Raw genomic sequence first — 54594 nt, forward strand, 5'->3', positions numbered from 1 at the left:
TGTGCCGGGTGCTGAAACGAGAGGGCTACCCCTGCGCGGATCGCGTCCGCGGACGCCTGTTCGCCTGCGCCCCAGACCATCAACGCCTGAAGAACGACGCACTCTGGCGCCTGATAGGCCTCCGCGACCCCTTCCAGAAGAGCGTTGAGGGCGCCGAGACGGGCGGTGTGGTCCACTCCCCGTACGTACGCGGACGCCTCACCCAAGCCGACCGCGCCCTCATCCTCCTGGCCGCCGTGGGAACGCTGGTCACCCTGGTAGGCATGATCTACGGCTTCCGCTGATCGGGCCGTTCGACCAGATCGTCCTCCAGGCCGTCGAACCCGCTGAGGCCCCCGGGCTCGAAGACGGTGTCGCACCGGCCCTTGATGTAGCCGCTGTGGGTGGCGATGATCACGGCGGATCCGGTGTGGCTCAGCTGCCGCAGGGTGTCGATGACCACGACGGCGTTGGGGTAGTCCAGCGCGCCCGTCGGCTCGTCGGCCAGGATCAGCGGCGGTCGCTTGACCAGCAGGCGGGCCAGCGCGACACGCTGCTGCTCGCCGCCGCTGAGGTGGTGGATCTTCTCCTTCTCCCGGCCGGCGAGGCCCACCCGCTCGAGCGCGTCGCGGTGGCGGGAACGGCGGTCGCGGCGGCTCGCGGACACGATGTCGAGGTTGTCCGTCACGGTCGCGTTCTCGATGAGCGCGTAGCTCTGGAACAGGTAGCCCAGGACGTCGCGGCGGAAGCGGCGCGCGGCGCGCCTTCCGAACCGGGTGATGTCGGCGCCGTCGTACAGGATCTGCCCGCTGGTCGGTGATTCGAGCAGGCCGATGCAGTTGAGCAGGGTCGACTTGCCCGATCCGCTGGGGCCGGTCACGGCCAGCATCTCGCCCACCCCGACCGTGAGGTCGAGGCCGGACCAGAGCGTACGGCGCCCGAACGTCTTGGACAGGCTCTTGATGGCGATCATGCATCGGCTCCCGTCGTGGTCAGGCATCGGCGGCGCGCTCGCGCACGATGCGGCGGTGGGCGAAGGCGAGCGCGGTCGCCAGCAGGGCGGTCGCCAAAGCGGCCACCCCCGCCGCGGGTACCAGCGCCCACCAGTTCGCCGCGGGCAGGCCCGGTGGTGGCGGGACGCCCATGTCTGTGAATCTGGATATGGCCGCCGACCGTCCCAGGGCCTCCCGGGCGACCCAGGCCAGCAGGCCGCAGGCGACGACGGCGTCGAGGACGAACAGGCGCCGGTGGATCGTCCAGAACGACCAGCCGCTGATGTGCTTGGCGAACACGGCCTGGGCGTTCCTGCGGGCGTGGATCACGCACGCCCCGATCCCGGTGATGAAAAGGACGATCAACGCCGCCGCGAGGCTGACCCCGTTGATCCGCAGCTCGTCCGCGGATCTCGTGCGGTCCTGGGCCGCGCGCTGGGCGACCGGGGTCATGGCCGCGATGTCCTCCTGCGGGATTTCCCGGCAGGCGGCCTGGAGAATGTCCTCGGGATTCTTGAAGATGATCCCGTTATGAGTCGCCCTTGCGGTGTAGTCGCCGTCGGCGATGAGGCGCGATCCGTTGGGAATGACGACGATCACGGGATCGTGGACGAGGGGTTTGGTCAAGCCTTCGCTGGTGACACCGAACGTGAAGACGGTCTGGCCGTTTTTGGACCATGCCTGCTTCACACCGGACCGGCGAACCAGCGTCCCCTCGTCGCCCGGATGGATCGCTACCGGGACGTTATGGGTAATTACCTGAGCGTGCTCACGCAGCCGTTCTGGGATGATGACCCGCACTCCGGCACGAGGGTCAGGAGCGTACCGTTTGCCGGACGGCCCCAGGATCGGCTGCTCGGTGAGAAAGGTATCGTTGACGAACAGCACCTCCCCTCCCCGGGGCCCTTTCCGCGGCGGGCCGAACTGCTCCAATCTCCATCGATAGACCGCGATGACCTGCCCGCGTTCGTCGGCCCGGCGTAACCATCGCCCGACCCGGACGGACATCTCCTCAGCGGCCTTTTCCGTACGGCTGCCCGGCAGCGCGACGTTGCTCGCTTCGCCCAGTGCCTCGAAGCGTTTCTCGCCCGCCTTCTTCTGCGTGAAGTCCTGAAATGACGCAAGGGTGGTCCCGCCGATGGCGAGGACGAGAAGCGCGGCCGCGATCCGCAGCGAATAGACGGCGGTCATCGCCGGACCGGCCGTCACCTCCCCTTTCAGCCCCCGAGCCACGCCGGTGCGTGCCAGCAGGGCGAGCGCGCCGAGATGGGTGACGAGGGCGAGCAGGCCCAGGATCCCTGCGAGACCACCTGCGACGACGGCGAACAGCCCCAGCCGGGCGAACCCGTTGTACCAGCCGAGAAGGGCCAGCGTGACCGCCGTGGCCACTGCGGCCTCGATGAACCAGAAGGGCGCCAGCCGGCGGAGATCCCACCGGAGAATCGCCAGGTACGACATGCCTTGCAGGCGCAGCACGCCGTATCCCTTGGCGCTCAGGAGCACGCTGGCGCCCACGGTCAGCACCACGCTGAGCAGCACGACGAGATAGGCCGACCCGAGCGAGGAACGTGCGTATCGTTCAACGTCCTCGCCGAACCCGGTGGGTCGAACCGGGTCACCGGAGAGGCCCAGCCTGGCGAACTCGGCCTGGAGCTCTCCGACCGATCGGCGGGAACCGTATACCTGGTACATGGCTCTCGGATCGAGAGCGGCGGCCTGCTCGAACGGGCGGGTGTCGGTGCGCACGCGATGGCCGAAGTCCGGATACCCCCGCCGCAGCCAGGACGCGGGCGCCGATCCCGCGTCGCCCGCGGCGATGTAGAGGTGCCGATGGCTGTCCGGCCTGCGGGGATCGTGGACCTCACGCACGATCGACACGCGCTGCCCGCGCGCGAAAGTACTGATCATCCGCGCGGTCTCGGCGCCGCTCACGCCGTGCCGGGTGTCCTGGATCCAGATCACCGCCGTGGCCCCGGGAGGCTGTCTCCCGTCCAGATCCTGGAGGACGAGGAAAGCGAGTGTCACCGAGACGGCGAGCATCAGACCGTGCAGGATTTTCAATCCGGGGTGGCGCATGGAGGCATCCCTCTGAATCCAAAGGTCGTTCGCAGACGCACAGGGGTGGGGTCTTCCGCTGATCTCGTCCTCCTGGTTCACCAATCGGTGTTCAGAAGGGAAGTGTTTCGGGGAGCGATTCGACCCTACAGCCGTCAACGAGCAACTGTAAACACCTTGTTGACGGCGAGTCGGAATGGCTGATGGTGTCGCCGACTTCCGGGCTTTAACATGATGGCGATGCCGCGGTACGTGTGGTATGGGCGACTGTTACCCAGGGCATTGTTGACGATGCTCTACGCAAATGAACGTGGGAATCCTCTGCCGCCCTCGGTACAGACGTCAATACTGTTCGGCATGGGCCTGCGGAATCCGCTGACCGCCACGGCCCGGCATTGGCCGGATCAGATGTCCACGATCAGCGTGATGGGGCCGTCATTGACGAGGGCGACCTTCATATCCGCCCCGAACTCGCCGGTCTCGACCTTGGCGCCCAGCGCCCTCAACTCGTGCACGACCGCGTCCACCAGCGGTTCGGCGACCGGGCCGGGGGCGGCGGCCGTCCACGTCGGACGGCGCCCCTTTCGCGCGTCCCCGTAAAGAGTGAATTGGCTCACAACGAGCAGTGGCGCGTTCAGGTCCGAGCACGACTTCTCGTCGTGCAGGATCCGCAGCCCCCACAACTTCGCGGCCAGCCTGCGGGCCTTCCCGGCGTCGTCGTCATGAGTCACGCCCACGAGGACCAGCAGCCCGGGCCCCTCGATCGCCCCGACGACCCGCCCGTCCACCGACACGCTGGCCTGGCTCACCCGCTGGACTACAGCACGCATGACATTGCATTCTGCCGCCATGGGAGCAAAGACGCTCATCACGGTGGCGCCGACGGGGGCCGAGTCCGCGAAGGCGGACGTTCCGGCCCTCCCCGTCACCCTGGATGAACTGGTCCAGACGGCCAAGGAGTGCGAGGCGGCCGGCGCGGCCGTGATCCACGTGCACATCCGCGACGACGACGCACGGCCGACCCTCGACCCGGCCCGCCTCCGGGACACGGTGGCGGCGCTGCGGGAGAGCACGGGCCTGATCGTCCAGCTGTCCACGGGCGGCGCGGTCACCGACCCGTACGAGGACCGCCTCCGCGTCCTGGACGCCGAGCCCGACATGTGCTCGCTCACCTGCGGCACGGTCAATTTCGGCGACGACGTGTTCATGAACCCGTGGTCGTTCATGGTGGAGCTCTACCAGCGCACCCAGGCCCTGGAGATCGTCCCGGAATTCGAGCTGTTCGACCTGGGCCACATAGCCGCCCTGCACCGCCTCCTGGACAAGCACGGGCTCCCTTCCGGCGGACACGTCCACTGTGACCTGGTGATGGGCGTCCCGGGCGGCATGCCAGGCGACGCCCGGACCCTGGTCGCCGCCGTGGAGGCCCTCCCGCCCGGCGCAACCTGGTCGGCCACCGGCATTGGCCGCACGTCCCTCCCCGTCCTCCTGGCGGCCCTCTCGGCAGGTGGCCATCTCCGAGTGGGCATGGAAGACACGGTCACCTATGCCAAGGGAGAGCCGGTCACGGCGAACGTCCAGCTTGTGGAACGCGCGGCCCAGGCCGCCCACCTGGCTCAACGCCCACCCATGCCCGCCGCAGAAGCGCGCACTCTCCTGGCCACCAAACCCCGCTGATCAGGGGTTCTCTCCGGTGGTGCCGTCGAGGTAGGCGAGCACCGCCCGCACGCGCCGGTGGCCGGAGTCGTCCGGTGCCAGGCCGAGCTTGGCGAAGATGTTGCCGATGTGCTTGTGGACGGCGTTGTCGGAGATCCGCATCCGCTCGGCGATGGTGGCGTTGTCGTGGCCCTGCGCCATGAGGGCGAGCGACTCCCGTTCCCGGGGCGTGAGGGTGTCCAGCGGGGTGCCGGTACGGCGCGCGATGAGCTGGGCGACCACGTCGGGGTCCATGGCGGTGCCGCCGGACGCCACGCGGCGCAGCGCGTCCACGAACTCGGCGACCCGGCCGATGCGGTCCTTGAGCAGGTAGCCGATGCCGCCGCGGCCGTCCGACAGCAGCTCCCCGGCGTATTCGCGCTCGACGTACTGCGACAGCACCAGGATCGGCAGCGCGCCGTGCTCGCGCCGGGCCCGCAGCGCCGCGTGGATGCCCTCGTCGCGGAACGACGGCGGCAGCCGCACGTCGACGATGGCGATGTCGGGACGGTGCTCGGCGACGGCGTCGAGGAACGACTCCCCGTCGGCGGTGACCGCCGCGACCTCGAAGCCCTTCGACGCCAGCAGCAGCTCCAGCCCGCTGGACAGCAGAACGTTGTCCTCGGCGATCACGACCCGCACGGGCCCGCCCTCCTTGACGATCATTGTGCGCACGGAATCCGGACGGCGAGCGTGGTGGGCCCGCCCGGCGGGCTGTCGAGGCGGACGGCGCCGTCCAGCGCGGCGACCCGGCGGCGCATCCCCGTGATCCCGGAGCCGCCCGCCTCGTCCGCGCCGCCCTGCCCGTCGTCGGTGACCTCGATGGACAGCACGTCACCGGTGCGCTCGACCCGGAGGTCAGCGCGGGTGGCGGCGGCGTGCTTGGACACGTTCGTCAGCGCCTCGGCGATCACGTAGTAGGCCACCGCCTCCACGGCCGCCGGGAGCGTCCCGAGGTCGCCGAGCCCGATGCGGACCGGCACGCTCGACCGCGCGGCCAGCGCCGTCAGCGCCCCGTCGAGCCCGCGGTCGGCGAGGATCGGCGGGTAGATCGTCTGGAGCACCGCGCGGAGCTCGGCCATGGCCTCCTCCGCCGTGTCGTGCGCCTGGTCGATCAGCGTCGCCACCATGTCCGGGTCGTCGGCGAGGGACTCCCGGGCGATGCCGAGCTGCATGGCGATGGACACCAGGCGCGCCTGCGTCCCGTCGTGCAGGTCGCGCTCGATCCGCCGGAGCTCCATGCCATGAGCGTCGACCACGCCGACGCGGCTCTTGGTCAGCACGTCGACCCGCTCGGTGAGCCGCTCGCGGGCTGACCGCGCAAGCACCGCCAGACTGAGCCGCGCGTGGAGCCGCGCCAGCACCGGGAGCACCCACCAGGCCGCCGCACCCAGCACAGCGATCTGCACCGAGCCCAGAACCAGTGCGGTCGCCCAATTGCCCACATGGACGTCAATGAACAATCTGGGACGCTCGTCCGCGGAAAATGCCCACCAGAATGGCAGCGCCACCGCGGCGACCACGATGTTGCCAAGGCACACCAGGGCGGCCAGTCCGAACGAGAGCCCGACCCCTATGTGCGCGAACGTCCAGGCGAGAACCCGCCGCCGCGACGGCCGCCCGTCGGCCGGAACGTCGAGCAGCCTGCCCGCCCGCCGCCGATGCCAGCCCGCCCAGCCCCGCGCCGCGGCCGGTACGAGCAGCACCGGCAGTGCGAGAAGGGAGGCCGCAGCGGTTGCGAGCGTGCTCAGCAGATAGGCCGAGCCGGAGAACGCTCGATCACGCATTCTCCCTTGTGGCATGGAGATGATTATCGGCCACCAGTGCCCGATCGGGCACTACAGCGGGCTGTACCACCACATCGGCGGCCAGCTGTATCGGCTTGGACGCCCCGCCGAAATAGCGTCCCCGACCATGAAATCAACACGCCTGATCCCCGCCCTCGCCCTGATCGCTCTCTCCACCGCCGTCGCGCCCCTGTCCGAAGCCGCCGCCTCACCCCCGCCTCTCGACTGGAAACCATGCGCCCAAGGCCCCGACGACGCCGAAGGCATGAATCTCGACCAGGCAGGCGCACAGTGCGCGGAACTCACCGTCCCGCTCGACCACTCCAGGCCGGGCGGACGCACCATCAAGCTCGCGCTGTCGCGCCTACCGGCCACGGACCGCGCCCATCGCATCGGCACCCTGATCCTCAACAGCGGCGGCCCTGGCGAGCCCACGCTGTCCATGCCCCTGGAGACGGCCGCGGCCATGAAGAACGTAGCCGCCCGGTACGACGTCGTCGGCCTGGACCCGCGCTTCGTCGGGCGCAGCACACCGCTCGACTGCGGCTGGCCCATCGGGCTGTTCCTCCGCTCGGCGGGCGCGACCCGCGCCGGCTTCGACCACCAGGTCGCGGTGCAGCGCGACCTGGCCGAACGCTGTGCCCAACGGCACGCCGACGTGCTCCCGTACGTCAACACTCGCGACACGGCCCGCGACATCGACCTGGTGCGCCGCGCCCTCGGGGAGCGCCGGATCTCCTTCCTCGGCTACTCCTACGGCGCCTACCTGGGCGCGGTCTACACCCAGATGTTCCCTGGGCGCACCGACCGCGTCGTCCTCGACAGCGCCGGTGACCCGAGCAAGTGGGGCCCCAGAGCACTACAAGGCACCGAAGATGAGGCGGATCGCGCGCTGCGCGGCTGGGCGGCCTGGGCCGCGGAACGCCACAGCACCTACAAGCTCGGCCCCACCCCGGCCCGCGTCCTCGCCACCGTCGACAGGATCGTGGCCGCCTCAGCAGACCGCACGCTGCGCGTCGGCCCCCACGAGCTGGACGACCAGGTCATCCCGTACCTCCTCGCCAATGGCTCCGGCAACGACAGCCCCTCGTCCCGCGCGGACTTCACGGCCACCATCCAGCTCCTGGACGAGGCCGCCCACGGCCGCGAGGTCAGCCCCGGCCCGGACCTCGACGGATTCCTCCGCTTCGTCCTGACCCCCGCTGGATCCTCACTGGCCAGCCCGGTGGCCGCGATCACCTGCGGCGACCGCGCCGCGCCCCGCGATCCCGAGACCTACTGGAACGACATCCAGCGCAGCCGCGCCCGCCATCCCCTCTTCGGCCCTCTCAAGCAGAACATCTGGCCGTGCGCCTTCTGGCCGAACCCGCCGCGCGAACACCCCACCCACGTCGGCAACCCGACTCCTGCGCTGATCGTGTCCGCCACCGGCGACACCGCCACCACCTACGAGGGCAGCAAGGCCATGCACCGCGCACTGACCGGTTCCCGCCTTCTCACCCTGCGCAACACGACCGCCCACGGCATCTACGGCGAGAACGGCAACCCCTGCGTAGACGCCAAGGTCAACGCATACCTCGCCACCGGCACCCTTCCCGCCACCAACCCAACCTGCTGATGGCGCTTCTCAAGAGCCCTCTCGGTCGCCGTGAGGGTTCTTGAGCAATTGCTCGACCTGCTGGCGGCTGTACCGCCGGTGCCACCGGGCGTGCGGACGAAGGCGAGCCATCCATCGCGGGCCCAGTTCAGCACGGTGTCCGAGCTGACACCGAACGCCCTGGCCACCTCCATGGGGGAAAGGAGCTGGTCAGGGCTGAAGTCCCAGCCGTGCAGATGCGTCTTGGCCACTGGAGGATTTCCCTCGGGTTGAATGCCACCGCGACGGCGGGGGAACGGTGTGGGGTCCACATTCCGCAGCGCGAGCATGACCCGCGCGTGCTCGATGCGGGCGGACGCGCGGTTCCGCTCGCTGCTGCACGAGCGGCTGGAAACCGTCCAGCACTTCGAGGGGCTGTGCACTGAGACCGGCATTCGGGCGCCACGCCTGCTGGACGCGGGAACGGTCGGGGAACCGTGGTGGGCTGTCCTGGAACGCCTCCCCGGCACCCATGCGGACTACCCGACACCCGCACGTCAGCGAGAACTGGGCCGCCAGCTCCGGCTCTGGCACTCCCGGCCGCCCCGCGACGGCCTGCGCCTGGACGCTCCCGGCGCGCTCGGCGTCCCGCTGGGCTGGGCACGGACCGCCGTCTCGGACGCCTACCAGGACATCGCGGAGCACTTCGCCGCGGCCTGCCGGGGGCTCCCCATGGCCGCGATCCACGGCGACGTCGCGGTGTGCCACAACACGCTGTTCGACGGCGACGTCCTGACAGGGCTGCTCGACCCGGGCACGACCGAGTCCGGACCGCCGATGATCGACCTCGCCTGGTCCCTGGCCATCGACATGCCACGCGGCGCAGACCCAGGCCCGCTCATCGAGGGCTACGGCACAGATCTGGACGTGAGCATGTCCGCCGCTCGGTGCGTACCGCGTGCCGAGCCGTCCTGTCGTGGACGACCTGGTCTGACCGATGGCTGTTTGCTGTGGACGGGCGCGTCAGTCGACTGGGGTGTCTAGCCATTGGCCGTCGCGCATGACCGTGCGTCCGGCGAATTCGTGGAGGCCGTTCCAGACCTGGATGCGCGTTGGGTGCAGGCATAGGTAGACGAACGTGCCCTCCGGGTAGGTGCGAGGGTCTGTGGAGACCTTGGCGTAGCGCTCGGCGATGTCGGCGGCGATGTCGGGGACGTTGATCAGCGTGGCGCTGGTGTCGATCATGACGACATCGGCGGTGTCGCCGAGAGCGACCCGCGCTTGTGGGTGGCCCTTGATGTTGGCGACGGTGCGGCTCTTCACGAAGGTCGCGGTATTCAGAGCCGAACCGTCCCAGGCAAGGGCCACGGGGATCAGATGCGCACCGTGGCCGTCGCTGCCGGTGGCCAGCCACATCTGGAAGCTGGATTCGAGTCGCTTTCGAGCAAAGGCCTGCCGCTCGGCCAGGCTGCGCGAGACCGGGATCGAGGCGATTTCTACGTCGGCGTGCATGACGCTCCTCCTTCACGTGGGGCCTTGTTGGGGCTTTACCTCTAGACGCATGGCGCTGCGCGCGTTTCGACACATCGCCGGACCTTTTCCACTGTCCGAACCGGCCGCAAGGTCATTGAATGAGGGGTATGGAGGCCGGGGCGTCCGGGGCGGTGCCCGCGACGGCCTCGGCGTTCGTCGTCGGGCTCAATGACGGGCCGGGACGGCACCGTCCACGCCGGTGACGTGCACAGCCTCCAGCTCCACCTGACGCCGCTCGGTGCGTACCGGGTGCTCGGCGTGCCGATGCAGGCGCTGAGCGGCGGCGCGGTGGACCTCGCCGACGTGCTCGGCCGTCCCGTGGTGGACGAGCTGGTCGAGCGGCTCGCGACCACCGATGACTGGGACGCCCAGTTTCGGCTGTTCGGGCAGACGCTCGGCGAGCGCACGGCCGCCACGGCCCCGCCGGACCCGGCGGTCGCGTGGGCGTGGCGGCGGCTGAGCCGGTCCGGGGGCGGCGTCGGGGTCGGTGAGCTGGCCGCCGAGCTGGGGGTGAGCCGCCGGCATCTGACCCGCAGGTTCCATCACCAGGTCGGCCTGCCGCCCAAGAGCCTCGCGCGGGTCCTGCGCTTCCGGCGGGCCGTGCGCCTGTACGCCGAGATGCCGGGACGGTCCTGGTCGCGCATCGCCGCCGAGTGCGGCTACTACGACCACGCGCACCTCGACGCCGACTTCCGCTCGCTGGCCGCCTGTACCCCCACGGAATTCGTGACCAGGTCAGATGGGTTCTCGCTTCCGTCCTGAACGGCCCGTCCCAATTTTCCAAGCCTTGCCGGTGTGCGCGTCCTTAGCGTCGCGCTATGCCCCTCACCCTCCGTGCGGCCGTTGCCGTCTCCGTTCTCGCCGCCCTGCTCCCGAACGCGGCGATGCTTCTCGATCAATTCGCCGGAGCGCCGCTGCGCACGGCGTTCTGGCCCCTCATGTGGTCGGCGGCGCTGCTCTTCTTCGCCGCCATGGCCGACCGGCAATGGGGACGGACGATGCTCGCGGTGCAGGCCGGGCTCACCGTCCTGATGTCGTCGACACTCGTGTTCGCCGAGCCGGGCGAGCTGGACACCCTGGAACGGACGGACGCCGCGGTCAGGCTGGCGCTGGCGAGCGCGGCGGGCCAGATCATCGCCGCGGCGCTCGCATGGCTGCCGCCGTCCACGGCGTACGTGCGTGGTGCCCGTAGCCGGGAGCTGTCCCCGAGGGTGCGCAAGATCGTGCTGGTCGTCCATGTGACGAGCTCGGTCGGGTGGCTCGGGATCATCACGGTGCAGGGCACGCTCGGCATCACCGCCGTCACCGCCGACGACCCCGGCATGGCGGGGGCCATGTTCACCGCCATGCTGTTCATCGACGCCGTCTTCCTCGGCCCGGCCGCGTTCCTCGCCCTCTTCTCCGGCATCGTGCTCGCCGCCGGGACCCGCTGGGGCCTGCTGCGCCGGTGGTGGGTGGCGACGAAGTTCGTCCTCATGCTCGTCCTGATGGTGTTGCCGATCAGCGCCTGGCAGGCGGTCCCCGTCGACGGCCACGCGCTCGTCGAGGCCGGACGTCCGATGGCGGACATCCGCGACGCGCTCGGCGCCACCCCGTACCTCGCCATGATCTCCCCGGTGCTGGCGCTGTCCGCGGTCATCCTCTCGACCACCAAGCCCTGGGGCCAGACCGCCCTCGGCCGCCGCACCCGCCCGACGCGGGCCCGAAGCGGCGTGTGAGCGACTAGCCGGTGGGGTGCCTTACTGGCTCCAGCGGTTGTACGAGCATGACGCGACCGCATAGGGACCGGTGGAGGTGTTACTGGTGACGACCTTGCCGTCCACCCTGATACGGCAGGTGACCGAGCCGCGTTCGCCTGAGTTCTGGGCATTGACCTGAAGGAGGTCAGAGCCGCCGACGTTCCGGGATTCCGCCTTCCGCCACGGAAGCGGCTGGCCGTTGGCCTGTGAAGGGTCCTTGCCGAACGAGTAGGTGATGTCTGCTCTGGTCGCGCCGCCGGAGCCGCTCGCCTCAAGCGCCACGCGCGTCCGCTTTTCCTCGATCTCGTTGCCGATCTCGTTGCCGAGCGCCACGAAGAAGACGACGACGATCGCTCCGGCCAGGATGCCGATGTAGCCGAGGATCAGTCCCGCGATGGCCATGCCCCTGCCGCTCTGGCCTGTCCGCTTGATCTGCGACAGCGACACGTGTCCCAGGACGACCGCGAGGATGCTTCCGATCCAGCACAGCCAGGTGATGCCGAGGACCAGCGACGCGATGGCCAGCGTGTTCGTGCCGTCCGGACGCGGTTGCCCGCCTGGTGCCCCGGGTGGCCCTCCCCCGTACGCCCCGCCCGGCACGGACATGACAGCCTCCCAAAGATCAGAACTATCGCGGACCGTTACCCTCGGCATCGAGTTTTCACACTCTGTTACTGGGCGCGTCGTGTAGGGGGCCGATTCCGTCGCTTGAGCTGGGTAGTCGACGATGGGGGTAGTGGGACGCGGAGGAGGGGGAGCGGTGGAGAGCAATCCTGTGCTCGTCGAGGTGGAACGGTCCGGGTTCGTGGAGTCGCGGCATCGCGGCGCGGCCGTCGGGCTCGCCGCCGACGGGACGGTCGTGGTGCGTGCGGGCGATCCCGATGTGCCGATCTTCCCGCGTTCGGCGAACAAGCCGGTGCAGGCCGTCGCGATGCTGCGGGCGGGGCTCGATCTGGACGGCGAGCTGCTCGCGCTCGCCGCCGGGAGCCATTCGGGCGAGGACTTCCACGTCGAGGGGACGGAGAAGATCCTCGCCGGGGCCGGGCTGGGCGCCGATGACCTGCGCTGCCCGGAGAGCTGGCCGCTCGACCCCGAGACGCAGCAGGACGTCGCCCGGAGCGGCGGCGGGGCGTCAAGGCTGCGGATGAACTGCTCCGGCAAGCACGCCGCCATGCTCGCCACGTGCGTCACGGTCGGCTGGCCCACCGAGTCCTATCTTGAGGCCGGGCATCCGCTGCAGGTCGTCATCCGGGAGACCGTCGAGGAACTGGCCGGGGAGCCGGTCGCGGCGGTCGGGGTCGACGGGTGCGGGGCGCCGTTGTTCGCCGTTTCCACGGTCGGGGTGGCGCGGGCGTTCCGTGCCCTCGTGCTGGCCGGGCCCGAGACGCACGAGGGGCGGGTCGCGGAGGCGATGCGGACGCATCCGCAATGGACGTCCGGCACCCGGCGCGAGGAGCGGCGGCTGATGGACGCCGTCCCCGGCCTGCTGGTCAAGTGCGGTGCGGAGGGCGTCGACGCGTTCGCGCTGCCCGGCGGCCGGGCCGGTGCCGTCAAGATCGACGACGGTGCGATGCGGGCCCGGACGCCCGTCACCGTCGCGCTGCTGCGCGCCCTCGACGTCCACGAGGGCGCGGACGACGGAGCGCTCGGCGAGCTGTCGGTGGTCGAGGTGCGCGGGGGAGACGGCGTCGTCGGCGCGATCCGTCCCGCCCCGGACGTCTTCGGCCGCTAGGCGGGGCCGCGGCTCTTCGGCTCCTCGTCCTTGAGCTCCTCGAACTCCGACCTGAAGATCGTCTGCTCGTACATGACGCCGTCCGGCCACGGGTTCTTCGGCTCCCGGCCGGGCTGGGGGTTGTCGCGGCGGAACTCCTCCCACTGCGACTCCCGGCTCGGCGGGTAGCTGTGCGAGAACATGCCGGGCCGGTAGGTGTAGGTGCCGCCCTGCTCCATCCCGCGATGGTTGTGCTGGTCGTTGCGGCGCTCGGGGTGGATCTTCCGGGATGACGCCAGCACCGTCATGGACAGGCGTCCGACCAGCGCCATCACGGCGACGACGGGGATGATCCACGCCCACCAGTGGGCGCCGCGCGGGGCCGTCTCCGCCAGCACGGGGCTGGTCAGGGCGGGGTCGGCCAGGATCGTGGCGAGCATGTCGGACCACCTCCCGGTGGTGTATCGGCCTGGGCACGGGTCAATTAGGGATGTGTCCGCTTATTTACGCGTTAACCCCGTTTGGTGTTGGTTCGGGGGTACTGCCGGTGTTTCCGCCGACCGCGCGGTCGCGTCCGGCCGCCAGTCCGGGCAGCGTCATGACGGCGCAGGCCAGCAGGACGGCGGTCATCGGGACGGTCCAGCCGTCGGTGGCGTCGTGCAGGGCGCCGATCGCGAGCGGGCCGAGCGCCGCGATGACATAGCCGACTCCCTGCGCCATCCCGGACAGCTGCGCCGCGACCCGCGCGTCGTGCGCGCGGAGCCCGATGAACGACAGCGCGGTCGCGAACCCGAGTCCCTGCCCCAGCCCGAGGACGACCGCCCACCCCCACACGGACTCGACCGGCGCCCACGTCACGCCTACGAACCCCAGCAGGGTCAGCGTCACCGTGACGACCACCAGCGGACGCTGGTCGCGCGCCCGCCGGGCCAGCACCGGGAGGGCCAGCGACCCGACCGCCTGGATCCCGGCCGTGAGGGCCAGGGCGAACCCGGCCGTCGCCTCGTCCATCCCGCGGTCCTGGCAGAGCGTCGGGAGCCAGCCGAAGACGACGTACGCCAGCAGCGACTGCAACCCCATGAACACCGTGACCTGCCACGCCAGCCGGGACCGCCACACCTGCGCCGCCACCCCGCGCGCGGACGCCACGGGTGGTGCGGAGCGGGCGGCGTGCGCGGCCCGGCGGGCGCGCGGGAGCCAGATCAGGCCCGCGAGCGCCGCCGGGATCGCCAGCAGGCCCAGCGGAAGGCGCCAGGTCGCGTCGAACGCGTCCTCGATCGGGACGGCCAGCCCGGACGTGATCGACGCCCCGCCCGACACGGCCACCGTGTAGATCGCCGTCACCGTCGTGATCCGCGCCGGATGGTCCCGCTTGATGATCGTGGGCATCGCGATGTTGCCGATGCTGATCGCGACCCCGGCGGCGAGGGAGCCGGCGAACAGCGGGAACGGGGCGTCCAGCAGCCGCAGCAGGAGCCCGGCGACGAGCAGCGCCATCGCGGTGACCAGGAGCGTCTCGCTGCGCGGCGGGCGGCGGAGGAACGGCGCGACGAGCCCGTAGGAGCCGAAGAAGACCAGCGGCAGCGTGGTGAGGGCCCCGGCCGCCGTCCCGGACAGGCCGAACTCGTCCCTGATCTCGGTCAGCACGGGCCCGACCGTCGCGATCGCGGGCCGGAGGTTGACCGCCACGAAGACGATCATCAGCAGGGCGGCGACCGTCTCCGCGCGCCGGTGCCGCCGGGTGGGCGCCTGCGTCACCGGTCAGCCCGCGACGCCGGACGCCCGCCGGGGACCGGGCGCCCGCCGGGGACGGGACTCGAATCCACCGGAACCTCCCAAAGACGACGCCTGACATCGTACTTGGCCGGATCCGGACGGCCCCGTCGCGGGGACCCGCGGCGACCGCCGGGAGGGGTCTCGGCGATCACCGCGGGCGCGGACAACGCCCGCCGGACCGGGGTGTGGGGCATGGGAACCGGATCCGGCGGGCGTCGCATCCTGGGGGCGCGCGCCGTCAGCGAGCCGTCAGCGGGACGGCGGGGACGCGGGCGGGGGCCGGGGCGGGACCGGGTCACGGCTCGTCCGCTGCGACGGGCTGCCCGCGATCACCCCGCCCTGGACGGGGCCGCGATGCGGCAGCCCGGAGGCGCGCCTCGGCCGGTGCGGCGGCCGCTGCGCCGCGACCAGCGTCACCACGACCCACCCGAGCACCGCCACGAAGATCACCGCCGGCCCGATGGCCAGGAAGAGCGCGTCCCCGAGGCGCGTCGAGTCGGCGAGGACGGAACTCGCGAGGACGGAGTCCGCGGGGGAAGGGCCTGCGAGGTCGGGGCTGGGGAGCATGAGGAACACCTCCTCGCCTCAGCCCTTACCCCTCGTCAGCCCCTTAACCGCCGGCCTCCGTTTCGGCGGGCCGTCAGCCTCCGTTTCGGTCGCCACGCGGTGCGGAACGGGGCCTCACAGGCCCCGGGACTGGGAGATGGAACCGGAGGTCGCGAGCGTGAAGGTGCGCATCGACTCGGCGAACTTCGACAGGTCCCATTCGGCCGGGCCCTCGTACCAGTACAGGTTGTCGGCGCCCTCGGCGCGCTCACCCGCGTCCTTCACCGTCTCGGCCCACTTCGGGACGGCGTCGAACACGACCGCGTACGGCAGGAACCGCGAGAACAGCGCGATCCGCTGCCGGGACTCGACCGCGGCGCCGTCCGGGATGGCGCCGCGCTCCAGGAACGCGCGGAAACCGATGGTGTGCGCGAGGACCGTGGCGCCGCGCGCCGTCTTCGCCGGCATGTACTGGCCGCCGTACGCCAGCGCCGCGCCCGCGATGATCAGCGCGAGCCCGGCGAGGGCCCATTCGGTGGTGAGGGCGAGCGCGACCGTCCCGGCGACGCCGAGCAGGGTGATCAGGATGCCCGCGACCGTCCACCGGGACCGGACGGTGTCGGGCCGCCGCGCGAACCAGCCCTGCTTCACCACGTCGTCGTACATCGCGGACCTGACCTGCGCGAGCTTCGTCGCGAACGTCCCGCCGAGTTCCGACAGCTTGACCGCGTCGCGGCCGGTGCCGTCGGGGGCGGTGAGCAGCGCGTCCAGCAGGATCCGCTCGTAGGGGAGCAGATCGACGACGGGACGGCCCAGGCGCCGCAGCGTCCAGTCGAGGCGGCCGGAGGTGGCCCTGTCCTCCTCTTCGATCAGCAGGTAGCCGCGGACGGCGAGGTCCACGATCGTCGCGGTGACGTCGATCACGTCGGCCTGCTCGTCGATCAGCGTGCCGATCTGGCCGGGCCGGACCCCGTCCGGCGGCTCGAACTCCGCCCCGGCGAGCGGCGGATGGTCGCCCTCGGCGGCATGCTTCCCCACGACGCGGGCGTCGCGCCCGCGGAGCATGTAGAGCGCGGCCAGCCCGCCGCCGAGCAGCACCAGCAGCCCGACGAGCGCGCCGCCGGTGACCGCGTTGACCGAGAACGCCGTCGCGATCGTGTGGCGCCGCTCGTAGAGGGCGTGGCCGCCGGTCGTGCCCGCGGGGAGGCCCGCGACGACCGTGAGGTACTCGCCGGGCAGCAGCCCCTGCTCCGCGAAGACGCCCTGCGTGTGCGTGTGGTTCGTGTAGTACTGCGTGCAGCCGATCGTGCTGCCGATCGGCCCGGTGAAGCAGTTCACGTTGCGGATGGCCGCGCCGCCGTCGACGGTCGCGCGCGCCTCGTCCACCGGGACCTTCCAGCCGCCGATCACCGGCCAGCGCAGCTCCTCCGCCGCCGCGCCCATCCGGGTGATCGCGCCGCGCACGTCGTACTCCAGGACGATCGTGCGGTTGCCGGTCAGCTCCTGGTCACCGCTCACCGAGACGATCGTCGTGATGTCCTTGCCGGTCGAGCCGACCCTGGTGGGCCCGCCGTCCGGGCTGCTCGCCCGCAGGTTCTCGATCTTGTAGACGCGGTCCTCGGTGAGGCTCTCGTGGTCGCGGGTCGGGAATGTCCGGTCGAAGCCCTTGCCGCCGTCGAAACGGTAGACGATCGTCTCTCTCACCCGGGTCACACCGCCCTTACCCGTGGTGAGGACGGCCTCGTCCTTCAGAACGCGTTCCGCCGCGGCCGCCTGGACCCGCGCCGGTTCCGCCGCGGAGGCGGAAAACCAGGTCGGGGCCGACAGAACGGCCGTTGCCGACAGGGCACCCGATACCACCGCAACCACCGGCCGCAACCGGAACAACGCCGCAAGAGCAGACATGGCCGCAAATGGTATCGGGAATGCGTGCGATGATGACCTGCTATGGCAGGTCAGTACCCCCCGCCGCCCCCCTCGCGGCATCCGGCGCAGCCTTACGGGCAACCCGGTTACGGGCCGTCCGGCCACGGTCCGCCGGGTCACGGGCACCCCGGATACGGGCCGCCCCCTGCCTACGGCCCGCCGGGACCGCCCGGCCCGCCGCGCCCTCCCGGGCCGCCTTACCCGCCGCCCGGCCCGTACGGGCAGCCGCAGTACCGGTACGTCCCGATGCGGCCAAGGCCGCGCCGCAGCGCCGGCGGGACGATCGCGGGCATCTTCGGCGGCCTCACCGCGATGATCGTCCTCGGGATCCTCGGGCTCACCCTCTTCGCCGGGCAGGACGGCCTGTCCGGCACCCGGACCACCACCTCACCCGACGGTCGGACGTCCCCGCGTGCGCAGGCCACCGACAGCAAGCTCTACAAGACGGGCGCGCTGACGCCGGTGAACTGCACCGTGCCCCGCATCCAGCCGAGCGCCGAGTCCATGCGCCGCTTCATGGACGCGCTGAGCGACTGCCTGGACGCCTCCTGGACGAGGCAGTTCGAGAAGGCCGGGATCGCGTTCCAGAAGCCCGACCGCGTGTTCTGGCTGGAGCCCGGACGCAGCCCCTGCGGCACCTACCCGGCGCCCGGCGCGTCCGCGTTCTACTGCCCGGCCAACAACACGATGTACGTGGGGCTCCGGCACGTCGTGGAGACCTCGGGCGGCGAGCCGCTGTCCCACTACGCGGTGTTCGCGCGGATCATCGCCCACGAGTACGGGCACCACGTCCAGGACCGCGCGGGCATCCTGCTCTACGCCGACCGGCAGATGGAGTCGGGCAGCACCGGCGTCCGCAACGAGGCGAGCCGCCGCATCGAGCTGCAGGCGCAGTGCTTCGCGGGCGCGTTCCTCGGCACGGAGCGCGCCACGCTGCCGATGACGCGGGAGCAGTACAACGCGATGATCATCGACCTGCGGGGCCGCGGCGAGGACCGGCTGCCCCCGGACGAGCGCGACCACGGCCTGGGCCGCCACTACGCGGGCTGGGTCGTCACGGGCTACGACGGACGCCGCCTGACCCTCTGCAACACCTGGACGGCCCCGCCCTCCAAGGTCAGCTAGTGGCCGGGCCCGCCTCCTGCTAGAGGCGGGACAGAGACGGGCCCGGTGCTTGGAGAGCGTGTGATCTGCCGAGCACCGGGTATTCGCCGCCCGGCGGCGTCCGGATGAAGGCCGACGCCAAGTTTCGGCCATGTGAGGGGACTCACCCGGCAAGTGCTAGCTATCGTGCTTGCAATTGCAAGCACGATGACGCAGGGTGGAGACATGGCTGGTTCGAAGGTCGGCTCGATCGGGGAGTACATCCGGGAGCAGCGGACGCGGGCGAAGATCTCGCTGCGTCAGCTCGCGGACGTCTCGGGCATATCCAACCCGTACCTGAGCCAGATCGAGCGCGGCCTGCGCAAGCCGAGCGCCGAGATCCTGGCGCAGATCGCGAAGGGTCTGCGGATCTCCGCCGAGGCGTTGTACGTCCAGGCCGGGATCCTGGAGGCCCGCGAGGCCGACACGGACCTGCAGGCCGCCGTCCGCGCCGACGTCCTCCTCACGGAGCGGCAGAAGCAGGTCCTGCTCGACATCTACGCGTCGTTCCTCAAGGAGAACGAGGCCGACGGCGTCCCGCCGTCCGACTACGCGGCCCCCGACGAGGCCGCCGCTGCGGACGGGCCCGCCGCCGAGCAAGCCATTCCAGAACGAACACCAGAAGGAAAGGAAGAGGTCGGATGACGCTGGCCAGCAACCTGCGAGAGAACAAGGCCGTGTACGCCGTGGCCGGCGCGGGCGACTTCGCGGTGCAGAAGCTCCGCGAGATGCCCGAGCAGATGACCAGGTATCAGGGGCGCGCCCTGGAGACCGCGACGAAGTACCAGGGCGAGGTCCGCGAGACCGTCGACCGCTACCGCGACCAGGTCCGCGGCACCGTGGACCGCTACCGCGGCGAGGTCGCCCGGTACCAGGAGCGCGTCGACGCCAAGGACCTGCCCGGCGCCGCCGTCGCCTACGCGACGCACGTCGGCACCCTGGCGTTCGAGGTCTTCGAGGAGCTCGCCGAGCGCGGCAAGAAGGTCGTCCACCGCGAGGCCGCCGAGGTCGCCGAGATCACCGACACGAAGCCGGCCCCGGCTCCGGCCCGGGCCCCGAAGCCCCGCGCCGCGCAGCAGAAGCGGAACGGCACGCGGACGCGGTCCACGACCAAGAAGAACGGCGCCTGAGCGCGACGTCCGCGAAGAGCCCGGCCGGGTCGCCCGGCCGGGCTCTTTCGCCTTCCCGCCCTCCCGTTCCGGGCTCATCGGTGGACGGCACGCATAGGGTTGGGGTAGTGAGGCCCCGTGTGGGCGACGTGGAATCGCCGTCCGAGACGAGCAGGAGAGCTGATCGCCGATGTCGGACTTCAATGTGCTGGACTACTTCTTCTGGCTGCTGCTGATCATCGCGTTCGCGATGGAGGCATGGGCGCTGATCGACTCGCTGACCGTCCCGGAGAGCGCGTTCAGCGCCGCCGGCAAGTGGCGCAAGAAGATGTGGACGATCGTCCTGATCGTCACGGTGGTCGTCGGCGGCGCGTACGCGGTCGCGCCCGCGGCACTCGGCGCCAGCCCGATCGCCCTGCTGCTCGGCATCCTCCCGGTGGCCGCGTTCATCGCCGCCGCCGTCTACCTGGCGGACGTCCGCCCGGCCGTCGCCCCCTTCAAGAAGCGAAACGGCGGCAACTCCCACTCCGGCCCCTACGGCCCCTGGTAGACCCCGCGGAACATGGACGATTCGACCGCCGCATCACCCTCGAAGACTGAGCGCCGGCCGACCCCTCCGGGCGGTGCAAGGTTTTACTGGGTCTGGACACCTTGATCATCTTTCGTTACGTTGCGGCCCATGAAGCCGATGCGGGCGCTGGCCCGGAAGGTGTCGCTCACCGGAGTGTGCGCGGCGATGATCGCGGCCTCGCTCGCGGTGCCGGGCACCGCGCACGCGGAGACCGCCGAGGGCATGCGCGTCTGGACGGCCGGGCTCGGCTGGCGTGTCACGCCGACCGGATCCGAGGCGCGGTTCCGCGGCCTCGCCGCCGTCGGGCGGAAGGTCGCCTGGCTGGCGGGCAGCGGCGGGACCGTCCTGCGCACCACTGACGGCGGCCGCACCTGGCAGAACGTCGCCCCGGCCGACGCCGCCGGGCTGGAGTTCCGCGACATCGAGGCGTTCGACGCCAAGCGCGCCGTCGTGCTGGCGATCGGCGAGGGCGAGGCGTCCCGCGTCTACAGCACCTCCGACGGTGGCCGCACCTGGACGCTCGGCTTCAAGAACGACGAACCGAAGGCGTTCTACGACTGCATGACGTTCTTCGACTCCCGCAACGGCCTGGCCATGAGCGACCCGGTCGACGGCCGCTTCCGCATCATCTCCACCAAGGACGCGGGACGCACGTGGCGGGTGCTGCCGTCCAAGGGGATGCCCGAGGCCCTGGAGGGCGAGTTCGCGTTCGCCGCCAGCGGCCAGTGCCTGGTGAGCCATGGAAAGCGCGACGTGTGGCTCGCCACGGGCGGAGCGTCCCGCGCACGGGTCTTCCACTCCGCTGACCGCGGCCTCACCTGGACGGTCGCCGACACGCCGCTGCCGTCCGGCGCGTCCATGGGCGTGTTCTCGGTGGCGTTCCGCGACTCCCGGCACGGCGTCGCGGTCGGCGGCGACTACCGTCCGGGCGAGCCGTCGCCGAAGGCCGCGGCCACGACCAGCGACGGCGGCCGGACCTGGCACCCCGCGCAGCGCCCGCCCGCCGAATACCGCTCCGGCGCCGTCTGGCCCCGCTACACGGGCCCGATCGCGATGGCCGTGGGCCCGACGGGCAGCGACCTCACCTTCAACGGCGGACGCACCTGGACGCGGTTCGACGCGGGCAGCTTCGACACCGTCGACTGCGCCCACGACGGCGGCTGCTGGGCGGCCGGCGAGAAGGGCCGGGCCGCCCACCTCACCGTCGACCACCTCGGCTGACGGCCGAGGAGTTCAGGCGAGGACGGAGCCCCGCGGCTCGCGTTCCGTCCCTCCGCGAACCCGGAACACGCCCTCGCCGATCTCCTCAGAGTGCCGTTCCACCAGTTCTCGCATGCTCGCAGGCCACGTTGTGCCCCGATCCCACACGGCACCCGCGAGCACTTCGAGATCCATGTCCTGGAGATGGGAGACGTCCACGCCGGACAGGTCCACCGACGCCGCCTCAAGCGCTGAGGCCACCGCTCGGACCAGGGCGAAAACGCTCTTCGACGTCCAGACGAGCCTGCCGTTGAGGTCGTTCTCGATGACCTCGGAGACCACGCGGGCGTGGTCGCCGAGGCCCCTGACGGGGTAGATGGCGTGGCGAAGGGCGCGGTAGAGGGCCTCGAAGAGCGCGAGCGTCCGGGCGACCGCACGCGTGGAGTTGGGGTCCCGGGCGAGTTCCCCGGCGATGGCGCGGGCGGAGTCGAGGTCGGTGGCCAGGTCGAGGGCGCGGGCGACGGCGCGGGCGGAGTCGAGCTCTCGGGCCAGGTCCCCGGCGGCGGCGCGGGCGGTGTTGGGGTAGCGGTCGCTGACCGTGATGAGCGCTTGCGTGAGCGTCATCAGGTACGTCAGATGCTGGAGATAGGGATCGGGAAGGTCAGCGCGGAGCAGCGCGTCACGGAGTTCGGGGACGCCCTCAGGCATCCGCTTCTGAGTGCGGTGAGTGAGGGCGCGGAGTTCGAGGACGACCAGGTCATCGCTGGGGTCCTCCATGAGCGCCAGCAGGCCGATCGTGGGATCTGTGTGCTCTCGAGCGTGGCGCAGCAGGTCGTCGTGGGCCGCCAGCAGCAGGCGGTCGAGTTCGGTGTCGCTGAGGGCGGCCGGATCGTGGTCGCTCATCGGGCCGTCCCTCCTTCCTGCGCGCGGCTGGACGCCAGGTGCCCGCGCAGCAACGTGCGGGCCTTCGTGCGCAGGTTGCGGACCTTCTGCGTGTCGAGGTCCAGGTGAGCGGCGATGACGCTGTCCGGGTGGCCGTCCAGGGTGAAGGCCATCACCGCGCGCGCCAGGTCGTCGGGAATGGCGTGCAGGGCTTCCAGCACCCTCATCGTCCCGGTCGCGAGGTCGGCCGGGTCGGACTGAGGGCAGGAGCAGTCGGCGAGAAGGCCCTCCAGGCCCGAGACGGTGGGCGGTTCCCGGCGGCGGGAACCGCCGGGGCGGGCGTGGCGGCGCAGCGCGATCGTGCGTATCCAGGCTTCCCGGTTTCCGACCCGCTCCCAGGCCCCGGGCTTGTGCGCGGTGTGCCATGCCTCGATGAACGCTTCCTGGGCGGCGTCCTCGGCGGTTTCGAGGGTGGCCCGGCGGGCGATCATCACGAACCGCACCACCTGCGGGTACTGCTCGGCGTAGAAGTCCAGGAAACGGTCGCGCACCTCGGACACTTTGGCCCCGGGTACCGGGACGGGGTCCGGCGAACGCCGCAATTGGTCTGCGTCGGCCTGACGGGGCGGCGGGTCGTTGCGGGTTTCATCGGGGGTCATCGCCGCCCCGCCCGCTCCGGGCACGGCCGTACCCGACCGCGAGGGGCAGTAAGGCGCTGATCAATCCCAGCACTGCCGTCAGCAGGTTGATCGCCGTGGCGACGGTCATGGGGCTCCTTCCGCCCACGAGGTGTGTCGTCCACCTAGTGGGCGGGGACCGCCATGATCGGTAAGGGTGGGGCTACTTTTTGCGGCCCTTCTTCTTTTCCGGGGGCTTCGGGAGGGGCGGTGTGGGGGCCGCGGGGGCTGCGCCCTGGTTTCGCACGGCCTCTATGGCGGCCTTGGCGGCGGCCGGGTCGAGGTAGTCGCCACCGCGCTTGAGAGGGGCGAAGTCGTCGTCCAGCTCGTAGACGAGAGGGATGCCGGTGGGGATGTTCAGGCCGACGATCTGCTCGTCGGAGACGTCGTCCAGGTGCTTGACGAGGCCGCGGAGGGAGTTGCCGTGCGCGGCGACGAGGACGGTCTTCCCGGCGGCCAGGTCGGGGACGATCGCGTCGTACCAGTACGGGAGCATGCGGTCGACGACGTCGGCGAGGCATTCCGTCCGGGGAATGAGCTCGGACGGGAGTTCGGCGTAGCGGAGGTCGTTGACCTGGGAGAGGGGGTCGTCGTCCTTGATGGGCGGCGGCGGGGTGTCGTAGGAACGGCGCCAGGTCATGAATTGCTGCTCGCCGAATTCCTCACGCGTCTGCGCCTTGTTCTTGCCCTGGAGGGCGCCGTAGTGGCGCTCGTTGAGGCGCCAGGAACGGCGGACGGGGATCCAGAGCAGATCGGCGACGTCCAGGGCGATGTTGGCGGTGCGGATGGCTCGCTTCAGCAGGGAGGTGTGCAGCACGTCGGGGGTGATGTCGGCGTCCAGCAGCAGGTCGCCGCCCTTGGTCGCCTCGCTTTCGCCCTTCGCGGACAGGTCGACGTCCACCCATCCGGTGAACAGTCCTTCCGCGTTCCAGACGCTTTCGCCATGCCTGAGCAATACCAGGGTCGCCATGGGACCAGAGCCTAGCGGCGTCAGGCGGAATCGCGGTTGGCCGGGTCGGCGAAGGAGGCGAAGGCCTGGAGGTTGGCGAGGCTCTCGCCGCGCTTGACGCGCCAGTCCCATTCACGCTGGATGGACGATTTGAACCCGCGTTCCAGCGCCTTGTCGAAGTTCTCGTCGGAGTAGGTCAGGACGCAGCCGAGGAGGCGGTCGATCTCGTCGGGGGAGATGGAGTCGAGGGCGACCCTGCCGACCAGGTGGACGTCGCCGACGTCGTCCAGCGCGAACGCGACCCCGTACATGCGGCCGTTCTTCTCCAGGAGGAAGCGGTAGAAGTCGGCGTGGTTCTCGTCGGGACGGCGGCAGAAGAACGCCTCGACGTGCAGGCTGTGCTCGCCGACGATCAGCCAGGTCATGGTGGCGAGCTTGTGCTGGCCGGGGAGCTTGACGAAGAACGCGTTCGGGCGGGGCTCGTCGAACTCCAGGCCGGTGGCCCGCAGGGTCTTCCTGATGACGTCGACCGGGTCGGGGGCGCTCATGCGGTGACCTCGGCGGCGCGGTGGGCGACGGCGGCGGGGACGGGCGCGGTGCGGATGTCCACGGCTCCGGTATACACCTCCAGCAGGTTGTCGACGGTGGCGTCCCAGCCGAAGGTGTGCGCGTGGCGGACGGCGCCGCGGGCCAGGCGGGCGTGGAGGCCGGGGGCGGCGCGCAGGCGGCGCAGGACGGCGGCGTAGTCGGCGGGATCGTGCCCGGAGATCAGGACGCCGGACTCGCCGTCGTTGACCGCGGTGCGGAGACCGCCCACGCGGGACGCGACGACGGGCGTCCCGCAGGCCTGGGACTCGACGGCGACGAGCCCGAACGACTCGCTGTGGGACGGGACGACGGTCACGTCCGCGGCGCGGTACCAGTCGGCGAGCTCTGCCTGCGGGCTCGGGGGCTCGAACCGCATGACGTCGGAGATGCCGAGGTCGGCGGCCAGGTTCTGCAGCCCCTCGGGACGGCACAGCCCGGATCCGCTGGGCCCGCCCACGACGGCGACGACGAGCTCGCGGCGCAGGGACGGGTCGTCCGCGAGCATGCGGGCGACGGCGCGCAGCAGGACGTCGGGGGCCTTGAGCGGCTGGATGCGGCCGACGAACAGCAGCACGTACGCCTCGCGGGGAAGCCCGAGGCGGCGACGGGCCGAGCCCGTGCGGTGCGGGAGGAGGCCGGTGCTGTGCGCGATGCTCGCGCCGTGGGCCAGCCCGGTGCCGTGGTCCACGGCCGGCTCGGGGTGGAACAGCGACAGGTCCACGCCGGGGCTGACGGTCGCGACGCGCGACGGGTCGGCGCCGTACAGGTCCACGAGCTGGCGGGCCTCCTCGGCGGTGTTGGCGACGAGCTGGTCCGACGACGCCACGACCTGCTCCTCGCCCAGCACCCGCTCGGCCGGTTCGGGCTTGTCGCCGTCCGCCAGCGCGGCGTTCTTCACCTTCGCCATGGTGTGCATGGAGTGGACGAGCGGGACGCCCCACCGCTGCTTCGCCGCCCATCCGGCCTGACCCGAAAGCCAGTAATGGGTGTGCAGGAGGTCGTAGTGGCCGGGCTCGTGGGCCGCTTCGGCGCGCAGGATGCCGGACGTGAAGCCGCACACGTGCCGGGGGAGCTCCGTCTTGTCCAGCTCCTCGAACGGCCCGGCGATCACGTTGCGGACGAGCACGCCGGGGGCCAGCTCCACGACGGGCGGCATGGCGCGGCACGTGGCGCGGGTGAAGATGTCCACCTCGACGCCCCTGGCGGCCAGGCGCTTGGCCACCTCGACGATGTAGACGTTCATGCCGCCCGCGTCGCCCGTACCCGGCTGGTCGAGGGGGGAAGTATGAACACTGACCGTCGCAACTCGGTTGATACGACGCGACACCGGACACCACCTCCGGTAGTGCAACCTATCGACCGCGTTACCTGTTCCCTCAACATGGGTGACGATCGTGACTTCTCGCCACGGTGACGGACTTCACCGGCGGCCCCCCGCCCCCTCTTGCGCCGGTACCTGGAAGGCTGGGGACATGCGCAAGACCGCGGTAGTGACCGGAGCGAGCAGCGGGATCGGAGCGGCCACGGCCAGGCGCCTGGCGGCGGAGGGGTTCAACGTCGTGCTCGCCGCGCGGCGCCGGGACCGGCTGGACGCCCTCGCCAAGGAGATCGCCGAGCGCGTGCCGGGCGCCGCGAAGATCGCGCCCGTCACCCTGGACGTGACCTCCCAGGAATCGGTGGACGCGCTCGCCGAGGCCGTCAACGGCTGCCACGTGCTGGTCAACAACGCCGGCGGCGCCCTCGGCCTCGACACCGTCGCGACCGCCGATCTGGACGAGTGGCGGGCGATGTACGAGAGCAACGTGCTCGGGCTCGTCCGCGTGACGCAGGCGCTGCTGCCCAAGCTGATCGAGAGCGGCGACGGCCATGTCGTCAACATCACCTCGCTGGCGGGGCACGTCCCGTACGAGGGCGGCGGCGGGTACAACGCGGCCAAGTTCGCCGCCTACGCGGTCAACGACGTGCTGCGGCTCGAACTGGTCGCCGAGCCCGTCCGCGTCACCGAGATCGCGCCAGGGCTGGTGAAGACGGAGGAGTTCTCGCTGGTCCGGTTCCACGGGGACGAGGAGAAGGCCGCCAAGCCGTACGAGGGCGTCCCAGAGCCCCTGGTGGCCGACGACGTGGCCGACTGCGTCGCGTGGGCGGTGACGCGTCCGTCGCATGTGAACATCGACCGGATCGACGTCCAGCCGCGCGTGCAGGCCGCGCCCCACAAGCTGCACCGCGAATAGTCACCGGGTGGCGGGGGCGACCGCCGTCCAGGGAAGGGTGACCTCGCCGAGCCGCCACCGGTTCCTGCCCCCGTGGGGCGGACGGGTGAGGACGGGATGCGTCCGGGCGAGGAGGGCGACCGCCGCCACCCAGCGGGCGCGCGGGCCGAACGCGGAATGCGGGGCCGCCGTCGCCCAGCAGCGATCGAACGCGGTCAGCAGCGCGTGCACGGGCTCGCCCGGCACGTTCCGGTGGATCAGCGTCTTCGGCAGCCGTTCGGCCAGGTCGGACGGGCGTTCCAGGGTCGGCAGATGGGCCGCGAAGGTGATCGTCTGCGGGCCGTCCCGGGTGAGCGTCGCCCAGACCGCGCGGCGGCCGATCTCGTCGCACGTCCCCTCGACGAGGACGCCGCCGGACGGGTCGAGGCGCGCGGTCAGCTCGTCCCAGGCCCGCCAGGCCGCCGCTTCGTCGTACTGCCGCAGCACGTTGAACGCCCTGATCAGGACGGGCGGCCGCGGAACCGGCAGCTCGAAACCGCCGCGCCGGAACGACAGCCCGTCGAGCGGGCCCGTCCGGGCGAGGAGGGCGAGCCCGGCGGCCACCCGGCCGGGGTCGATCTCGATGCCGACGACCTCCAGGCGCGGCGACACGGCGCGCAGCCGGGTGTAGAGCTCGACCGTCGTGACCGGCGACGCGCCGTACCCGAGGTCGACGGCCAGCGGGCGCGGGCCGGACCGCAGCGGACCGCGCTGGGTGGCGGCGATCCAGCGGTCCACGCGGCGCAGCCGGTTGGGGGCGGTCGTGCCGCGGGTCACCTCCCCCCGCGGCCGCTGCATGGGGGGCACCGGCCAATTCTTCCGCGTCGACCGCGATGCCCGGTACGCCATCTTCCGCTGGGCCCGGCGGCTGAACGAAATTCTGTTCGGGTCTGTACGGGGCCCGGTGGGACGGTGGATCCTGGCGGAATGCCCGATATGCAGGCCCTCCTCGCCGACCTGGCCGCCGAGGGCGCCTCCCTCGACGCCCTGGTCGCGCCGCTGCCCGCCGCGCGCTGGGCGGACGCGACCCCGGCCGAAGGGTGGACGATCGCCCACCAGATCGCCCACCTCGCCTGGACGGACGCGCAGGCCACCGTCGCCGCCACCGACCCCGCCGCGTTCGCGAAGCTCGTCGAGCAGGCCCTGGCCGCCCCGGACGACTACGTCGAGGCCGGGGCCCGGGAGGGCGCGGCCGAGGATCCCGCCCGCCTCCTGGCCCGCTGGCGCGACGGACGGCACCGCATGGCCGCCGCGCTCGCGACCGTCCCGTCTAGGCACCCGATCCCGTGGTTCGGGCCGCCGATGAGCGTGGCGTCGATGGCGACGGCGCGGCTCATGGAGACGTGGGCGCACGGCGAGGACGTCGCCGACGCCCTCGGTGTACGGCGGACGCCCACGCACCGCCTCCGGCACGTCGCGCACATCGGCGTCCGGGCGCGCGACTTCGCGTTCCGCAACCGCGGCCTGGAACCCCCGGCCGACGCGTTCCACGTCGTCCTGGAGGGGCCGGGCGGCGAGGAGTGGACGTGGGGCCCGGCGGACGCGGCGCAGTCCGTCACCGGCCCCGCGCTCGACTTCTGCCTGCTGGCGACGCAGCGGCGGCACCGCGACGACCTGGCGCTCACCGCCGTCGGCACGGACGCCGACCGCTGGCTGGACGTGGCGCAGGCCTTCGCCGGACCGCCCGGCCCCGGCCGCGCGCCGGCGAACCCCTGAGTGCCCGGTCACGTTCAGGCGGCCCGATCACGGACATGTCTCCGGGTATGACGATTCTCATCGCCTATGACGGGTCCGACGACGCGCGGGCCGCGGTCGGGTACGCCGCCCGCCTGGTCAGACCGGAACCGGCCGTGGTCATGACGGTGTGGGAGCCGCTGCTGATGCAGGTCGCCTGGGCGCCGCTGGCGGCGGCGACGCCGCTGGCCGGTGACCCCGGGCCCGGCGAGAAGTTCGAGGAGGAGCGGCAGGCCGAGCGTCTCGCTCGGCAGGGCGCCGACCTCGCGGCCGCCGGCGGGCTGGCGGAGGTGACCACCCGCACCGAACGCGGCGCCGGACCCGTCTGGGCCACCATCGTGGACGTCGCCGACCAGCTGGACGCGTCCCTCCTCGTCACCGGTTCCCGGGGCCTCGGGCGAGCCCGGTCGGTGATCCTGGGGAGCGTCTCGACCAGTGTTCTTCGTCACGCAGGCCGCCCGGTCCTCGTCGTCCCGCCGCCGAAGGAGCAGGACTGACCGAGCAGGGCCCTGCCGTCAGGGCGTGCCGATGGCGCGTTCGAACGCGGCGTAGGCGTCCGGCGTGAAGAGGACGAACCGCGCGTCGGTCACCTTGCTCGGCGTCGAGCGGACCGTGCCGACGGCGATGCGGGCCGCGTCGTCCATGGGCCAGCCGTAGATGCCCGCCGACACCGCGGGGAAGGCGATCGACTCGACGCCCAGCTCGTCCGCCACCCGCAGCGACTCCCGGTAGCAGGAGGCGAGCTGGTCGGAGCGGTCTTCGGCGGCCGAGTAGACGGGGCCGACGGTGTGGATCACCCATTGCGCGGGCAGCCGCCCGGCGGTCGTCGCGACGGCCTGCCCGGTCGGGAGCCCGCCGCCGTACTGGGCCGCGCGCAGCCTGCGGCAGTCGTCCAGGATCTCCGGGCCGCCCTTGCGGTGGATCGCGCCGTCCACCCCGCCGCCGCCGAGGAGGGAGGAATTGGCCGCGTTCACGACCGCGTCCACGTTCTGCTCGGTGATATCGCCCCGGACGAGAGTGATCTTCATGTCCGCCGTTCCTCTGCTGTGGCCGGAACCCGTCAGAAGAGAAGAATTCTCCCCCGCGCCGTGCGCGAAACGCGTTCGGTTGCTTCCCGGCGGTACGCTCATGGCGGACGGGACTACTGGGGTGGGACGCCCGTCCGATTCGTCCGGCTGATGCCGTGGGGGGCGCCCGAACGGGAGGGCCGGGCGTGACCGCCAGATGACCGACTACCTATCCTGCCGTCGAGACGACCACAAAGGCGTGCAAGTCGTGGAGGTACCCCCTTGAAGATTCTCCTCGCCGGAGCGACCGGAGTCGTCGGTCGCCGGCTGATCCCGCTGCTCGTCCAGGCGGGCCACGAGGTCGCAGGGACGACACGCCGATCCGAGCGCGCCGATGTGCTCCGCGACCTCGGCGCCAAGCCCGTGGTCGTGGACATGCTCGACGCCGCCGCCGTGCGCGAGGTCGTCGCCGCCGAGCGTCCGGACGCGGTGATCCACCAGCTCACCGATCTCAGCGATGAAGACTTCTCCGCCAACTCGCATCTGCGCATCGAGGGCACCCGGAACCTGGTCGACGCCGCGAAGGCCGCCGGCGTCGAGACGATGATCGCGCAGAGCATCGCGTGGCTGTACGTCCCCGGCGCCGCCCCGGCCGTCGAGACCGACCCGCTGGACGCGTCGCTGCCGCCCTACGAGGGCGTCGCTGCGCTGGAGGCGGCGGTCGCCGAGATGCCGCGCGGCGTGGTGCTGCGGTACGGCGCCCTGTACGGGCCCGGCACCTGGTACGCGCCGGACGGCGCGATCGCCGAGCGGGTGCGCGCGGGCACCATGCGCCCGGCGCCGTCGTGGACGTCGTTCGTGCACGCCGACGACGCGGCGTCGGCCGCGCTCGCGGCGCTCGAATGGCCCGCCGGCGCGGTCAACGTCGTGGACGACGAGCCCGCGACCACGGCCGACTGGCTGCCGGTCTACAGCGCGGCGATCGGCGCGCCCGACCCGGGCAACGCCGGGAAGCACGCGGCTCCGATGGGCCGTCCGGTGTCGAACGCGAAGGCGCTCGGCCTCGGCTGGAAGCCGCAGGTCGCGTCCTGGCGTACCGGCTTCTCCCAGAAGGGCGCCGGCCCGAACGGCTCCGCCCCGAAGCCGGACGCCCCGAGCTCGGACGGCCCGCGGCCGGACAGCGCGAAGGCCGACGGGAAGGGCGACGGCGCGAAGGGCGACGGTTCGCGCATGAACGGCACCGCCCGGACGAGCTGACCCGACGAACCGGATGCTTCAGGACGGAACGTGACAACCGTCAACCGAACTGGAACGACCGCTTCGCGAGCCCGAACCAGTAGCCGTCGATGACGGATCGCCGTTGCGACGCATCGCCGGTGTGACTTTCCACACCCGCGCCGAGCGCCATGAAGAGCGGCGCGAAGTGCTCCGTCCGCGGGTGGGCGATATCGGCCGCCGGGGCCTTGGCGCGGAAGTCGAGGAGAGCGTCGACGTCGCCGCCCCGCACGGCCTGGTCGGTCCACGCGTCGAACTCCGCCGACCAGGCGGGCGGCGCGTCGTCCGCGCCACCCGGCATCTCGCGCAGGTTGTGCGTCGTGAAACCGCTCCCGATGATGAGGACGCCCTGGTCGCGCAGCGGCGCGAGGGCCCGCCCGACCTCGAAGAGCCGCGCGGGCTCCAGCGTCGGCATCGACATCTGCAGCACGGGGACGCCGGCGTCCGGATACATCTCCACGAGCGGCACGTAGGCGCCGTGGTCGAGGCCGCGGGTCTCGTCGCGGTGCACGCCGGGAATGAGTTTGGTCACGTCAGCGGCCAGTTCGGGGGCGCCGGGCGCGTCGTACCGGACGCGGTAGTAGCGCTCCGGGAAGCCCCAGAAGTCGTAGAGCAGCGGCGCCCTGCGGGTGGTGCCGATGCTCAGCGGCGCCTCTTCCCAGTGCGCCGACACGATCAGGATCGACGCCGGCTCCGGTAGTTTCGCCGCCCAGCGCGCGAGTTCGGCCGTCCAGACGGGGTCGTCGGCGAGGGGCGGGGCCCCGTGGCTGAGATAGAGCACCGGCATCCTGGACATTCCGCCCCCCTTAATTCACATTTGAACCATAGTGAATCATAGTTGAAAGTTCAAGTCTTGAGGGTTCAATCATTTGGGTAGCATGTCCGGTATGACGGACACACGATGGCTCGACGCCGACGAGCAGGAGACCTGGCGCGCCTTCCTGTGGACGTCGCGCCTGCTCAACGAGGCCCTCGACCGCCAGCTCCAGCGCGACTCCGGCATGCCGCACACCTACTACATGATCTTGGCGATGCTGTCGGAGTCGCCGGGCCGCGCCCGCACCATGACCGAGCTGGCCGAGATCGTCCACTCGTCGCCGAGCCGCCTCTCGCATGCCGTCAACCGGCTGGAGGAGGCGGGCTGGGTGCGGCGGATCAAGAAGGGCGCCGACCGCCGCACCACCGTCGCCGAGCTCACCGACGAGGGCTACGCCATCCTCGACAAGGCCGCCCCCGGCCATGTCGCCGAGGTCAGGCGCCATCTGTTCGACCCGCTGACCCGCGAGCAGATGCTCGAGTTCCGCGAGACGCTGCACGCGCTGCTCGCGTCCCTCGACCCGAACCAGGAGGCGCCCTGCGCCCGTGGCGAGGGCTGACCGCCGCGCGAGCTAGGGGCCGGCGAACTCCACGCGGTGCGTCTTCGCCTCCGGATGCCCGGCGGCGAGCAGCCGCAGGCCCTCCTCCTCCAGCGCCGCGCGCTCCCGCTCCGGGACGGGATCGAACGGATCGATCCGCAGCACCGCCTCGCCGCGCTTCTTCTCGATCTTCCACATGCCGTGGACGAACCCGTCCACCAGGAACGTCGCCCGGATGATGCCGTTGACCGTGAAGACCCGCCTGCGGTGCTCCTCGGTGATGATCCGGGCCCGGTCGGCGTGGGAGAGCAGCAGGTTGTCGAAGTCCGGGACGAACCGCACCGGCGCCGGGACGTCCGGACCGGGACGCGGCGCATCGGGCAGGTCGTAGAGCGTGCGGCCGTTCTCGTCCTGGAAGGCGACCAGCCGGGGGGCCAGCCGCTCGACGACCTCGCCGAGCCGGGTCAGGCCCGACCAGTGCTGCACGTCCTGGACGCTCGCCGGCCCGAACGCGCCCAGATAGCGCAGCACGAGATCGTCCAGGGAAGGGGCGGGCGAGGCGTCGCCGTCCAGCCAGGTGTCGAGCGTCGTGTGCCGGGCCATGCCCGACGCGCCCCAGATGCCGCGCGGCGGGACCTGGACGAGCGGCAGCCGCAGCCGGACGGCCCAGCCGAGCAGCGCGACGTCGTCGTCCGGCCACCGCTCGGCCAGCAGCGCCCGCAGCTCCTTGTCGGTGCGCGGCTCGTCCGACAGCAGCCGCCGCGCCTCGGCGACGACCGCGTCGAGGTCGATGCCGTCCAGTTCCGAGGCCCTGGACTTCAGGTGGTTGTCCAGGACGGCCTGCGTGTGCGGCCGCAGCGCGCGGGCGTCGCGGGCGCTGACCAGGTGCAGCGTCCCGCGCATCAGGACGATCCGGAGCGCGCGCCGGGTGGTCATCAGCTCGCCGACCTCGCCGAAGTCGAAGTCCGCGAGGCGGCTCCACAGCCCGATGTACGGCGGGTTCGGTGCCTGCGACTGCATGCCGACGAGGTGCTCGATCGCGTCCAGCGCGGGCATCGCGTGCCGCTCAAGCAGCAGCTGCCGGGCGAGCAACGCCCGGTTCAGCGCCCGCCGCCCGAGTACCGGCCGGTGCTCAGCCGTCATAGCGCCCCCGAAGCTCCTGCCAGGTGGGAGGAGGGCCCGGGAGCTCCTCCTTGCCGGTCAGGTGCAGGGCGTCGAGCATGAGCGCCAGATAGCGGTGCTGTAGCCGGTTCATGCGATCATCGTCGCCGATCCGGATGGCGTGCAGGTACTCCAGCATGACGGAAATGTCGCCGACCTCGATCTCGGGACGCAGCGCGCCTGCCTCCTGCGTCCGCTCCAGCAGCCGCTTCGTCGCGAGGTGGATCGCCTGCCCCTTGCGGCTCATCTCCTCGGTGACCTCGAAGCTGCCCGCGAGCCGCATGGTGAGCGACCCGGCGCCGATGTCGAGGCAGCGGCGCATGAATCCGGCGAACGCGTCCCAGGGGTCGCCGTCGTCGTCCAGCGCGGCCTGCACCTGGGCGAGGTAGCGGTCCATGCCGTCGTCGGCGAGCTTCTGGAGCAGGTCCTCCTTGCTCTTGTAGCGGCGGTACAGCGCGCTGATCCCGACCCCGGCATGCTCGGCGACGGCCGAGATCGGCGCGCCGGGGTCGGCGGTGAACACCGTCCGCGCCGCCTCCCGGATCAGCTCGTCGTTGCGTGCCGCCTGTGCTTTGCGCCCGCTCATGGGCGCCGATGCCGTGGTCTCCATGCCTCCACTCTAAGGGAACGAACAATTCCGTTCTATCCTCCCCGCCGGCCTTGACGGCGACCCCGTTATGAACGTACGTTCATGAACAAGCGTTCACAACCCTAGGGGGATCGATGGTGGAGATCGTCAACGTCCATCAGGCGGAGGCGTGGAACGGCTACGAGGGGCGGCACTGGGCCGACCACCACGACCGGTACGACGCCGGGAACAGCGTGTTCAACGAGCCCTTGCTGGACGAGGCCGCGATCGGCCCGCACGACCGCGTCCTCGACCTCGGCTGCGGGAACGGGCAGCTCACCCGGCTCGCCGCGCGCCGCGCCCGGCTCGGCGGCGCGACCGGCGTGGACCTGTCGGAGCCGATGCTCGCCCGCGCCCGCTCCCTCGCCGCGGAGGAGGACGTCCAGAACGTGACGTTCGAGCGGGGCGACGTGCAGGTGTACCCGTTCGCCGAGGGCGCCTTCGACGCGGCGATCAGCCGGTTCGGGGTCATGTTCTTCGCCGACCAGGTCGCCGCGTTCGCCAACGTCCGGAGGGCGCTGCGCGAGGGCGGGCGGCTGGCGTTCGTGTCGATGACGCCGCTCGGCGACACCGACCTCGGAGCCGTCCTCGGGGCGCTCGCCTCGCTGCCCGCCCGCGGCGCGCCCGCGTCCGGGGACCACGGCCCGCTGTCGCTGTCCGATCCCGACCGGGTCGGCGAGATCCTGACGGCGGCCGGATTCACCGACGTCTCCTGCCGCCACGTCGAGGCCGAGCAGATCCTGGGACGGGACGCCCGCGACGTGGCGGAGTTCTACGCCGGCTGGGGCCCGATCCGCTACAACTACGGCGAGGGAGACGAGGTCGCCGACCTGCTGGAGGAGGCGATACGCCCCTTCGAGCGGGACGGCGCCGTCCGCATGCGCGGCGCGGCCTGGCTCGTCACGGCGCGCCGATGAGACAGGCCGAGCGCTCTCATTACGATTCGGGGTGATGTCACCCCGAAAAGCGGCCGCGCTGCGCGCCGGAGACCGCACCCTGCGCCAGCACCTGATCGCCACCGCCGAGCGGATGCTCGCCGAGCGCGGCGCGGCGGTGCCGACCGTCCGGGAGATCGCCCGCGCGGCCGGGGTCGCCGACGGCGTGCTCTACAACCACTTCGCCGGCAAGGAGGAACTGCTGGCGCACGCGCTGCGCGCCCGCGCGGAGTCGGCCGGCGCCGGGCTCGGCCCGCTGCCCGAGCCCGGCACCGGGACGGTCGAGGAGAACCTGCGCGCCTACGTCCGGCACGGGCTGATCGTGCACAACGCGCTGCTGCCCGCCCTCGCCGGGCTGCTCGCCCAGCCGGACGTCCTCGCCAGGTTCGCCGAGCTCAGCGGCGGCGAGGAGGACTGGAACCGCCGCCTCGCCGCCTACCTGCGCGCCGAACGCGACCTCGGCCGCCTCGCCACCGGCGCCCGGGTCGACGCCGCCACCTCCATGATCGTCGGAGCCTGCCACGAGTCGGTGCTGTCGGTCCTGTTCCAGGGCCGGGGCATCGCGCGGGAGTTCTCCGTGGACGTCGTGGACGATCTGGTGACAGCCGTCCTGCAAGGCCTGGCCCCGCGTTGACGACGCTAGGAGGCCATGGCGGCCCTGACCTCCTCCAGAGTGCGATTCGCGATCTCGTTGGCGCGCTCCTCGCCCGCACCGAGGACGCGGCGCAGATACGCCGGGTCGGCGGTGAGTTCGGCGCGGCGGTCGCGGATCGGGCGTAGGAACTCGTTGACGGAGTCGGTCACGACCTTCTTGAGCGCGGCGGCGCCCCCATCGCCGATCTCGGCGGCGACGGCATGCGGATCCCGGCCCTGACACAGCGCGGCGATCTGCACCAGCGTGGACACCTGCGGACGCGTCTCGGGCTCGTAGGTGATGTGCCGGTCGTCGTCGGTCACCGCGCGCCTGATCAGCCGGGCGGTCTCGTCCGGCCCGGCGGACAGGGCGATGGCGTTGCCGCGGCTCTTGCTCATCTTCTGGCCGTCCGTGCCGAGAAGGCTCGGCGCGGCGGACAGCAGCGCGTCCGGGACGGGGAACACCGGCGCGTAGCGCTCGTTGAAGCGCCGCGCGATCGTCCGGGTGATCTCCTGGTGGGGGAGCTGGTCCTTGCCGACCGGGACGAGGTTGGCCTTGCAGAACAGGATGTCGGCGGCCTGGTGGACGGGATAGGTGAACATCAGCCCGCTGACCGACGCCTGCCGCGACGACGCGATCTCGTCCTTCACGGTCGGGTTGCGGTTCAGCTCGGCGATCGACACCAGCGACAGGAACGGCAGCATGAGCTGGTTCAGCGCGGGCACGGCGCTGTGCCGGAAGATCGTCGCCGTGGACGGGTCGATCCCCGCCGCGAGATAGTCGGCGACCAGGCCCTCGACGTACTCGTCCAGGTGGTCGGCGACGTCCCGGTCGGTCAGGACCTGATAGTCCGCGACCAGCACGAACAGCTCAACACCGGCCCGCTGGAGCCGTACCCGGTTCGCGAGCGTGCCGAAGTAGTGGCCGAGATGCAGCGGCCCGGTCGGACGGTCGCCGGTCAGGATCCGGAACGCGCCGGGCTCGGCGGCGATGCGCTGCTCAAGCTCCCGGCTCCGCTCCTCGGCGGCGCGCAGACCGCCGCCATCGGGGGTGGTTTCCATGGGTTCTCTCCTCGATCGATGGGGCCGTCCCGCCGGAGCGGCCGCGTCACCGAGGAAGAGAAAGGGCCGTCCGGTGGACGGCCCGATGGCGTGCGTGAGGGTCGGCCGTCCTAGGACGGCCACCAGCCCTGAAACGCGCTGCGGTTCATGCCGTCAAGGATAGACCACGCGATGCGGACGATCGCAGATTATCTAGAACGAAACCATTGGGTAGGCTGGCGGGCATGACGTCGATGGCCCCCACCCGCACCAGCCCTGACCTGTCGTTCCTCCTCGACCGCACCAGCTTCGTGCTGCGCAGCCGCATGACGGCGGCGCTCGCCGAGATCGGGCTGACGCCGCGGATGCACTGCGTCCTGGTGCACGCGCTCGAAGAGGAGCGCACCCAGATCCAGCTGGCCGAGATCGGCGACATGGACAAGACGACGATGGTCGTCACCGTGGACGCCCTGGAGAAGGCGGGCCTCGCCGAGCGGCGGCCGTCGTCCAAGGACCGGCGGGCCCGGGTCATCGCGGTCACCGACGAGGGCGCCCGGGTCGCCGCGCGCAGCCAGGAGCTCGTGGACGGCGTCCACGAGGCGGCCCTGGGCTCCCTCTCACTCGAAGATCGCGAAGTGCTCCTCCGCGCGCTGAACGCCCTGGTCGCCGGCCACCTGGCGACTCCCTCCGAAAGCCGGAAGCCGGTGCGCCGGGCCCGCGAACGCACAAAGTAGATCCTATAAGGATCGTCTGTAACAAAACTATCTGCTACGGTCTCTCTCATGACCGTTCCCGCACTGCTCCGTTCCCGCTGGGCCGCCCTCGGCGTGCTGTCGTCCACCATGCTCATGGCCATCCTCGACGGCTCCATCGTCACGGTCGCCATGCCCGCCATCCAGGACGACCTGGGCTTCACGCCCGCCGGCCTCAGCTGGACCATGAACGCCTACCTGATCCCCCTCGGCGGCCTGCTGCTCCTGGCCGGGCGCCTGGGCGACCTCATCGGCCGCCGCACGCTCTTCCTCACCGGGAACGCCGTCTTCACCGCGGCATCCGTGCTCGCGGGCGCGGCGACGACACCCGGCCTGCTGATCGCCGCGCGGTTCCTGCAGGGCATCGGCGGCGCGCTCGCCACCGCCGTCGTCCTCGGCATCATGGTCACGACGTTCACCGACGCCCGCGAGCGGACGAAGGCCATCGGAATCTTCAGCTTCACCGGCGCCGCGGGCGCGTCCGTCGGATCGGTCCTCGGCGGGGTCCTCACCGACGCGCTGAGCTGGCACTGGATCTTCCTCATCAACCTGCCGATCGGCCTGGCCACGATCCTCCTGGCCCTCCCGGCCCTCCCGCGCGACCGCGGCCTCGGCCTGTCCGCCGGGGCCGACCTCGCCGGGGCGCTGCTCGTCACGTCCGGGCTGATGCTCGGCATCTACACGATCGTCAAGGTGGAGAGCCACGGCTGGATCTCCACGCACACCCTCGGCCTCGGAGCAGCGTCGCTCGGCCTCCTCGCCGCCTTCGTCATCCGCCAGGCCCGCGCCGCGACCCCGCTGATGCCGCTGCGGATCCTGCGCTCCCGCAACGTGTCCGGCGCCTACGTCGTCCAGTTGCTGTCGCTCTCCGCGATGTTCGCGTTCCAGGTCGTCGTCGCCCTCTACATGCAGCAGATCCTCGGCTACACCGCCCTCGCCACCGGCCTGGCGATGCTCCCGGCGGCCGTGCTGATCGGCGCGGTGTCGCTGCTGGCGTCCGCGCGCCTGTCGAACCGCTTCGGCGAACGCACCGTCCTGATGGCGGGCCTGGCGCTCCTGATAGCCGCCATGACATGGCTGACGACCATCCCCGTGCACGCCGGCTACGTCACCCACCTGCTCCCGGCATTCGTGCTGATCGCCGGGGCCGGTCTGGTCCTGCCGTCGCTGACCGGACTCGGCATGTCCAGCGCCCGCCCGGACGACGCGGGCGTGGCATCAGGTCTGTTCAACACCGTCCAGCAGGTCGGGATGGCGCTGGGCGTCGCCGTCCTCACCACGCTGGCCGCGTCCCGCACCGAGATCCTCCAGTCGCAGGGCCGGGACGCCGCCTCCGCACTGGCCGGCGGCTACCACCTGGCGTTCGGCGTCTCCGCGGGGCTCCTGACCGCCGCACTGGCCGTCTCCGCCCTCATCCTGCGCCGCCCGCCGCAGGCACCCGCAACCCCCGCGGAGGCGCCCGCCGCGACGGTCAAGGCGTGAAATGCGCTTGGCCGCCGCTCCGATCCGACACTACGTTGCCGAAGTGGATCTCTTCTCGCGCTCCTGGACGGCGCTCCGCGCGGCGGTCGAGGACCTCTCCGGCCAGGACATGCAACGCCCGTCCGGCTGCACCGGCTGGCTCGTCCGCGACCTGGTGTGCCACCTGATCATCGACGCCCAGGACGTCCTTATAACGCTGGTCACCCCCGCCGACACGGCCCCCACCGCCGACGCGACGACCTACTGGAACCTGGTCGACCCGCCAACCGGCGACGACCCGCTGGACGCACTGATCCCGCGCCTGGCCGCCGCATACGGCGACCCGGGACTCCTGAAGTTCCATCTCGACGACGTAGGCTCCGCCGCCGGCCGCGCAGCCGAACTCGCCGACCCGTCCGCCCGCGTCAGCACCCAGGACAAGGTCCTGACAGCAGGCGACTACCTGACCGCGTACAACCTCGAATGGACACTCCACCACCTGGACCTGACCGCACACCTGCCCAAAGCCGCCGCCCCACCCTCCGAAACCCTGAGAGCCGCCCGCACCGCCCTGGAAAACATCGCAGGCACCCAATTCCCCGAACAGTTCTCCGACAAGGAAGCCCTCTTGATCGGAACCGGCCGCCGCCCCCCGACGACCGCCGAGAAGACCGCGCTGGGCGACGAACTCGCCACCAAGATCCCCCTGATCCTCGGCTGAGCGAGGTACCACCGGCCAGGACAGGCCTCAAGCGGCCTTCACTCCGAGCGCAACACCGCCCACGCCTGGACCAAACACGAGCCGCCGCCCGAACGTGAGCAGCCCGGAGGGGCCCGCTGGCCCGATCCCCGCCGCGCCGGAGTGGTCCGGGGATGGGCTGGATGGTTAGTGGGGGAGGAGGACCAGGAGGAGCGGGACGCCGGCGATCACGGGAACGGCCACCGTGGCGGCGAAGCGGGTCATGCGGGGGAGCTCCTGCGGCTCCAGCAGGCGATTCACGCGGGCCATCACCGGGATGTCGCCGTGGGATGCGACGCCGAGAGTGCCGGACGGGGCGGCGGCCGGGCGGGCGGCGGCGAAGCGCAGGAGCGCGGTCGCCAGCTCGCGGGGCGGGCGGCCGTGGCGGGCCCGGTCGTCGGCGGCCATCTCGATCAGCAGCTCGACCGCGTCCAGGCACCGTCCGACCAGCCGGAGCTGCGGGAACACCTGGCGCAGCGACGCGAACGGCAGCAGCACCAGGTCGTGCCGCGCACGCGCGTGGGCGCGCTCGTGCGCGAGGACCGCGGCCAGCTCGCCGCGGTCGAGGAGCTCCATCGTCCCGGCGCTGACCACGACCTTCGACGACCGGACGCCCGGCACGCAGTACGCCGCCGCGCCGGGGTGGTCGAGGACCAGGGTGCCGGGGACGGCCGAGTCGTAGCGCGACACCAGCGCGAGCAGCGCCCGGTGCCGCCGCCGGGCCCGGACGACCCGCACGACCGCGTACATCAGCATGACCAGCAGCACGCCGGTGAGGCTGACGGCGGCGAGCAGCGCCGCGACCTGGACGGCGTTCAGGCTCGCGGCCTGATCGTCGTACAGGCCGGGCAGCCCGCCGAGGACGCCCTTCCCGTACGGCAGCAGCGCGAGCCCGAGCAGCGCGCCGATCGTGGCGACGCCCCAGCACAGCCCGAGGGCCTGCCAGAGCGCGATTCCGATGCGCGGTGTACGCCATGTCCACCGGGCCTGGGACAGCCAGTGCGCCCCGCCGACGGTCCCCAGTGAGATCAATGCGAGCAGGGCGGTGCCGGTCATGCCGGAGGTTCCTTGCCTGTGGTGAGGCCGGCGAGGGCCTGCCGGATCACGTCGATCTCGTCCTCGGACACGGACTGGACGAAGTGGACGAGCGCCGCGTCACGGTCGCCCGTCTCGTTCAGCGCGCCCAGCATCAGCTCGGTGACGTATCCCTCCCGGCTCGCGACCGGGCGGTACCGCCAGGCGCGGCCGTCGCGCTCGCGCGCGAGGAAGCCCTTCTTGGCGAGCCTGTCGAGCACCGTCATGACGGTGGTGTGCGCGAGGTCGCGGTCGCCGGCGAGCGCACGGCTCACGTCACGGGCGGTCGCCGCGATGTGACCGGCGTCCTCCCGCGCCCACAGGACCTCCATGACCGTGCGTTCAAGCTCTCCCAGACCCTTCACGCCAGCCAGGTTATCCGACGCCCCGGACGCTGACCACGTCAGGTAGTACTACCGCACGTCGTTGTGGGTGGACGACCCCCCCGGCTCACTCGGGAGAGGGCGTGACGAGGCCCATCTCGTAGGCGACGATGACGAGCTGGACCCGGTCGCGGGCGTCGAGCTTGGCGAGCAGCCGCGCCACGTGCGCCTTCGCGGTCGCGACACTGATGAACAGCTCTTTGGCGATCTCCTGGTTGGACTTCCCCCTCCCGATCAGTGTGAGGACTTCGCGCTCCCGCTCTGTGATGCCATCGGCCGGGCGGGACGGCTTTGCCGCTGCTCTCGGCCGGGTGGCGGGCATGGCGGCGAACTCCTCGATCAGCCGTTTCGTCACGCTCGGCGCGATCAGGGCGTCCCCTCCGGCCACGACGCGGATCGCCGAGAGGATCTCCTCCAGAGCCATGTCCTTGACGAGGAACCCGCTCGCGCCCGCCCGGAGCGAGCCGTACACGTACTCGTCGTCGTCGAACGTCGTCAGCATCAGCACGCGGGCCGTGGTGATCCGCCGGGTCGCCTCGATGCCGTCCATGTCGGGCATGCGGATGTCCATGACGACGACGTCAGGCCGGACGTCGTCAACCAGCCGGACCGCCTCGGCGCCGGTCCCCGCCTCCCCGACGATCTCCAGATCGGGTGTGTCGGCCACCAGCACCCGCAGCCCCGCCCGGATCAACGGCTGATCGTCCGCCAGCACAATGCGAATGCTCACGCCACCACCACCACCGGGGCGGGGATCCGGGCCGCCAGCGCCCGTACCCCGGCTCGGTTCAGCGGCGGGTCGTCCGCCAGCACGATGCGGATGCTCATGCCACCGCTACCGCCGCCGTCTCGGGGGCTGGGATCCGCGCCGCCAGTACCCGCAGCCCGGCTCGGGTCAGCGGCTGGTCGTCCGCCGCCACCGCCACCGCCGTCTCCAGGGCGGGGATCCGCGCCGCCAGTACCCGTACCCCGGCCCGGATCAGCGGCGGGTCGTCCGCCAGCACTATGCGAATGCTCACGCCGCCACCGCCACCGCCACCGTTTCCGGCGCCGGGATCCGCGCCGCCAGTACCCGCAGCCCGGCCCGGATCAGCGGCTGATCGTCCGCCAGCACAATGCGGGTGCTCACGCCACCACCACCGCTACCGCCGCCGTCTCGGGGGCCGGGATCCGCGCCGCCACCCGGAACCCGCCGCCTGGACGCGGTCCCGCCGCGAACTCGCCGCCCAGGAGCGCGACCCGCTCCCGCATGCCGATGATGCCGTACCCGGTGCCGATCACGCCGCCGCGCCCGTCGTCCTCGACCTCGATGGACACCTCCTCGGCCCCGTATTCGATCGTCACCTGGCAGGCGTGCGTGCCCGCGTGGCGCACCACGTTCGTGACCGCCTCCTGGACGATCCGGTAGGCGGACAGGTCGACGTCCGGTGGCAACGGCCTCCGCTCACCCTTCCAGTGGACGTCGACCCGTACGCCCGCGTCGTTCGCCGACTCCGCCAGCCGGTCGAGATCGTCCAGGCCGGGGGACGGGCCGAGCGGCGCGGCGCCCGGGTCGTCCTTGCGGAGGGCGGTGAGCATCCGCCGCAGCCCTGACAGCACATCGCGGCTGGTGGCCTCGATGGCGTCGAGCGCGTTGCGGGCCTCGGCCGGTTGCGTGTCGATCACGCGTCCGCCCACGCCCGCCTGGATCGCGATGATCCCGATGCTGTGCGCGACCATGTCGTGCAGCTCCCGCGCGATCCGCAGCCGCTCCGCCGCGACCGCCTGCGCCGTCGCCTGGACGCGCATCATCTCGGCGTTCACCCGCCGCACCTGGATGGAGTTCCCCGCCAGCCAGGTCACGGAGGCTGCCAGGACGATGATCAGGAGCAGGAAGTCGTTGGGAGTCAGGAACACGGCGGCCGACAGGGCCTGGACGGCGAGCGTCCCGGCGAGGACCGGAACCGACACCCTGTGCCGGCGGGTCGCCGCGGTATAGCCGACGCCGATATTGGTGATCGCTATCTGCAGGGCGGCGATGCCTCCGATGGGCATCTGCACCAGTGCCCAGGTCCAGGCCAGCAGGAGTATTCCCTGGCCCGGCAGGGGGTGCCGCTGTAGCAGGGCGACCACCAGCACCGTGAGCATGGCCGACACGAAGACTTCCACGCCGACGAACCCGCTCGTGCCTTTCATCACCGTGGCGACCAGGACGAAGGGGTACGCGACGGTCGCGGACCAGAGCACGGCCGCCCAGACGACGCGGCGCACCCGGCGTATGCGGCTCAACGGCAGGGCGGGCATACGCCGATCGTAACCGCGTGCCCCTTCCGGGCACATTGGCCCGCAGGCTTAATCCCACGGGCTAACCCGCCTTTTGTGATTGTATTCGGAGGCCCGATGCCTTCCGGGCCTAGCTCACGCCAATGTTATTCGCATGAAGCGCTGGCTGGCATTGGTACTGGCAATCGAGGTCTTGGGAATTGTGGCGTTCTCCCTCGCATACGACTCCCTGGATTTTCGTATCTATCGCCTGGGCGGCCACGCAATTACGGACGGTACGAGCCTCTACGACGAACAGCTGGCCGAGCACTGGTACACCAACACGCCGTTCATGGGCGCACTGTTCATGCCAATGGCGGCGTTGCCGCTGACCCTTGCCCGGCTCCTATGGCAGCTGGCCTCGTTTGCGGCATTCGTCTGGGCGTGCGCGACGACATTGAAACTGAGCGGGCATCACGCGTCCTTGAAAGCCGTCGTGGCCGGCGGGCTTCTCCTGGCGCCGGTCCACCACACCTTCTTCCAGGGGCAGGTCAACCTCTTCCTGCTGGCGCTCATCGTCGCCGACATGCATCGCGTCGCCAAGGGCCGTCCCGCCGGAATCGGAATCGGCATCGCGGCCGCGATCAAGCTGACCCCGGCCATCTTCGTCGTCCTCCTCCTCGTTTCGAGGCGGACCAAGGACGCGTTCACCGCCGCCGCAACCTTCGCCGTCTGCACGCTCCTCGCATACGCCATCGCACCTGACGCGTCCCGCCTCTACTGGCTGCACACCTTCTACGACACGTCCCGTGTGGGCGTCCCGTACATCAGCAATCAGTCCCCCTACGGCACGCTCACCCGCATACTGAGGAGCACCGCCGAAGTCGGCGACTGGTACACCGCCATCCCGCTCACCATCGGCGTTCTCGGCCTGACGCTCGCAGGCCTCTGGGCGAGGCGCGGTGACTGGCTGACCGCCACCGCCGTCACAGGCGCGACCGGCCTCCTGGTCTCGCCCATTTCCTGGGCGCACCACTGGGTGTGGATCGTCCCGGCCCTGGCCGTACTGATCCGCAACAACAACCGGGTCATCGCAGCGTGCGGCTACGTGCTCTTCGCCCTGGCTCCCATGTGGTGGACGCCCCACAACGGCCACCCACTCCAGTACGGCTTCCACCCACTCCTCACGCCCGTGGCCAACTGCTACCTGCTGGCGGCCCTGTTCTTCCTGGCCCACACAGCCGTCCGCCTCCGCCACGAGCCACCTGACCGCGGATCCACGACCACGAAGGAGCCGAGAATGCGCCCAATCCAGCGAACCCAGAGCCGCCGCTCCGAACCCCTGACCCGAACAGCCTGACGAGACGGCGTCCTAGAGCCACGGCCGGACGCGAGCCCAAGGCGCGGGGGCGCTACGCGTCCGGCCGTGCAGTCCGCGCGGCCCAACCCGCCCAGGCCTCACCCGCCCAGCCCTCAACTGAGCCTGTGCGGCTCTACCAACCTGTGCGGCTCTACCAACCTGTGCGGCCCTACCAACCTGTGCGGCGCGTGCAGTCTGTGCGGCGCGTGCAGTCTGTGCGGCGCGTGCAGTCTGTGCGGCGCGTGCAGTCTGTGCGGCGCGTGCAGTCTGTGCGGCGCGTGCAGTCTGTGCGGGTTCTAGAGGGGCGACCAGAAGGGCCGGTCGTGCAGGGCTCAGCGGAGACTGGGCGGCGTGATGGTTCTGTGACCTTTTTCGGGGGAATACACACTCGGAGGGGTCGGAGTGTGTATCGTGAGGGCCATGGCGAGAATCAACATCACGCTCCCGGACGAGCTCGCCGCAACGTTGCAGGGGCTGGCCGAGGAGAAGAAGATCGCCTCGGTGTCCGGGTTCCTCGCGGACGGGGCGCGGCTCAAGCTGGCGTTCCTGCGGGACGCGTCCACGATCGACGACCTGTTCGGTCCGCCGAGCCCGGACGAGCAGGCGATGGTCGACCGGCTCGTCGAAGGCGGCACCCCGAACCGCCGGGACGTCGCGTGATCACCGGTCACGTCTTCGACGCGACCGCACTCCTCGACCTCGCCACAGGCAAGACGATCTATGTCCGCGCCCGGCTGCGTGCTTCCATCGCCCAGCACGCCACGATCGTCATCCCCGCCACCGCCCTCGCCCGCGCCTGGCAGCTCGTCCCCGACCATGGGCGCGCCGTGCTGGAGCGCCTGCCCGGGATGCAGGTCGTCCACGTGGACGACCTCGACGACGTGATCGCCCAGCAGACCGGCCTGCTCGTCACCGCGAACCCCACGCTCGGCATGGACGCGGCGCAGGCCGCCTGGTCGGCGCGCTGGCGCCGGTGGCCGCTGATCACCGCGGAGCCGGGCGTCTACGAGGACGTTCCCGGCGTCCGCGTCGAGCAGATCCCCTGACGGGTCAGGAGTCGTTGATCTCTTCGGGGCGCTGGCCCGTGACCAGGTAGACGACGTTCTCCGCCACGTGGACGGCGTGGTCGGCGAACCGCTCGAAGTAGCGGCCGGCCAGGGAGATGTCCACCGCGGGCTCCACGCCGTGCCGCCACTTGGGGGAGAGCATCACGTCGAAGAGGCGGCGGTGGAGGCGGTCCATCTGGTCGTCGTCGGCGTCCAGTTCGAGGCCCATCTCGACGTCCTGGGACGCGATCACGCTGCCCGTCTTCGCGATCATGCGCTCGGCGATCTGGCCCATCTCCAGGACCGTGGCCTGCAGCTCGGGCGGCACCGCGGACTCGGGGTGCCGACGCCGGGCGGTCTTGGCGATGTGGACGGCGAGGTCCCCCATGCGCTCGAGGTCGCCGCTCATCCGCAGCGCGGTGATGAGGGTGCGCAGATCGCCCGCGACGGGCTGCTGGCGGGCCATCAGATCGAACACGGTCTCCTCGATCTCCGTGTCGATCTTGTTGACCAGCTCGTCGCCGCTGATGACCTCCTCGGACAGCCGCAGGTCGGCGTCCAGCAGCGCCGTGACCGCGCGGGCCATCGCGGATCGGACGAGGCGGGTCATCTCCACCAGCCGGTCGGAGAGGGAGTCGAGCTCCTCGTGATAGGCGTCGCGCAATTCGGGATCCTTCTGTGCTGAGGGACGGCATGCGGGAGGCAGCCGGATACCGGAGATCGTGCAAATAGGGGCGAAACGGGCGAGTTTTGTGCTGTCCGGGCGGACTCGCCCACGTCACAGCATGCCGTGACGCCATGAACGCGTCCGGGAAATGAGGTGAACTTTCGGGGAACGCGACCGCGATGACCAGGGCCTCCGGGTGGAGCTGTGCCGCTCGCCGCTTACGATCCGTGGTGTGGAGGTCGAACTTGTCGCGAGCCTGACCGGGCTTGCCGGGCTCGCGATCGGGCTCGCGACTGGATTGGCGGTGCGGGTGAGCGAGCGTGCCCAGCAGGCTGCGGTTCCGGCGGCGCCGGTGGGCGGCCTGCCGCCCGGTGTCGCGTCCGTGCTCAGTGTCCTGCGGTCGTCCGCCGTCGTGGTGGACGCCGAGGACCGTGTGCTGCGCGCCAGCTCCGCCGCGAGAGCCTTCGGTATCGTCAGCGGCGACCGCCTGGTCGTGGACGAGGTGCTCGCGATGGCCCGCCTGGTTCGCCGGGACGGGGAGATCCGCGAGACCGAGATACAGGTCGGGCCGCAGAGCGTGCGGAGCCGGGCCGACGGGCGCTGGTTCGCGGTCCGCGTGGCGCCGCTCGGCTCGCACGGGCTCGTCCTCGTCCTCGCCGAGGACCTCACCGACATGCACCGCACGGAGGCGATCCGCCGCGACTTCGTCGCCAACGTCAGCCACGAGCTGAAGACGCCCGTCGGCGCGCTGTCGTTGCTGGCCGAGACCGTCGAGGTCGCCGCCGAAGACCCCGAGGCCGTCCGCCGGTTCGCGGGACGGATGCAGTACGAGTCGGTCCGCCTGACCAACCTCGTCCAGGACCTGATGACGCTGTCGCGCGTCCAGGGCGACGAGCCGCTGCCCGCGCTGCGTCCCGTCATGCTCGACGAGGTCACCGCGGAGGCGCTGGAACGTTGCCAGACCAAGGCGTCCGGCAGGGACATCGAGCTGACCTCCGGCGGCGAGACGGGCCTGCGGGTGCGGGGAGACCAGGAGCTGCTGGTCACCGCGCTGCGCAACCTGGTCGACAACGCCGTCGCCTACAGCCCCGAGAACACTCGCGTCGTCGTCGCGACCCGGCGGCGCGACGACGGGCACGTCGAGGTCAACGTGACCGACCAGGGCATCGGCATCCCGGACGGCGAGATCGAGCGGATCTTCGAGCGCTTCTACCGGGTCGACCCGGCCCGGTCCCGCCAGACCGGCGGCACCGGGCTCGGCCTCGCCATCGTCAAGCACGTCACCAGCAAGCACGGCGGCGACGTGACCGTGTGGAGCAAGCAGGGCCACGGCTCGACGTTCACGCTCCGGCTGCCGCTGCTCGACGCCCCGCCGCGCCCGTCCGGCGCGACCGTCAGCCGGGTCGCGAACGCCGGCAAACGGGGCCTTGACGGGCAGGCGGGCGTGGCCGGCGCCGATGGCGTGGACGGCGCGGACGCGAAGCGACAAGCCGCAGAAGAGACCGGCGCGGACGCGGGCAAAGACGCGGACGCGGGGAATAACACAGATGACACCGCCCAGGAGGCAACACCGTGACCCGCGTGCTCGTCGTGGAAGACGAAGAGTCGTTCAGCGACGCACTGTCGTACAACCTCCGCAAGGAGGGCTTCGAGGTGGCCGTGGCCGCCACCGGTCCTGACGCGCTGGACATCTTCGAGCGCAACGGTGCCGATCTCGTCCTGCTCGACCTGATGCTCCCCGGACTCCCCGGAACCGAGGTGTGCCGGGAGCTGCGCGCCAAGTCGAGCGTCCCCGTCATCATGCTGACCGCCAAGGACAGCGAGGTCGACAAGGTCGTCGGGCTGGAGCTCGGCGCCGACGACTACGTCACCAAGCCGTTCTCCACCCGCGAGCTGATCGCCCGGATGCGGGCCGTGCTGCGCCGCCAGGGCGAGGTCGAGGAGCTCGCCCCCGCGACGCTGGAGGCCGGGCCCGTCCGGATGGACGTCGAGCGGCATGTCGTCAGCGTCGGTGGCGATCCCGTCCAGTTGCCGCTCAAGGAGTTCGAGCTGCTGGAGGTGCTGCTGCGCAACGCGGGCCGCGTGCTGACCCGGATGCAGCTGATCGACCGCGTCTGGGGCGCCGACTACGTCGGGGACACCAAGACGCTGGACGTCCACATCAAGCGCCTGCGCGCCAAGATCGAAGAGGTGCCGTCCTCGCCGCGCTACATCGTCACCGTCCGCGGCCTGGGCTACAAGTTCGAGCCCTGATGACATGGAAACGGGCCGTCGAGCGGAGCTCGTCCGTTGAATGGCGGTGGGTGGGGGCTGGAGGACGGTCCGTCCCAGCCGGGGACGGGCCGTTTGCTTTTGCGGGACCGGCTTCCTTACGCGCGGGACCGGCCTCAGTGGCCGCCGGAGCCGCCCGGAGACTCGCCGCCGCCTGCACCTGCGCCAGGCGACTGCGTTGCACCCGGCTCCGGCGAACCGTGTCCGGGCGAAGCGGGCGGCGTGGACGGGTGAGTGGCGCCGCCCGGCGTCGGCGATCCGGGCGCCTGCGGGACCGGCTCGGCCAGCGGGAGGGACTTGTACTCGTCCTGCTGCGAGACGATCGGCACCTGGAACTCGACGGTGCCCGCCTTCTCGAACAGCATCTGCACGGGCACCCTGGCGCTGGCGAGCAGCTCCTGCTTGAGGCCCGTCAGCACGACGAGCGCCTGCCGGCCGTCCGGCGTGGTCGGGGCGGCGCTCTGCTGCGCCGGGCCGGTGGGCCGCGCCGGAGTGGCGCCCGCACCCGTGGGCTCGGGCGTCGCGCCCGTGCCGGTCGGTGCGGGGGTCGCGCCGCCGCCGGTGGGCTGCGGGGTCGCGCCGTCCTGCGGCTGCCCGGACGGCGTCGTCCCGGGCCGCGTGGTCTGGTTGCCGGCGGGAGGCGCGGCGGGCGGGGTGGCCGGCTTGGACGGCTTGCCCAGCAGGTTCACTGGGGCGCCGACGCCGTCCGGCGCGGCGCCCGGCAGCGCCAGGCCGCCGCCGTCGATCTTCGCGGTGCCGAAGAGCGGGGAGGTGACCGAGACCAGCCGGTCCTGGCGGCCCTTGACCTGGTTGATCAGCATGCCGTAGAGCGCCAGCGAGGACCCGGCGGAGATCGGCTTGTCGGGCGGCGGGGCCAGCAGGAACACGTTCCGCAGGGCGATCTGCGGGTCCGCCGGCTTGTCCAGCGGGACCGAGACGTTGACGCCCTCGGTCAGCTGCGTGGGCGCCGCGGACTGGGGCTCCTGGCCGGCGCCGCAGCCGGTGATCACCGGCGCGATGGCGACGGCGCCCGCGACGGCGAGCGTGACCATTCGGCGGCTGTTACGGATCACGGCGTCGGGTCTCCTCGCGAAAAGGCACGGAAGTTGGTGAGAGCGGCGTCGCAGACGCCAGGGGAAGCGTAGCGACACCCGGCCGCAAGCCCCGCCTCGGGGTACCAGACAGGCTCGCGCGCACGTACCTGACGGGCGAGCGCCCGCGTACCTGCGCGGGCCCGCGGACGGTCGCACGGTCACGCGCGGGAGGGTGCGGGAGGGTTCCGTCAGCCGGTCTGGAGGGCCTTGACCTTCCCGGTGAGCTCCGGCCCGGCCCGCGGGGCCCGGACGACCTCCCTGACCACGCCGTCCAGCTGGACGAACACGGCGGTGAGACCGCCGGCGGCCGGTCCCGGTGTGCCGGGCGGCGGCGCGTAGGCCGTGGCGAGCACGCCCTTGGGATCCTCAAGGAGTTGCGGCACCCCGTCGTGGGCGGTCCCGGCGCACGCCTTCAGCTCCTTCAGCGGCGTCCCCTTCTTGCCGCCGGCCGGACGAGGGTCGGCGACCAGGTAGAACTTCAGCTCGTTCTCCTGCGTCCTGCCCGCGAGCTCCGCGACGACACCTTCTTCGCACTCGTAGCCGGGCGGGACGATGCCGACGACGCCCGGCCGCAGGTCGCGGATCTGGATGGCCGCGCGCTGGCCGGTCACCAGGTCGATCTCGCCGGCGGGCAGCAGCCCGCCGACCTTGCCGGGGCTCGCGGACGGTCGCGGCGCGAGCTGGGCGCCCGTCGGACGCGGCGCGGGACGCGGCCCGAACGTGGTCATCAGGACGCCGCTGAGCAGCGCGACCAGCAGCGCGCCCGCGATGATCGGGATGGCGACGCCGAACCGGGTGAGCGGGCCCCCGACGCGGCGGAACCGGTCGCGGCGCCGGCGGCGGCGCTCCTCGCGGCGGTAGGCGACGACGTCCCGCTCCAGCTCGCGGGCGTCATCGGGCACGACGACGTCAACGCGCGGAAGCCCGTAGTCATCGGGCTCCGGGTCGTCGCCGTCCGGCCTCACGCCGCACCTCCGTTCTGGCTTCGCCGAGGCGCTCCACGGCCCCGTCCGGCGGGGCCGTGCTCCGGGCTGGCCGCGGTCCTATTCGGACCCTTCCGGGCGCTTCGTACCCGGACCACCCGGCATGTTCACCTCCAGTATGGAACGCATCTCGGCACTCGGCAGGAGGGATGCTTGTAACGAGGACACCCTTACCGGTAATGGCGGCCGGGCGGGAGCACGGTGGTCCCTCGGCTACCCTGAGTGGGGGGAACTGGCGCTGGATGCACCATTAAAGGCCTTTGTCAATACCCCAATATGCAGCTTGACCTGGGCATTTGTCTGGAACGTCGGTTCAGCCACCCTCGTTTCCGTGGTACCCTGGTTCTAGCGGAAGGGGTACTTGTCACATGACTTTCCAGGTCGGCGACACCGTCGTCTACCCCCACCATGGGGCTGCTCGGATCGAGGCCATCGAGACTCGCACCATCAAAGGTGAGGAAAAGACCTATCTGGTCTTGAAGGTCGACAAGGGCGACCTGACAGTGCAGGTCCCGGTCGAGAACGTCGAGGACGTGGGTGTCCGCGACGTCGTCGGCCAGGAGGGTCTGGAGAAGGTGTTCGAGGTGCTGCGCGCGCCCTACACCGAAGAACCCACCAACTGGTCCCGCCGGTACAAGGCGAACCTCGAGAAGCTCGCTTCCGGCGACGTGAACAAGGTCGCCGAGGTCGTCCGCGACCTCTGGCGGCGCGACAAGGAGCGCGGCCTGTCGGCCGGCGAGAAGCGCATGCTCGCCAAGGCGCGGCAGATCCTGGTCAGTGAGCTCGCGCTCGCGGAGAAGACCAACGAGGACAAGGCAGAAGCTCTGCTCGATGAGGTCCTGGCCAGCTGAACGGCCGGACGGATTGAGCGCAAGACTGCCACGGGTGGGCGTCGGAACCGACGTCCACCCGTTCTCGTCCGAGCCGCGCCCGCTGTGGGTCGCCGGGCTCGAATGGCCCGGTGAGGGCCACGGCCTCGCCGGCCACTCCGACGGCGACGTCGCCGCGCACGCCGCCTGCGACGCGCTCCTGTCGGCCTGCGGCCTCGGTGACGTCGGCTCCGTCTTCGGCACCGCCGACCCCCGCTGGTCCGGTGCGTCCGGTGTCGCCCTCCTCCGCGAGGTCGCCCGCCTCGCCGGCGAGTCCGGCTTCACCATCGGCAACGTCGCCATCCAGATCATCGGCAACCGCCCCCGTATCGGCAAACGCCGCGCCGAAGCCGAGAAGACCCTGACCGACGCCTTGGGCGGCGCGCCCGTCACCGTCTCCGCCACCACCACGGACGGCCTGGGCCTCACCGGCCGCGGCGAGGGCCTCGCCGCCATCGCCACCGCCCTCGTCCTCCCGCCCGCCTGACCGGCACCCGCGATCGCCCCGCGCCACCATCCGGCCGGCGCGTCTAGCTGCTGCGCGGACGTGCGCGGCTCGCCACCGCACTGGCGCCGCCACCGCACCGGCGCCGCGAGCGTGACGGTGGGCTGAGCGGTGGATCGTGTGCCGTGTGCGGAATTGGACCGATTTTGCAGACCATCGAGGATCTACCTTCTACCTACTACGGTATGTATTCAGATCACTACTCTTCGCATATGTTCGAGAAGTGCACGGACCATGGGCATTTCGGAAGGAGTTCACTCCCATGCGCTTCTCGCCACGTCCCATCGCCCCGCTCGGGGCCCTTGCCGTAGCCGCCGCGGTGGCCACGGGCCTGATGCTCGGCCCCACCGCCTACGCCGACACCAGCAGCGACCAGGGCGCCGCCACCGCGGCCGCCTCCGGCAGCCTCCACGCCTGGCAGGGTGATCCGGTCGGCCCGCCCGACCAGGTCTTCGAGGGCTTCGGGTGCCAGAGCACCGACTACCGGTTCCTGTCCTGGCAGGTCGTCAGTGATGGGCCGCCGGAGCTGTGGATGGGCTTCGACGACCCCGAATGCCAGGAGCCCAGCGGGTTCTTCGACCCCGGCGGCGAGCCGCAGCAGCGGCCGGGCGTCGGCTCCGTCCAGCGGTGGCGGTGATCGCCTGATCGTGTCCGCCTGACCGCGCCCCGGCGCTCTGCTTCGCGCAGAGCGCCGGGGCGCCGGTCTGTCAGGGCCGCTCGCCCGAGCCCGCGGGGCGGATCGGGAGGTCGTAGTAGCGGCGGGCGCTGGAGCCGATGGCGTTGAGGTCGGTGCCGTAGATGTGCAGGGAGACGGCGACGTCGAGGCTGACATTGCGGACGCGGTGGATGTCGCCCGGCGGGGCGAAGCCGCTGACCTCGCCGACCGGGGCGTGGTTGCTCCCGGCCTCGATCAGGGCGGTGCCGTCCGTGGAGAGCGTGTAGAGGTCCTCGTACTCGACGCCGGCCAGGACGCCGAACACGCACCACGTCACGTGATCGTGGATGCGGGTCACCGCGCCGGGCTGCCAGACGATCGCCACCATGGAGAACGAGCCGTCCGGCTCCACGTGCAGGCGGTGGCTGCGGAAGGTGCCGCGTTCACCGGTGAGCTGGTCCGGGTTGAGCAGGGTGGGCGGTGGGAGGTGCTCGCGCAGCGCGTCCGCCACGTGGGACGCGGTGTCGCGCCATCCGCCGGGGCGGGCCACGGCGCCTCGTACTGCGGTGACCAGTTCGTCCAGGTCCGTGGTGGGGGGCGCGGTTAGGGTGTTCATGGTGTCCTCCTCGTCTGCCGGGCGTGTCTCCAGCGTCCGGTGTGAGGGGTGGCGCAGTCATCCGTGGCGCCCGCAGAGCACCACGGACGCCGCCACGGAAAGGGGCCGCGACGGTGGCGGAGCGGATATCCGAGCGGGAGGCCGAGGTGCTCGCCGCGCTCGGCGCGCGGCTGTCCAACGCGCAGATCGCGAACCGGCTGCATGTCTCCGTCCGGACGGTGGAGAGCCATGTGTCCTCGCTGCTGCGCAAGTACGGCGTGGCCGACCGGTGGGCGCTGGCGGAGCTGGCCCGGTCCGCGGCGCCGGACCCGGGGCGTGTCGTCGGGCTGCCCGCTTCCGCGACGACGTTCGTCGGCCGCGACGCCGAGCGCGCCGAGGTGCTGGCGGCGCTGGAGGAGGCCCGGCTGGTGACGTTGCTGGGGCCGGGCGGCGTGGGCAAGACCCGGCTGGCGGCCATGGTCGCGGCGGACGCGGGCGCGCTGTTCCCGTCCGGCGGGGCCTTCGTCGACCTGGTGCCCGTGCGCGACGGGTTCGTGGCGAGGGCGGTCGCGACCGCGCTCGGGGTGACGGAGGGGTCGCACCAGCCGCTGGCGGACGCGGTCGCGGCGCGGCTCGGCACCGGACGGTCGCTGCTCCTGCTGGACAACTGCGAGCACGTCATCGACGAGGCGGCCGCGTTCGCCGAGCGGATCCTGGCGTCCTGCCCCGGTACGCGCGTGCTCGTGACCAGCCGGGAGCGGCTGGGCGTCCCGGGCGAGCGGAGCGTCCCGATCTCCCCGCTGCCCGGCTCGGACGCCGAGGCGCTGTTCCATGACCGGGCGCTGACCGCTGACCCGCGGTTCGTCGCGGACCCCGCGGCGATCGCCGACCTGTGCGCGCGGCTCGACGGCGTGCCGCTCGCGATCGAGCTGGCGGCGGCCAGGGGCGCGTCGCTGGGCGCCACGGGCCTGCTCGCCGCGCTGGAGGACGCGCTGCGCCTGCTGTCCGGCGGGCGCGGCGGCGACGAGCGGCACCGGTCGCTGCGGGCGGTCCTGTCCTGGAGCCATGATCTGCTCGACGGGGAGGAGAAGGCGCTGTTCCGCCGGCTCGGGGTGTTCGCCGGGGCGTTCGACATGGACGCGGCGGCGGCCGTCGGCGGTGACCGGGCGGGCGTCGCGGACCTGCTCGGACGGCTCGTCGACAAGAGCCTCGTGGTGCACCTGCGGGGACGGGCCGACCGGTGGCGGCTGCTGGAGACCGTCAGGGCGTTCGCGCGGGCGCAGTTGTCCGCCGCCGGTGAGGACGGCGAGATCGGGGAGCGTCACCTGCGCTGGGCGGCGTCGGCGGCGTCCGGTCTGGAGGGACGGCTCGGCGATCCGGCGTGGCGGGAGGACTTCGACGCCATGGCCGCTGATCTGCGGTCCGCGCTCGCCTCGTCCGGCGGCCC

The 54594-nt window shown here is 71.5% G+C and carries 62 protein-coding genes (2 of these 62 only partly in view); 31 read left to right on the forward strand and 31 right to left on the reverse strand.

The window, feature by feature from the left end:
- Positions 1-284: the 3' portion of a hypothetical protein gene (locus ACH34S_RS33255; RefSeq protein WP_395956826.1), read on the forward strand. It extends 208 nt beyond the left edge of the window; only the last 284 of its 492 coding nucleotides appear in the window; its start codon lies off the left edge, out of view; its stop codon occupies positions 282-284.
- Here the strand turns inward: ACH34S_RS33255 and ACH34S_RS33260 are convergent.
- The 3 genes from ACH34S_RS33260 to dtd all read right to left on the reverse strand — a co-directional run bounded on the left by ACH34S_RS33260 (position 269) and on the right by dtd (position 3856).
- Positions 269-952: an ATP-binding cassette domain-containing protein gene (locus ACH34S_RS33260; protein ID WP_395956828.1), complete on the reverse strand. Its 684-nt coding sequence runs from the start codon at positions 950-952 to the stop codon at positions 269-271. The genes ACH34S_RS33255 and ACH34S_RS33260 overlap by 16 nt on opposite strands.
- A 19-nt stretch (positions 953-971) precedes the next feature.
- Entirely contained in the window at positions 972-3047 is a 2076-nt protein-coding gene (locus ACH34S_RS33265; protein WP_395956829.1) for a hypothetical protein, read from the reverse strand.
- A gap of 383 nt (positions 3048-3430) precedes the next feature.
- Positions 3431-3856: a D-aminoacyl-tRNA deacylase gene (gene dtd / locus ACH34S_RS33270; RefSeq protein ID WP_395956830.1), complete on the reverse strand. Its 426-nt coding sequence runs from the start codon at positions 3854-3856 to the stop codon at positions 3431-3433.
- A 19-nt stretch (positions 3857-3875) separates the two neighbouring features.
- On the opposite strand from dtd, the gene ACH34S_RS33275 reads away from it, so the two are divergent.
- Entirely contained in the window at positions 3876-4703 is an 828-nt protein-coding gene (locus ACH34S_RS33275; protein ID WP_395956831.1) for a 3-keto-5-aminohexanoate cleavage protein, read from the forward strand.
- Here ACH34S_RS33275 and ACH34S_RS33280 read toward each other — a convergent pair whose 3' ends face one another.
- Both ACH34S_RS33280 and ACH34S_RS33285 read right to left on the reverse strand, forming a co-directional pair.
- Positions 4704-5363 carry a response regulator gene (locus tag ACH34S_RS33280; RefSeq protein WP_395956936.1) on the reverse strand — a complete coding sequence of 220 codons (660 nt, stop codon included), beginning with the start codon at positions 5361-5363 and terminating at the stop codon, positions 4704-4706.
- Positions 5364-5383: 20 nt separating this feature from the next.
- Positions 5384-6508 (reverse strand): histidine kinase, encoded by a 1125-nt coding sequence (locus tag ACH34S_RS33285; protein WP_395956832.1) that lies wholly within the window; start codon positions 6506-6508, stop codon positions 5384-5386.
- A gap of 13 nt (positions 6509-6521) precedes the next feature.
- On the opposite strand from ACH34S_RS33285, the gene ACH34S_RS33290 reads away from it, so the two are divergent.
- Positions 6522-8126: an alpha/beta hydrolase gene (locus ACH34S_RS33290; RefSeq protein WP_395956833.1), complete on the forward strand. Its 1605-nt coding sequence runs from the start codon at positions 6522-6524 to the stop codon at positions 8124-8126.
- Between the two features lie 279 nt (positions 8127-8405).
- Positions 8406-9128 (forward strand): phosphotransferase enzyme family protein, encoded by a 723-nt coding sequence (locus ACH34S_RS33295; protein WP_395956834.1) that lies wholly within the window; start codon positions 8406-8408, stop codon positions 9126-9128.
- Here the strand turns inward: ACH34S_RS33295 and ACH34S_RS33300 are convergent.
- The gene (locus ACH34S_RS33300) at positions 9108-9596 is read right to left on the reverse strand and encodes a hypothetical protein (protein ID WP_395956835.1); all 489 of its coding nucleotides are present in this window, start codon (positions 9594-9596) and stop codon (positions 9108-9110) included. The two genes, ACH34S_RS33295 and ACH34S_RS33300, sit on opposite strands and share 21 nt — an antisense overlap.
- A 189-nt stretch (positions 9597-9785) precedes the next feature.
- Between ACH34S_RS33300 and ACH34S_RS33305 the strand changes: the two genes are divergently transcribed.
- Positions 9786-10379, forward strand: coding sequence for a helix-turn-helix domain-containing protein (locus tag ACH34S_RS33305; protein WP_395956836.1), 594 nt, complete (start codon positions 9786-9788; stop codon positions 10377-10379).
- A gap of 56 nt (positions 10380-10435) precedes the next feature.
- Entirely contained in the window at positions 10436-11335 is a 900-nt protein-coding gene (locus tag ACH34S_RS33310; protein WP_395956837.1) for a hypothetical protein, read from the forward strand.
- A gap of 21 nt (positions 11336-11356) precedes the next feature.
- On the opposite strand, the gene ACH34S_RS33315 is transcribed toward ACH34S_RS33310, so the two are convergent.
- Complete coding sequence (locus ACH34S_RS33315; protein WP_395956838.1) at positions 11357-11962, reverse strand: MmpS family transport accessory protein; 606 nt, start codon at positions 11960-11962, stop codon at positions 11357-11359.
- A 154-nt stretch (positions 11963-12116) separates the two neighbouring features.
- On the opposite strand from ACH34S_RS33315, the gene ACH34S_RS33320 reads away from it, so the two are divergent.
- Positions 12117-13088, forward strand: a complete 972-nt coding sequence (locus ACH34S_RS33320) for an asparaginase (RefSeq protein ID WP_395956839.1) — start codon at positions 12117-12119, stop codon at positions 13086-13088.
- On the opposite strand, the gene ACH34S_RS33325 is transcribed toward ACH34S_RS33320, so the two are convergent.
- From ACH34S_RS33325 to ACH34S_RS33340, 4 genes are all read right to left on the reverse strand, one after another.
- Complete coding sequence (locus tag ACH34S_RS33325; protein ID WP_395956840.1) at positions 13085-13507, reverse strand: hypothetical protein; 423 nt, start codon at positions 13505-13507, stop codon at positions 13085-13087. The genes ACH34S_RS33320 and ACH34S_RS33325 overlap by 4 nt on opposite strands.
- Positions 13508-13571: 64 nt before the next feature.
- Complete coding sequence (locus ACH34S_RS33330) at positions 13572-14825, reverse strand: CynX/NimT family MFS transporter (RefSeq protein ID WP_395956841.1); 1254 nt, start codon at positions 14823-14825, stop codon at positions 13572-13574.
- Between the two features lie 267 nt (positions 14826-15092).
- Complete coding sequence (locus ACH34S_RS33335) at positions 15093-15410, reverse strand: hypothetical protein (protein ID WP_395956842.1); 318 nt, start codon at positions 15408-15410, stop codon at positions 15093-15095.
- Positions 15411-15524: 114 nt separating this feature from the next.
- Entirely contained in the window at positions 15525-17294 is a 1770-nt protein-coding gene (locus ACH34S_RS33340) for a DUF2207 domain-containing protein (protein ID WP_395956843.1), read from the reverse strand.
- A gap of 42 nt (positions 17295-17336) precedes the next feature.
- Between ACH34S_RS33340 and ACH34S_RS33345 the strand changes: the two genes are divergently transcribed.
- From ACH34S_RS33345 to ACH34S_RS33365, 5 genes are all read left to right on the forward strand, one after another.
- Positions 17337-18440 carry a neutral zinc metallopeptidase gene (locus tag ACH34S_RS33345; protein ID WP_395956844.1) on the forward strand — a complete coding sequence of 368 codons (1104 nt, stop codon included), beginning with the start codon at positions 17337-17339 and terminating at the stop codon, positions 18438-18440.
- A 204-nt stretch (positions 18441-18644) separates the two neighbouring features.
- Positions 18645-19103 (forward strand): helix-turn-helix domain-containing protein, encoded by a 459-nt coding sequence (locus tag ACH34S_RS33350; protein ID WP_395956845.1) that lies wholly within the window; start codon positions 18645-18647, stop codon positions 19101-19103.
- On the forward strand, positions 19100-19588 hold the full coding sequence (locus ACH34S_RS33355; protein ID WP_395956846.1) for a hypothetical protein: 489 nt from the start codon (positions 19100-19102) through the stop codon (positions 19586-19588). The genes ACH34S_RS33350 and ACH34S_RS33355 overlap by 4 nt, the downstream gene beginning before the upstream one ends.
- Before the next feature lie 169 nt (positions 19589-19757).
- Positions 19758-20117, forward strand: a complete 360-nt coding sequence (locus tag ACH34S_RS33360; RefSeq protein ID WP_205717850.1) for a DUF2516 family protein — start codon at positions 19758-19760, stop codon at positions 20115-20117.
- Positions 20118-20246: 129 nt separating this feature from the next.
- On the forward strand, positions 20247-21359 hold the full coding sequence (locus tag ACH34S_RS33365; protein WP_395956847.1) for a WD40/YVTN/BNR-like repeat-containing protein: 1113 nt from the start codon (positions 20247-20249) through the stop codon (positions 21357-21359).
- Between the two features lie 12 nt (positions 21360-21371).
- Here the strand turns inward: ACH34S_RS33365 and ACH34S_RS33370 are convergent, their stop codons facing one another.
- From ACH34S_RS33370 to ACH34S_RS33390, 5 genes are all read right to left on the reverse strand, one after another.
- Entirely contained in the window at positions 21372-22241 is an 870-nt protein-coding gene (locus tag ACH34S_RS33370) for a hypothetical protein (RefSeq protein WP_395956848.1), read from the reverse strand.
- Entirely contained in the window at positions 22238-22771 is a 534-nt protein-coding gene (locus ACH34S_RS33375; RefSeq protein ID WP_395956849.1) for an RNA polymerase sigma factor, read from the reverse strand. The genes ACH34S_RS33370 and ACH34S_RS33375 overlap by 4 nt, the downstream gene beginning before the upstream one ends.
- A 289-nt stretch (positions 22772-23060) precedes the next feature.
- Positions 23061-23867: a phosphoglyceromutase gene (locus tag ACH34S_RS33380; RefSeq protein ID WP_395956850.1), complete on the reverse strand. Its 807-nt coding sequence runs from the start codon at positions 23865-23867 to the stop codon at positions 23061-23063.
- 20 nt (positions 23868-23887) lie between these two features.
- On the reverse strand, positions 23888-24394 hold the full coding sequence (locus ACH34S_RS33385; RefSeq protein ID WP_395956851.1) for a YbjN domain-containing protein: 507 nt from the start codon (positions 24392-24394) through the stop codon (positions 23888-23890).
- Positions 24391-25761 carry a glycosyltransferase gene (locus ACH34S_RS33390; RefSeq protein ID WP_395956852.1) on the reverse strand — a complete coding sequence of 457 codons (1371 nt, stop codon included), beginning with the start codon at positions 25759-25761 and terminating at the stop codon, positions 24391-24393. The genes ACH34S_RS33385 and ACH34S_RS33390 overlap by 4 nt, the downstream gene beginning before the upstream one ends.
- Before the next feature lie 145 nt (positions 25762-25906).
- Here ACH34S_RS33390 and ACH34S_RS33395 point away from each other — a divergent pair, with 145 nt between their 5' ends.
- On the forward strand, positions 25907-26665 hold the full coding sequence (locus ACH34S_RS33395) for an SDR family NAD(P)-dependent oxidoreductase (protein WP_395956854.1): 759 nt from the start codon (positions 25907-25909) through the stop codon (positions 26663-26665).
- Here ACH34S_RS33395 and ACH34S_RS33400 read toward each other — a convergent pair whose 3' ends face one another.
- On the reverse strand, positions 26666-27481 hold the full coding sequence (locus ACH34S_RS33400) for a class I SAM-dependent methyltransferase (protein WP_395956855.1): 816 nt from the start codon (positions 27479-27481) through the stop codon (positions 26666-26668).
- A gap of 129 nt (positions 27482-27610) precedes the next feature.
- On the opposite strand from ACH34S_RS33400, the gene ACH34S_RS33405 reads away from it, so the two are divergent.
- Both ACH34S_RS33405 and ACH34S_RS33410 read left to right on the forward strand, forming a co-directional pair.
- Positions 27611-28399, forward strand: a complete 789-nt coding sequence (locus ACH34S_RS33405; protein ID WP_395956856.1) for a TIGR03084 family metal-binding protein — start codon at positions 27611-27613, stop codon at positions 28397-28399.
- Positions 28400-28446: 47 nt separating this feature from the next.
- Positions 28447-28914 carry a universal stress protein gene (locus ACH34S_RS33410; RefSeq protein ID WP_395956857.1) on the forward strand — a complete coding sequence of 156 codons (468 nt, stop codon included), beginning with the start codon at positions 28447-28449 and terminating at the stop codon, positions 28912-28914.
- An 18-nt stretch (positions 28915-28932) separates the two neighbouring features.
- Here ACH34S_RS33410 and ACH34S_RS33415 read toward each other — a convergent pair whose 3' ends face one another.
- A complete protein-coding gene (locus ACH34S_RS33415) occupies positions 28933-29445 on the reverse strand; it encodes an O-acetyl-ADP-ribose deacetylase (protein WP_395956859.1) in 513 nt (170 codons plus the stop codon).
- 261 nt (positions 29446-29706) lie between these two features.
- On the opposite strand from ACH34S_RS33415, the gene ACH34S_RS33420 reads away from it, so the two are divergent.
- Positions 29707-30681, forward strand: coding sequence for an NAD-dependent epimerase/dehydratase family protein (locus ACH34S_RS33420; protein WP_395956861.1), 975 nt, complete (start codon positions 29707-29709; stop codon positions 30679-30681).
- 40 nt (positions 30682-30721) lie between these two features.
- Here the strand turns inward: ACH34S_RS33420 and ACH34S_RS33425 are convergent, their stop codons facing one another.
- Positions 30722-31495 carry a dioxygenase gene (locus ACH34S_RS33425; protein WP_395956862.1) on the reverse strand — a complete coding sequence of 258 codons (774 nt, stop codon included), beginning with the start codon at positions 31493-31495 and terminating at the stop codon, positions 30722-30724.
- Positions 31496-31586: 91 nt separating this feature from the next.
- Between ACH34S_RS33425 and ACH34S_RS33430 the strand changes: the two genes are divergently transcribed.
- On the forward strand, positions 31587-32075 hold the full coding sequence (locus tag ACH34S_RS33430; RefSeq protein ID WP_395956863.1) for a MarR family winged helix-turn-helix transcriptional regulator: 489 nt from the start codon (positions 31587-31589) through the stop codon (positions 32073-32075).
- Between the two features lie 12 nt (positions 32076-32087).
- Here ACH34S_RS33430 and ACH34S_RS33435 read toward each other — a convergent pair whose 3' ends face one another.
- Positions 32088-33197: a winged helix DNA-binding domain-containing protein gene (locus ACH34S_RS33435; protein ID WP_395956864.1), complete on the reverse strand. Its 1110-nt coding sequence runs from the start codon at positions 33195-33197 to the stop codon at positions 32088-32090.
- Positions 33187-33825: a TetR/AcrR family transcriptional regulator gene (locus ACH34S_RS33440; protein WP_395956865.1), complete on the reverse strand. Its 639-nt coding sequence runs from the start codon at positions 33823-33825 to the stop codon at positions 33187-33189. The genes ACH34S_RS33435 and ACH34S_RS33440 overlap by 11 nt, the downstream gene beginning before the upstream one ends.
- Before the next feature lie 113 nt (positions 33826-33938).
- Here ACH34S_RS33440 and ACH34S_RS33445 point away from each other — a divergent pair, with 113 nt between their 5' ends.
- Together ACH34S_RS33445 and ACH34S_RS33450 are read left to right on the forward strand one after the other, a co-directional pair.
- Positions 33939-34760: a class I SAM-dependent methyltransferase gene (locus ACH34S_RS33445; RefSeq protein ID WP_395956866.1), complete on the forward strand. Its 822-nt coding sequence runs from the start codon at positions 33939-33941 to the stop codon at positions 34758-34760.
- Between the two features lie 34 nt (positions 34761-34794).
- Entirely contained in the window at positions 34795-35412 is a 618-nt protein-coding gene (locus tag ACH34S_RS33450; RefSeq protein ID WP_395956868.1) for a TetR/AcrR family transcriptional regulator, read from the forward strand.
- 5 nt (positions 35413-35417) lie between these two features.
- Here the strand turns inward: ACH34S_RS33450 and trpS are convergent, their stop codons facing one another.
- Positions 35418-36473: a tryptophan--tRNA ligase gene (gene trpS, locus ACH34S_RS33455; RefSeq protein WP_395956869.1), complete on the reverse strand. Its 1056-nt coding sequence runs from the start codon at positions 36471-36473 to the stop codon at positions 35418-35420.
- A 224-nt stretch (positions 36474-36697) separates the two neighbouring features.
- Between trpS and ACH34S_RS33460 the strand changes: the two genes are divergently transcribed.
- The 3 genes from ACH34S_RS33460 to ACH34S_RS33470 are packed head-to-tail and all read left to right on the forward strand — an operon-like array spanning position 36698 to position 39386.
- The gene (locus ACH34S_RS33460; RefSeq protein WP_395956870.1) at positions 36698-37186 is read left to right on the forward strand and encodes a MarR family winged helix-turn-helix transcriptional regulator; all 489 of its coding nucleotides are present in this window, start codon (positions 36698-36700) and stop codon (positions 37184-37186) included.
- Between the two features lie 48 nt (positions 37187-37234).
- Positions 37235-38686: a DHA2 family efflux MFS transporter permease subunit gene (locus ACH34S_RS33465; RefSeq protein ID WP_395956871.1), complete on the forward strand. Its 1452-nt coding sequence runs from the start codon at positions 37235-37237 to the stop codon at positions 38684-38686.
- Between the two features lie 43 nt (positions 38687-38729).
- Complete coding sequence (locus tag ACH34S_RS33470) at positions 38730-39386, forward strand: maleylpyruvate isomerase N-terminal domain-containing protein (RefSeq protein ID WP_395956872.1); 657 nt, start codon at positions 38730-38732, stop codon at positions 39384-39386.
- Positions 39387-39551: 165 nt separating this feature from the next.
- On the opposite strand, the gene ACH34S_RS33475 is transcribed toward ACH34S_RS33470, so the two are convergent.
- From ACH34S_RS33475 to ACH34S_RS33495, 5 genes are all read right to left on the reverse strand, one after another.
- Positions 39552-40460 carry a M56 family metallopeptidase gene (locus tag ACH34S_RS33475; protein WP_395956873.1) on the reverse strand — a complete coding sequence of 303 codons (909 nt, stop codon included), beginning with the start codon at positions 40458-40460 and terminating at the stop codon, positions 39552-39554.
- Positions 40457-40843 carry a BlaI/MecI/CopY family transcriptional regulator gene (locus ACH34S_RS33480; RefSeq protein ID WP_395956874.1) on the reverse strand — a complete coding sequence of 129 codons (387 nt, stop codon included), beginning with the start codon at positions 40841-40843 and terminating at the stop codon, positions 40457-40459. Before ACH34S_RS33480 ends, ACH34S_RS33475 begins: the two co-directional genes overlap by 4 nt.
- 85 nt (positions 40844-40928) lie before the next feature.
- Entirely contained in the window at positions 40929-41591 is a 663-nt protein-coding gene (locus ACH34S_RS33485) for a response regulator (protein WP_395956875.1), read from the reverse strand.
- Positions 41592-41685: 94 nt separating this feature from the next.
- Complete coding sequence (locus ACH34S_RS33490; RefSeq protein WP_395956876.1) at positions 41686-41880, reverse strand: hypothetical protein; 195 nt, start codon at positions 41878-41880, stop codon at positions 41686-41688.
- A 106-nt stretch (positions 41881-41986) separates the two neighbouring features.
- Positions 41987-43144 carry a histidine kinase gene (locus tag ACH34S_RS33495; RefSeq protein ID WP_395956877.1) on the reverse strand — a complete coding sequence of 386 codons (1158 nt, stop codon included), beginning with the start codon at positions 43142-43144 and terminating at the stop codon, positions 41987-41989.
- Between the two features lie 133 nt (positions 43145-43277).
- On the opposite strand from ACH34S_RS33495, the gene ACH34S_RS33500 reads away from it, so the two are divergent.
- The 3 genes from ACH34S_RS33500 to ACH34S_RS33510 all read left to right on the forward strand — a co-directional run bounded on the left by ACH34S_RS33500 (position 43278) and on the right by ACH34S_RS33510 (position 45508).
- A complete protein-coding gene (locus tag ACH34S_RS33500; protein WP_395956878.1) occupies positions 43278-44462 on the forward strand; it encodes a glycosyltransferase 87 family protein in 1185 nt (394 codons plus the stop codon).
- Between the two features lie 420 nt (positions 44463-44882).
- Positions 44883-45122: a ribbon-helix-helix domain-containing protein gene (locus ACH34S_RS33505; RefSeq protein ID WP_131966931.1), complete on the forward strand. Its 240-nt coding sequence runs from the start codon at positions 44883-44885 to the stop codon at positions 45120-45122.
- Entirely contained in the window at positions 45119-45508 is a 390-nt protein-coding gene (locus ACH34S_RS33510; RefSeq protein WP_395956879.1) for a hypothetical protein, read from the forward strand. The genes ACH34S_RS33505 and ACH34S_RS33510 overlap by 4 nt, the downstream gene beginning before the upstream one ends.
- Before the next feature lie 4 nt (positions 45509-45512).
- Here the strand turns inward: ACH34S_RS33510 and phoU are convergent, their stop codons facing one another.
- Positions 45513-46172 (reverse strand): phosphate signaling complex protein PhoU, encoded by a 660-nt coding sequence (phoU, locus tag ACH34S_RS33515; RefSeq protein WP_395956880.1) that lies wholly within the window; start codon positions 46170-46172, stop codon positions 45513-45515.
- A 235-nt stretch (positions 46173-46407) separates the two neighbouring features.
- On the opposite strand from phoU, the gene ACH34S_RS33520 reads away from it, so the two are divergent.
- Both ACH34S_RS33520 and ACH34S_RS33525 read left to right on the forward strand, forming a co-directional pair.
- Positions 46408-47751, forward strand: coding sequence for a sensor histidine kinase (locus tag ACH34S_RS33520; RefSeq protein WP_395956881.1), 1344 nt, complete (start codon positions 46408-46410; stop codon positions 47749-47751).
- Entirely contained in the window at positions 47748-48428 is a 681-nt protein-coding gene (locus ACH34S_RS33525) for a response regulator transcription factor (RefSeq protein WP_132180688.1), read from the forward strand. Before ACH34S_RS33520 ends, ACH34S_RS33525 begins: the two co-directional genes overlap by 4 nt.
- A gap of 134 nt (positions 48429-48562) precedes the next feature.
- On the opposite strand, the gene ACH34S_RS33530 is transcribed toward ACH34S_RS33525, so the two are convergent.
- Positions 48563-49519, reverse strand: coding sequence for a hypothetical protein (locus ACH34S_RS33530; protein ID WP_395956882.1), 957 nt, complete (start codon positions 49517-49519; stop codon positions 48563-48565).
- A 209-nt stretch (positions 49520-49728) separates the two neighbouring features.
- Positions 49729-50505 carry a hypothetical protein gene (locus ACH34S_RS33535; RefSeq protein ID WP_395956883.1) on the reverse strand — a complete coding sequence of 259 codons (777 nt, stop codon included), beginning with the start codon at positions 50503-50505 and terminating at the stop codon, positions 49729-49731.
- Between the two features lie 386 nt (positions 50506-50891).
- On the opposite strand from ACH34S_RS33535, the gene ACH34S_RS33540 reads away from it, so the two are divergent.
- The 3 genes from ACH34S_RS33540 to ACH34S_RS33550 all read left to right on the forward strand — a co-directional run bounded on the left by ACH34S_RS33540 (position 50892) and on the right by ACH34S_RS33550 (position 52534).
- On the forward strand, positions 50892-51374 hold the full coding sequence (locus ACH34S_RS33540; protein WP_067459337.1) for a CarD family transcriptional regulator: 483 nt from the start codon (positions 50892-50894) through the stop codon (positions 51372-51374).
- A 34-nt stretch (positions 51375-51408) separates the two neighbouring features.
- On the forward strand, positions 51409-51879 hold the full coding sequence (gene ispF, locus ACH34S_RS33545) for a 2-C-methyl-D-erythritol 2,4-cyclodiphosphate synthase (RefSeq protein WP_395956884.1): 471 nt from the start codon (positions 51409-51411) through the stop codon (positions 51877-51879).
- Between the two features lie 280 nt (positions 51880-52159).
- Positions 52160-52534: a hypothetical protein gene (locus ACH34S_RS33550; RefSeq protein WP_395956885.1), complete on the forward strand. Its 375-nt coding sequence runs from the start codon at positions 52160-52162 to the stop codon at positions 52532-52534.
- A gap of 70 nt (positions 52535-52604) precedes the next feature.
- Here ACH34S_RS33550 and ACH34S_RS33555 read toward each other — a convergent pair whose 3' ends face one another.
- Complete coding sequence (locus tag ACH34S_RS33555) at positions 52605-53168, reverse strand: cysteine dioxygenase (protein WP_395956886.1); 564 nt, start codon at positions 53166-53168, stop codon at positions 52605-52607.
- Positions 53169-53281: 113 nt separating this feature from the next.
- Here ACH34S_RS33555 and ACH34S_RS33560 point away from each other — a divergent pair, with 113 nt between their 5' ends.
- On the forward strand, positions 53282-54594 hold the beginning of the coding sequence (locus tag ACH34S_RS33560) for an ATP-binding protein (protein WP_395956887.1). Its footprint extends 1357 nt past the window's final position; only the first 1313 of its 2670 coding nucleotides appear in the window; it begins with the start codon at positions 53282-53284; its stop codon lies beyond the right edge, outside the window.

It is taken from the genome of Actinomadura sp. 3N508, from assembly GCF_044326375.1.
Lineage (GTDB): Bacteria > Actinomycetota > Actinomycetes > Streptosporangiales > Streptosporangiaceae > Spirillospora.

Bases quoted from the DNA above. Each gene is read 5' to 3' on its own strand.
- ACH34S_RS33550 (WP_395956885.1), top strand. From the start codon at position 52,160: ATGCGCTTCTCGCCACGTCCCATCGCCCCGCTCGGGGCCCTTGCCGTA.
- dtd (WP_395956830.1), bottom strand. From the start codon at position 3,856: ATGCGTGCTGTAGTCCAGCGGGTGAGCCAGGCCAGCGTGTCGGTGGAC.
- ACH34S_RS33305 (WP_395956836.1), top strand. From the start codon at position 9,786: ATGACGGGCCGGGACGGCACCGTCCACGCCGGTGACGTGCACAGCCTC.
- ACH34S_RS33395 (WP_395956854.1), top strand. From the start codon at position 25,907: ATGCGCAAGACCGCGGTAGTGACCGGAGCGAGCAGCGGGATCGGAGCG.
- ACH34S_RS33360 (WP_205717850.1), top strand. From the start codon at position 19,758: ATGTCGGACTTCAATGTGCTGGACTACTTCTTCTGGCTGCTGCTGATC.
- ACH34S_RS33505 (WP_131966931.1), top strand. From the start codon at position 44,883: ATGGCGAGAATCAACATCACGCTCCCGGACGAGCTCGCCGCAACGTTG.
- ACH34S_RS33450 (WP_395956868.1), top strand. From the start codon at position 34,795: ATGTCACCCCGAAAAGCGGCCGCGCTGCGCGCCGGAGACCGCACCCTG.
- ACH34S_RS33460 (WP_395956870.1), top strand. From the start codon at position 36,698: ATGACGTCGATGGCCCCCACCCGCACCAGCCCTGACCTGTCGTTCCTC.
- ACH34S_RS33435 (WP_395956864.1), bottom strand. From the start codon at position 33,197: ATGACGGCTGAGCACCGGCCGGTACTCGGGCGGCGGGCGCTGAACCGG.
- ACH34S_RS33540 (WP_067459337.1), top strand. From the start codon at position 50,892: ATGACTTTCCAGGTCGGCGACACCGTCGTCTACCCCCACCATGGGGCT.
- ACH34S_RS33445 (WP_395956866.1), top strand. From the start codon at position 33,939: ATGGTGGAGATCGTCAACGTCCATCAGGCGGAGGCGTGGAACGGCTAC.
- ACH34S_RS33275 (WP_395956831.1), top strand. From the start codon at position 3,876: ATGGGAGCAAAGACGCTCATCACGGTGGCGCCGACGGGGGCCGAGTCC.
- ACH34S_RS33500 (WP_395956878.1), top strand. From the start codon at position 43,278: ATGAAGCGCTGGCTGGCATTGGTACTGGCAATCGAGGTCTTGGGAATT.
- ACH34S_RS33345 (WP_395956844.1), top strand. From the start codon at position 17,337: ATGGCAGGTCAGTACCCCCCGCCGCCCCCCTCGCGGCATCCGGCGCAG.
- ACH34S_RS33465 (WP_395956871.1), top strand. From the start codon at position 37,235: ATGACCGTTCCCGCACTGCTCCGTTCCCGCTGGGCCGCCCTCGGCGTG.
- ACH34S_RS33365 (WP_395956847.1), top strand. From the start codon at position 20,247: ATGAAGCCGATGCGGGCGCTGGCCCGGAAGGTGTCGCTCACCGGAGTG.
- ACH34S_RS33380 (WP_395956850.1), bottom strand. From the start codon at position 23,867: ATGGCGACCCTGGTATTGCTCAGGCATGGCGAAAGCGTCTGGAACGCG.
- ACH34S_RS33350 (WP_395956845.1), top strand. From the start codon at position 18,645: ATGGCTGGTTCGAAGGTCGGCTCGATCGGGGAGTACATCCGGGAGCAG.
- ACH34S_RS33425 (WP_395956862.1), bottom strand. From the start codon at position 31,495: ATGTCCAGGATGCCGGTGCTCTATCTCAGCCACGGGGCCCCGCCCCTC.
- ACH34S_RS33410 (WP_395956857.1), top strand. From the start codon at position 28,447: ATGACGATTCTCATCGCCTATGACGGGTCCGACGACGCGCGGGCCGCG.
- ACH34S_RS33300 (WP_395956835.1), bottom strand. From the start codon at position 9,596: ATGCACGCCGACGTAGAAATCGCCTCGATCCCGGTCTCGCGCAGCCTG.
- ACH34S_RS33315 (WP_395956838.1), bottom strand. From the start codon at position 11,962: ATGTCCGTGCCGGGCGGGGCGTACGGGGGAGGGCCACCCGGGGCACCA.
- ACH34S_RS33370 (WP_395956848.1), bottom strand. From the start codon at position 22,241: ATGAGCGACCACGATCCGGCCGCCCTCAGCGACACCGAACTCGACCGC.
- ACH34S_RS33260 (WP_395956828.1), bottom strand. From the start codon at position 952: ATGATCGCCATCAAGAGCCTGTCCAAGACGTTCGGGCGCCGTACGCTC.
- ACH34S_RS33340 (WP_395956843.1), bottom strand. From the start codon at position 17,294: ATGTCTGCTCTTGCGGCGTTGTTCCGGTTGCGGCCGGTGGTTGCGGTG.
- ACH34S_RS33400 (WP_395956855.1), bottom strand. From the start codon at position 27,481: ATGCAGCGGCCGCGGGGGGAGGTGACCCGCGGCACGACCGCCCCCAAC.
- ACH34S_RS33415 (WP_395956859.1), bottom strand. From the start codon at position 29,445: ATGAAGATCACTCTCGTCCGGGGCGATATCACCGAGCAGAACGTGGAC.
- ACH34S_RS33475 (WP_395956873.1), bottom strand. From the start codon at position 40,460: ATGACCGGCACCGCCCTGCTCGCATTGATCTCACTGGGGACCGTCGGC.
- ACH34S_RS33555 (WP_395956886.1), bottom strand. From the start codon at position 53,168: ATGAACACCCTAACCGCGCCCCCCACCACGGACCTGGACGAACTGGTC.
- ACH34S_RS33355 (WP_395956846.1), top strand. From the start codon at position 19,100: ATGACGCTGGCCAGCAACCTGCGAGAGAACAAGGCCGTGTACGCCGTG.
- ACH34S_RS33310 (WP_395956837.1), top strand. From the start codon at position 10,436: ATGCCCCTCACCCTCCGTGCGGCCGTTGCCGTCTCCGTTCTCGCCGCC.
- ACH34S_RS33265 (WP_395956829.1), bottom strand. From the start codon at position 3,047: ATGCGCCACCCCGGATTGAAAATCCTGCACGGTCTGATGCTCGCCGTC.
- ACH34S_RS33495 (WP_395956877.1), bottom strand. From the start codon at position 43,144: ATGCCCGCCCTGCCGTTGAGCCGCATACGCCGGGTGCGCCGCGTCGTC.
- ACH34S_RS33385 (WP_395956851.1), bottom strand. From the start codon at position 24,394: ATGAGCGCCCCCGACCCGGTCGACGTCATCAGGAAGACCCTGCGGGCC.
- trpS (WP_395956869.1), bottom strand. From the start codon at position 36,473: ATGGAAACCACCCCCGATGGCGGCGGTCTGCGCGCCGCCGAGGAGCGG.
- ACH34S_RS33440 (WP_395956865.1), bottom strand. From the start codon at position 33,825: ATGGAGACCACGGCATCGGCGCCCATGAGCGGGCGCAAAGCACAGGCG.
- ACH34S_RS33290 (WP_395956833.1), top strand. From the start codon at position 6,522: ATGGAGATGATTATCGGCCACCAGTGCCCGATCGGGCACTACAGCGGG.
- ACH34S_RS33325 (WP_395956840.1), bottom strand. From the start codon at position 13,507: ATGCTCGCCACGATCCTGGCCGACCCCGCCCTGACCAGCCCCGTGCTG.
- ACH34S_RS33335 (WP_395956842.1), bottom strand. From the start codon at position 15,410: ATGCTCCCCAGCCCCGACCTCGCAGGCCCTTCCCCCGCGGACTCCGTC.
- ACH34S_RS33285 (WP_395956832.1), bottom strand. From the start codon at position 6,508: ATGCGTGATCGAGCGTTCTCCGGCTCGGCCTATCTGCTGAGCACGCTC.
- ACH34S_RS33405 (WP_395956856.1), top strand. From the start codon at position 27,611: ATGCCCGATATGCAGGCCCTCCTCGCCGACCTGGCCGCCGAGGGCGCC.
- ACH34S_RS33430 (WP_395956863.1), top strand. From the start codon at position 31,587: ATGACGGACACACGATGGCTCGACGCCGACGAGCAGGAGACCTGGCGC.